We start from the raw sequence: 52733 nt of genomic DNA, 5'->3' as shown, positions 1-52733 counted from the left end.
TCACTTGTTTTCTATTTATAAACACAAAAATGACGTAGGTGAGTTTTTCCCACCAACGTCATTTATTGTACAACCTAAAAAACAGATCACACATCGTGGTCTGTTTTTTATTTTTTGTAAATTTACCATATGAATATGTTATTAAATAAGTTCCATGTTATATGGTATTCTAAACATAATAAATACGCTTTATTTTGGGGGAATACTATATGTTTGTGGAATATCAAAAAAAGAAGGATTATGGTGTAATCTATCTTAATAGACCGGAAAAAAGAAATGCTATATCAAAAGAAATGGCAGCGATGCTCGGTACTATACTTGATAAAGCTAAAAAGGAAGAAATTAAATTTTTGGTTCTGACATCTAAGGATAATAAGATGTTTTGTGCAGGTGGGGATTTAACATATTTACATGGTAACTTAAGTCGGGAAGAAGCTTATGCAAGGTTAAATCCTATGAAAGAAATACTATACAAAATTGCTTTATTTCCTGTACCTGTTATTGCATTATTAAATGGTAACGCTTTAGGCGGGGGATGTGAACTAGCTACGGCTTGTGATATTCGAATTGCGAGAAAGAATACAAAGTTTGGTTTTATTCAAGCAAATTTAGGTATTTTACCTGGATGGGGAGGGGGAACCCTTTTATATCATAAAGTTTCCTCATCATTTGCTTTAGAATGGTTAACAGAAGCAAGAGTAATGGATTGTCATTTATTAGAGAAGAAAGGGTGGATCAATAGAGTAGTTAACGAACATGAAATAGATGATATGGATGTCCTATTAAAAGACTACATTTCCAAATCCTATCGGCAAATGAGATTACTAAAAGATCAACATATTAAAAGTTGGACGAATCGTAATTTATTTTTTGAAATGACAGAAGAAGTTAAGAAAACCGCTATGTTATGGGATTCTGAAGAACATAAACAAGCTGTAGAAAAATTTTTATTACGTAAATAAGCAAACAGTTATTCTAGTACTCCTATTTTTTGCATACATTTTATAGCAAAGAAATAAGGAGGGGTGTTATGAACGAAACACGTCAAGATGCATGGACAAATGATGAAGATATCATTTTAGCGGAAACGGTATTACGTTATATTAGAGAAGGTAAAACACAACTAGAAGCTTTTAAAGAAGTTTCTTCTCAATTATCGCGTACACCTGCAGCGTGCGGGTTTAGATGGAACGCAACGATTCGAAAGCATTATCAAGAAGCGATAGAACAAGCTAAAGAAGAAAGAAAAAATGGTTTAAAAAGCGATGCTTCTTCAGCTAACAAAGGTGAAGAAGATACAATCGAAACCGCTATTTTATTGTTAGAAAAAATGAAAGCGAACTTTCAAACGGAAGATAATGTGGCAAAAGAAAAAAATGAGAAACTTGTAACACAACTAGAAAATGAAAACAGACAATTACGAGAATATCTCAAACGCTATGAGGAAACAATTATCCAATTGGGTAGGATCATTTCTGAAGTTAATACTTTTAGAAATAATAAAATATGAATATATAAATTAAGACATGAATGGGGTGACATTCATGTCTTAAAAGATTAATTTTCTATTTGTATTTCTCTTTCTTTCCCTTTTTCTTTAACCCCATCTGGTAGCCAAATAAGTGGATTCTCACCTAAATCACGATGCATGTCGTAGTGTGCTTTTTGGAACCCCATTTTCTCCCAAAAACCTTGAGAATTAATTAATGGATTTGTTTTTATTGGTAAATGAAAGCTTTTAGCAAATTCAACTAAAGCTTTACCGTACCCCCTACCTCTATAATCTGGAAGTACTTCTAATTTCCAAAGTGTAAGATAGTCCTGTGGGGGCTCAAAATAGTGGTCATATTGTTTGTCCATTTCATATAGACACATTCTAGCTGCAAGATTATTCGCATAGTATATGCCATAAAAAGGTGATTCGATATTATTCTCTATAAATTTATTTTGTAATTCTTCGTGCATGGACAATTCCTGATTTCCATATGCCTTAAACCGTTTAAACATATCAAGTGTCTTGTAGTTAATTAACAAACGTTCCACCTTAATATTCTCCATAAAACTTCACTCTCCCAGTCATATTTTATAGGATATTAGAAAATTTCTCGTTATTAGCGCATGCCTTAGTCGTAATTATACAGGAGACCGTTTTATTTCCCTGCTAAAATTAAATAGTGATTTATCATGACAATTTGGTGTAATGGCTAGAAAATCCATAGAATTAATTGTAGGGCTTACAGATTGGGTTCTTTATCTAATCCTATACTGTTATTATAATATAAAAGTGTTAATTTTTAAATAAAATTAATAATATAGTAAATTAGCTAAATAGTACGTCTCGATAAATTATGAGTTTTTTTTCTTAACTTTTATGATAAAGTATTATCGGGTAATTGAAATAATAATTTCATGTCTTTACTGTGTGGAAGTTTTGTTGGATGTTCTTGAGGGAAGAGGGTAATCTTATTAATATTATTATATATTTGTTATCATTCTTTATTACGGTTCCAATCATAGCTACTCTGACTTTATACATGATTGTTTTAAAGATACGGCGATCATCTAGAATGGCAGTTCATAAGGCTGTTAGTTGGTCGACCATTTTTTATATATTATCCGTATTTATTCTTATACAATATCTCTTTAATGTTTCTATAACAGGTTTTGTACTCATATTTATGATTATTGTATTAACCATTATTATCATTTATCAATGGAAAACAAATGTGGATATTAAAATAAAGAAGGCTTTTAAAATATTATGGAAAATTTGTTTTCTCCTATTTTTTATCCTTTATATTTCTTTCACTATTATTGGATTAATAATGGAAATCGTATGATAAAAATAAGTTTTATCCCACCAAAACAGGGAGTAAGAACCCTACTGGTGGAAGTCTTCTTTATGGGGTTTTGCATTCTCAAACAGATTAAATGAAAAAGAGTGGAGAATTGGGTAGAATGTATGAAGTGGAATAACTAGAAAAAGGAGAACAATAATCTATGCGGATACATCCAATAAAAAAAATGGGTTCTCAGAATAAGTTAATTTCTGATTATCGATTGGGAAAGCAAGAAATAATGGATTTCTTTGATTATATTCCAAGTGGAGATTTGGAAACTAGAGTAAAAGAATTACGAGAACGAACTTTTCAGAGAGAATCCTTGCAAGAAGTATTACATAAATTGAATAAAGCCTGGGATGCACCAAATTCCACTTTACATAATATTAATCGATTTTCAAATAAAGATAGTGTTGTTGTTATAGCTGGTCAACAGGCTGGATTATTAACTGGTCCGATGTACACCATTAATAAAGTAATCTCTATTCTACAGTTAGCTAAGCAACAGGAAGAAGAATTAAACATACCTGTAATACCTGTATTTTGGATCGCCGGAGAGGATCATGATTTTGATGAAATTAATCATATATTTATGCAGGAAAAATCCCGTTTAAAAAAACTAAAGGTGGGGCAAGAAAATATAGATAAGTGCTCTGTGTCAGAAATACAATTGGAGAAAAATATAATTCGTAATTGGTTGGATAATGTATTTTCTTATTTAAGGGAAACAGAGAATACAAAGGACTTATATCATTCTATTTTACGATGTCTCGATCAATCAGAAACTTATACAGATTTCTTCGCTCGGTTAATATTTAAACTTTTCCCAAGTGAAGGTCTTGTATTGATTGATTCACACCACCCATTAGTTCGAAATTTAGAAAAAGAATATTTTGAACAAATGATTCTAAAACAACAAGAAATCAGTAGTGGGGTATATGAAATATTAAATAAGTTGAGAAAAAAAGACTATCAAGTTCCGTTAGAAGTAGATTTGAATAGTGGAAATTTATTTTATCATCATGATAAAGAACGAATTTTATTATTTAGAAATAAAAATGGTGGCTGGATTGGAAAACAGAATGAAATTGAATTAACAACTGAGGAATTAATTAATATAGCGACTAGCCAACCGGAAAAACTAAGCAATAATGTCGTGACAAGACCGCTTATGCAGGAATTGCTATTTCCATCTTTAGCGTTTATTGGTGGGCCAGGAGAAATCAGTTACTGGTCTGCACTTAAACCGGTATTCCATGTTTTTGGAATTAAAATGCCACCTGTATTCCCACGGTTATCTTTTACCTATATTGAACCTAAAGTTAGTAAAATGATAGAGCATTATACGATTACTCCTGAAGAAGTAGTGAATAACGGGGTTCAAGATTATAAGAGGAACTTGATTGATTCGCAAACAAATCCTCCGATTCATGAGTTAGCGAAGGATATAAAAGCGACGATTGAAAAGGCACATCGCCCCCTTAGGGATTTAGCTAAGGGAATACGGGCAGATATTGGAGAGTTAGCTGATAAAAATCTTTATTATTTACAAAAAGAAATCTCATTTATAGAGGGTAGAATGGTAAGAGCGGTTGAAGAAAAATATGATAAAGAACTAACGGAACTGGATTATATTAATGTGCATCTTTATCCAGATGGTTTACAAGAACGTATTTGGAATCCACTACCGTTTATTAATAAATTTGGTGTAGATTTTATTAAGAAAACAATAGACAGTCCCTGTTCTTTTTTACATGATCATTACTTAGTTTACCTATAGGTGCATGTTTAAAAAAGAGGATGAAGAGGACCGAGGTCGGCTAAATGCGCAACGTCTTTAGGCTCCGACTGTCAAGATTTGTTGCAACATTGCCCCTACACAGGGGTATGTCATTTTCACTGGATTTTTGAACGACCCCTATAGTGGGAAAATCCCCCCCACTATCCACCACCAAAACCATAAAAAACACTAAAACCTTGTCATTTATTGAAATGACAAGGTTTTTTTATGGTTGGTTTACATGGAATAGCAAGGGGGAGAAAAAATATTTATGATTTTATATAAATTAGGTGGTGAATTGTGGGGGGATGTGGTAATATAAAAAATATGAAAGTGGGGCGTACTATATGTTCATGGGTGAATTCCAACATAACATTGATCCAAAAGGGAGAATTATCGTCCCATCTAAATTTCGTGAGGATCTTGGAGAATCGTTTGTTGTAACCCGTGGACTTGATAAATGTTTATTTGCGTACCCAATGGAAGAATGGAAGGTTTTAGAAGAAAAGTTAAAAAAACTCCCATTAACAAAAAAAGACGCTAGGGCTTTCACTCGTTTTTTCTTTTCAGGAGCGGTTGAATGCGAAGTTGATAAACAGGGAAGAATAAACATTCCACAATCTTTACGGAAATATGCAGCCTTAGAAAAGGAATGTGTAGTCATCGGCGTATCGGACCGTATAGAATTTTGGTCAAATGATAATTGGGAAGAATATGTAACTAATTCTGAGGAATCATTTGGTGAAATTGCCGAAAATCTTATGGACTTTGATATCTGAGTCTTTTTAGATTAGGTTGGGCGAATGCCTTAGTTGACTTATGAAAAGCGGGGGTTACTATGTTTGAACATTATAGTGTATTAAGAGATGAATCTATTAAAGGATTAGCAATTAAAGAAAATGGTACATACATAGATTGTACATTAGGTGGCGGAGGCCATTCAGAACAGATAGCTTCAAGGCTAAGTGAAGAAGGATTGTTAATTGCTTTCGATCAAGATCAGGATGCCCTACAAGCTGCTAAACAGCGATTACAGAAATACCAAAATAGAATATTGTTCATCCATGCAAATTTTAAAGAAATGGAAGAAAAATTAAAAGAGCATCATATTGAACACGTCGATGGTATTTTATTTGATTTAGGTGTATCATCCCCTCAATTAGACAGGGGAGATAGAGGATTTAGCTATCAACAAGATGCAAAGCTAGATATGAGAATGAACCAATCAGCTGAACTTAGTGCCTATGATATCGTTAATTATTGGCCTTATAATCAATTAGTCTCCATTTTCTTTCGTTATGGCGAAGAAAAATTTTCTAAACAAATTGCTCGTAAAATAGAGGAATCTCGTAAAATTAAATCGATTGAAACCACATATGAGTTAGTCGAAATTATAAAAGATGCCATTCCCGCGCCAGCGAGGAGAAAAGGCGGACATCCGGCAAAACGGATTTTTCAAGCTTTGCGAATAGCGGTTAATGATGAGCTAGAAGCGTTTAACAGTGCGATTCATCAAGCTGCAAAAATAATAGATATTGAGGGACGGATTGCGGTTATTACGTTCCATTCATTAGAGGATAGGTTGTGTAAACAAGCATTTAAGAAATGGAGTACTCCGAAACCAACTCCTAGGAATTTACCTATTATTCCGAAAGAATTTGAAGCACCTTTTAAGCTTGTTACTAGAAAACCAATTGTAGCAGGTAACGATGAATTACAAGAAAACAGAAGATCACGTTCAGCTAAACTAAGGGTTGTAGAAAAGGTTAATCCATGGAATGAAGAATTTATATATAAAGAAGGGTGGAAGAAATAAAGATGAGTGCAAATCATGCTCGTAATTGGCAACAATTTAGCCCGCAGCAAACTCCAAATAAGGAACCAAAAACACAAGTAAAAGTTCAGAAAAAGAGTTGGATTACAAAGGGAGAAAAAGTTATTTATTCGATTGTTATCTTATGCTTTATAGTTTCCGGGATTTTTATGGTTTCATTTTCATCCGCCACTGATTCGTTAAACAGAGAAGTAATAGCATTAGAACAAACGGTAAAGCATCAAAAAGTAACAAATGAAGGATTAGTATTTGAAAAGAAAGAACTTAGCCGTCCTGAAAGAATCTTAAAAATTGCAAAAGAAAAAGGATTAAAAATCCAAGACGCAGATGTGAAACAAGCTCAAGCTTTAAACAACTAAGGGGATTTTTATGAAAAGGAATAAAACGACACACTTCATGACCGGCATGTTAATTATTTTTTTTACAATTATATTTATTATCTTGACTGGAAGATTCATGTATATTCAGGCAACAGGTGAAATTGATGGTGTGTCCTTAAAGGAATTTGCTGAACAAAAACGGACTTCTTCTTATACGATTCCTGCAGAAAGAGGGAAAATTTTTGATAAAAATGGTATGACGCTTGCTTATGATATGCCTATCTATCGAATGTACGCTATTGTTCGCAAGGAATACTCCGAGAATTCCAAGGATCCTAAACATGTTGTGGATCCTGAAAAAACTGCAAAAGTTCTAGCTCCGATTTTAGATGTTGATGAAAGCACCATACTTAAACCAATTAAGAACGGAATAGAAAAAAATAAATTCCAAGTAGAATTTGGTAAAGTCGGAAATGAAGTGTCACAACATGTAAAAGAACAAATAGAAAAATTAGATTTACCTGGAATAAATTTTGAAGAACATTCAAAACGCTATTATCCTAATGGTACATTTGCTTCTCATATTATAGGCTTCGCTAGAGAAGAAGAATTTGAAAAGGATGGACAAGTTACTAATGAAATTAAGGGAATAGCTGGAATGGAGCACGAAATGGATGATCTATTGCAGGGGAAAGATGGATATATTTCCTATCAACGTGATAAATATAATAAAAAATTATTAAATCCTAATGAGGTTATCAAGCAACCTGAAAATGGTGATAATGTTTACCTTACAATTGATCAAAAGATCCAAACATTAGTAGAAGATGTATTAACTCAAGTTGAAGAAGAGTATAGTCCTGAGCGAATCACTGCAATAGTCATGAACCCCAAAACTGGTGAGGTACTAGCAATGGGGAATCGACCAAGTTATAACCCAAACAACCCTTCCGATGTTGGAAACTGGTATAATGATGCAGTTTCAACACCTTATGAACCTGGTTCTACTATGAAAATATTTACATGGGCCGCTGCCATTGAGGAAGGCGTTTATAACGGAGAAGAGGGTTTTGCCTCAGGCAGTTATCAAGTAAATAAAAAAACCGCACCTATTAATGACCATAATAACGGTAAAGGTTGGGGAACCATTTCTTATGATGAGGGATTTGCTCGTTCATCTAACGTTGCTGCAGCTAAATTGGCATGGGAAAAAATAGGACCTGATAAGTTTCTGAAATATTTACATGCATTCGATTTTGATAAAAAGACAGATATTGATTTGCCGGGTGAAGTAGCGGGAAAAATACTTTATAACTGGCCACTTGAAAAGATCACGACCGCTTTTGGACAAGGTTCCACTTTAACTCCAATACAGCAAATGAAAGCTGCTACGGCAATTGCTAATGGTGGGAAAATGCTTCAACCATATGTAATTGATAAAATAGTAGATTCTACATCTGGAAAAGTTCTAGAACAGAAGGAGCCAACTGTTGTTGGTCAACCGATATCAGAAGAAACAGCAACAGAAGTTCTATCTTTAATGAATTCTGTGGTCAATAGTGAACATGGTACAGGTGAAAAATTTAAATTAGAAGACTATACAACTGGTGGGAAATCAGGAACTGCTGAAATCCCTAATCCAAATGGTGGTTACCTAAAAGGAAAAAACAATTATATTTTCTCTTTTCTTGGTATGGCACCAATTGATGACCCACAATTAGTAATGTATGTATCGGTGAAACAACCAGAATTAGAACCCCAAGAAGTTGGTTCTGATCCTGTATCATTCATTTACCGAAATGTTATGCAAAACAGTCTACATTATTTAAATATCAATCCTGATAAAGAAACAGAAGAAACAGAAGAATCCTTAATTAAAACGAAGGTTCCAAAAGTAATAGATGAAAATACTAAAGATGTAGAACAAAAATTAGTTGACAGTGGATTGCAGGTGACAGTAGTTGGCGATGGAGATAAAATTGTTTCTGCCAACGTACATGAAGGTGATATGATTATCCCACAAGAAAGGGTAATTTTAGTAACGAACCAACCTAAAATGCCTAATATCACAAACTGGTCCAATCGTGACGTTTCACAACTGGCTGATCTACTTGAACTCAAACTAGAAACCTTTGGCAATGGTTATGCCACATCCCAGAGTATTGAAAAAGGTGCTGAAATAAGTAAAGATGATTATTTAGCTGTAGAATTAAGTCCTCCGGGTCAAGATGAAAACAGTGAGAAACATAAAGAAAAAGAAAATAAAGATACAGAAGAACGAATTGAATAAATATCGTTATTGAACAACATCTTTTAATATGTACAGTGTTCTATTTAGTTTCTTAAAATCATATAGTTGATACAAGCCTACCTATGAAAAGGGGATTTAGAGAAATGAAGCGTGTATCCACTGTAACAGTTAGAAAACGAATAGTCACTGTATTTCTTTTTGCTATTTTCATTTTAACTATTATTGTTATCCGATTAGGTTATGTTCAATTTTTTTTAAGTGATGAATTAGTTGGACAAGCAACGGATTTATGGACAAGGGACATTGTTTTTGAACCGGAAAGAGGATTGATTCTTGATAGCGAAGGGGAAGTTCTGGCCGAAAATGTCACAGCGCCTTCTGTTGTCGTAGTCCCCAGACAGATTGAAGATGCAGATTCTACCGCTGAGAAAATAGCAAGTATTTTAAATATGGATAAAGACACCGTGTATAAATCCATAACTAAAAATGCATCAAGTGTAAATTTACGCCCTGAAGGTATTAAAATATCAACAGAGCAAGAAAAAGCAATCCGTAACCTAAACCTAAGTGGCGTATATCTATCGAAAGATTCAAAACGACATTATCCGTTAGGGGACGATTTATCACATGTTTTAGGATTTGCAGGAATAGACAATCAAGGGCTTATGGGATTAGAACTTTACTATGATGATAAGCTTAGTGGTGAAAAAGGCAATCTTTCTTTTTATTCGGATGCTAAAGGGAGGAGACTAGAGACGTTAGCTGATATATATAGTCCTCCAACAGATGGGTTGCATTTAAAGACAACTATTAATTCTAAGGTACAAACCATTATAGAAAGAGAACTTGATCTTGTAGAAACCAAATATAGCCCGGATTCCGCAATTGCCATAGCAGTTAACCCTAAAACGGGTGGCGTACTGGGAATGTCGTCAAGACCTAACTTTCACCCGGAAAAATATAAAGAAGTAGATCAATCGATATTTAATAGGAACTTACCTGTTTGGTCTACTTATGAACCAGGATCCACTTTCAAAATCATTACATTGGCTGCATCTTTAGAAGAGAAATTAGTTGATTTAGATAAGGATGAATTCAATGATAATGGTTCTGTGGAAGTCGGAGGTGCTACGATTCATTGCTGGAAAAGTGGTGGACATGGCCATCAAACTTATTTAGAAGTGGTACAAAATTCTTGTAACCCTGGTTTTGTAAATTTAGGTCAAAAATTAGGAACAGAACGATTGTTTTCCTATATTAAAGATTTTGGTTTCGGTCAGAAGACTGGAATTGACTTGCAAGGGGAAGCATCAGGTATTTTATTTAAACCAGAGAATGTTGGGCCAGTTGAGTTAGCTACCACTTCATTCGGTCAAGGAGTTTCCGTAACACCTATTCAGCAAGTAATGGCTGTTGCTGCAGCTATAAATGGTGGTTACTTATATGAACCATATATAGCGGATGAATGGATTGATCCTAAAACTGGAAAAGTTGTAGAAAAAAAGGAACCAATTTTAAGAGAACAGGTTATATCCAAGTCTACTTCTGAGGAAGTGCGTCGTGCTTTAGAAAATGTTGTTGCTAAAGGCTCAGGTAGGCCAGCATACGTGGATGGATATCGGGTTGGAGGTAAGACTGGAACAGCGCAAAAAGTAGGTCCAAATGGTGGTTATTTAGAAAACAATTATATTGTGTCTTTTATTGGATTTGCACCAGCTGACGATCCAGAAATAGTAGTTTATGTTGCAGTAGATAATCCTAAAGATACGATTCAATTTGGTGGTGTAGTGGCAGCACCAATAGTTGGAACCATTATTGGTGATAGTTTACGTGCCATGGAAGTAGAACCGCGTACTGGTGGATTAGACAAAGAATATCAGTGGCCTGAAGAACCAGCAGTTGAAGTTCCGGATTTAATTGGGCGTACGAAGGGCGACTTAATGGAAATGATGACTAATCTCTCAATAGAGACGAGTGGTTCTGGAGACGTAATTATTGATCAAGCTCCGAAAGCCGGAACGAAATTAGAACCAGGATCAACAGTTAGGATTTATTTAAGTGATGAGGAAAAAAATCGTGAAGAAGAATAATATTTGTTATAATAAATTAATATGATTTCCCATTTATTTTGTTTTTATTCTTTTTGATTACAATAAATGGTGATAAAATAAATTTTTTAGAGGGTGCCAACACCCTCTAAAAAAATGTATGGAATAACGTACATATATTTGGGATGTTATTATCTCTTACGTAGGATACTAAAACTAAAAAGGATGTTACGAAAAATGGATTTAAAAGATTTGCTCACGACTATACCGTTTTATCAAACAGAAGTTAATATTGATGGTATTGAAATAACAGAAATAGAAATGGATTCTAGAAAAGTGAGTGCTGGGAATTTATTTGTATGTATTTCAGGGTTCACGGTGGATGGACATGACTATGTTGAAGAAGCCGTAAATAATGGTGCAGTTGCAATTATTGCCGAAAAAGAAGTAAAAGCAAATGTACCTATTATTATGGTTAATGATACTGCAAGAGCTTTATCTATGCTTGCGGTTAAGTTTTATCATTATCCAACTACAGGACTTTCACTAATTGGTGTGACAGGAACAAATGGAAAAACTACTGTTACGTATTTACTAGAAAAAATATTTAACCATGACAAGAAGAAAACAGGCATAATCGGAACCATTCAAATGAAAATCGGTGAAAATGCTTTTCCAACTCAAAACACAACACCAAATGCTCTTGAACTCCAACGTTTTTTTAAGAAGATGGTTGATGAAGATGTGAATCAAGCCATTATGGAAGTATCTTCTCATGCACTTGATTTAGGTAGAGTTCATGGTTGTGATTATGATGTTGCCATATTTACTAATTTGTCTCAAGATCATCTTGACTATCACAAAGATATGGATGATTATTTACGCGCAAAAAGTCTCTTGTTTAGTCAACTAGGAAACAATTTTAATCAAGAAAAACAAAAATTTGCCATTATTAACGCGGATGATTCTTCTGCTGAATTATTAAAGAGAAGCACTGCACAACCTATTTTAACCTATAGTTGTCGTCAAGAAGCTGATATAGTTGCTAAAGATATCCAGCTAGATGCAGCGGGTACGTCGTTTTTATTAGTAACTCCGATTGGTGAAGTTGTAATCAAGAGTAAATTAATAGGGATGTTTAATGTCTATAATATGTTAGCTGCTACTGGGGCTGCAATAGCTAAAAATGTTTCTTTAGAAGTGATCAAAGAAGCTTTAGAAAGCATAAATGGAGTCGATGGTCGTTTTGAAGTAGTTGATGCAGGGCAAAACTTTACGGTTATTGTTGACTATGCACATACACCCGATTCATTAGAAAACGTATTACAGACTGTGAAAGAATTTGCGGAAAATGATATATATGTTGTTGTAGGTTGTGGTGGAGACCGTGATCGAACGAAGCGTCCTTTAATGGCCAAGGTTGCCATGGAATACTCAGATTTTGCAATTTTTACATCTGACAATCCAAGAACGGAAGACCCTGTTTCCATATTAAATGATATGACGAAGGGGTTAAACGGTGAAGATGAATATGAAGTCATCGTGGATAGAAAAGAAGCAATTAATAAGGCGATTCAGTATGCGAAGGAAAATGACATTATATTAATTGCTGGAAAAGGCCATGAAACCTATCAACAAATTGGTCATACCAAGTATGATTTTGATGACAGGGTTATAGCAAAAAGCGCAATAATTGCTAAGGGGTAATGCATATGTTGTTTACATTAGAAGATTTGTCCAAATGGTTTCCTAAAAATCAGGGAAACATAAATAAAGAAACAGCTATTAAAGAAATAACAACAGACAGTAGAAAAGAAGTCAAAGATTCCTTGTTTGTCCCGATTGTTGGGGAACACTTTGATGGTCATCAATTCGCAGAACAGGCGGTTGAAAATGGTGCCGTTGCTTTATTTTGGAATGAGGATAGGGATTTACCTTCTACTCTACCTAGAGATTTTCCGGTATTTCTAGTGAAGGATACATTACCTTCTTTACAGAAACTTGCAAGTCTTTACCGTGATCAAATCAATCCAATAGTTGTAGGTATAACGGGTTCGAATGGTAAAACGACCACAAAAGATTTGGTGACAACTGTTTTGAAATCTAAATATATTACTCACTCCACAAAAGGTAACTATAATAATCACATTGGTCTCCCGTTAACTATTCTTTCCATGAGCAGGGATACGGAAGTACTTGTATTAGAAATGGGAATGAGTAATTTTGGTGAAATAGATTTATTATCCCAAATAGCAAGACCTAATTTTGCTATCATAACGAATATAGGGGAATCCCATATTGAATTCCTCGGTTCTAGGGAAGGTATTGCAAAAGCAAAAATGGAAATTATTAACGGTTTGCAAGATAATGGAACCATCATCATTGATGGTGATGAAGAGCTCCTAAAATCACTACATCAAAAGCCTAAAGTTATTAAATGTGGTTTTAAAGAACGTAATGATTTTAAAATTGAAGATTCCAAAGTAACTTCAAAGGAAACTATATTTAAATTATCAGATGGAGCCACTTACCATATCCCGTTACTAGGGAAGCATCATGCGAAGAATGCATGCTATGCCATTGCATTAGCATACTGTGTTGGAATTAATGCGAAGCAAAGACAACAAGCGTTGAAATTCGTACAACACACTTCTATGCGTTTTGAATTATTAAAAGGTAAAAACGAAGTATCAATTATAAACGATGCTTATAATGCATCCCCAACTTCCATGAAGGCTGCTATTAAAGTTGTCAAGGAATTGAATGGGTTTAAAGATAAGGTTTTAGTTCTTGGGGATGTCCTTGAATTAGGGGAGTTTTCCAAATCGTTACACGAAACTGTAGCGGAAGCAATTGGTGAGCCAATTACTACAGTATTTACTTTTGGTACGATGTCAAAGGTAATTTCAGATAAAGTTAAAAAAGATAAAGGTAATAAAATTAAAACCGCCCATTTTGACACAAAAGAAGAATTAATGGAAGCATTACAACCATTTTTAAATAATCAATCATTAGTATTATTTAAGGCATCAAGAGGATTAAAATTCGAATCCTTTGTAAATGAGTTAATTAATTAATTTTTAAAGTGCGTGTTCAAAAAGAAGGATAAAAAAGACTTCTACGTTGCTTGCGGGACGTGGGCAATCTTAGTAGAATTTCCACTATTGCCAACGGACTTCTTTAAAGGAAGGCTGACTAAAGATGAGCTTTGCGCCCAACTCACGCCTTCCCATTTGCACGAGGCATGTCAATTTCACCAGACTTTTTGAACAACCTCTTAAAGGTAAAAAGATCAAGTTTTAGTTTGGACGGTCCATGTAAGAGGAGGAAACACAATGGATTTAACAGGAATATTTGTAACGATAGCAATAGCATTTCTAATTACCGTCCTTTTATCTCCCATTTTCATCCCATTATTAAGAAGGTTGAAATTTGGCCAAAGTATACGAGAAGAAGGACCTAAATCCCACATGGTAAAGACAGGTACCCCTACAATGGGTGGCGTTATGATTGTATTGGGTATTGTCATAACTTCCATTATTATGGTATATAAAGTACTTGGAAATCATGTTGGTTATGAATTTTGGCTCTTAATTTTTGTATTGCTTGGCTATGGAGTATTAGGTTTTTTGGATGATTTCATTAAAGTTGCGATGAAGCGTAATTTAGGTCTAACTTCGAAACAAAAAATGTTAGGACAAATTGTTATTGCACTTATATTTTTCTTTATACTCAAAGGACAAGGATTTTCTACAGACATTCAAATTCCAGGTACAGACATTCAGTGGGATTTTGGTTGGTTTTATGCAATTTTTATTATTATTATTTTAGTTGGAGCTTCTAATGCTGTAAACTTAACAGATGGATTAGATGGTTTATTAGCGGGTACTGCGGCGATAGCCTTTGGGGCTTATGCAATACTTACACTTATCATAGGTGGATTTACGGAGGTTTCCATTTTTTCTCTAGCAGTTGTTGGAGCACTTCTAGGTTTTCTAGTGTTTAATGCACATCCAGCAAAAGTATTTATGGGTGATACTGGTTCATTAGCATTAGGTGGAGCTATTGGAGCAATTGCTATATTAACAAAAACAGAAATCTTGCTTGTTATTATTGGTGGAATTTTCGTATTAGAAACTTTATCTGTTATTATTCAAGTAATTTCATTTAAAACAACTGGTAAAAGAGTATTTAAAATGAGTCCATTACATCATCATTATGAATTATTAGGCTGGTCCGAATGGAGAGTTGTAACAACATTTTGGTTAGTTGGGCTTGTTTTTGCTGTGCTTGGCGTATATATTGAGGTGGGCTTAAATTGAAAAAAGTATTGGATTTTCCTTATTCAAATATTTTAGTCTTAGGACTTGCAAAAAGTGGAACGGCAGTTGCTAATTTATTGTTGAACCACGATAAAGGTGTTCGTATTAATGATATGAAAACAGAAAAAAATGATCCAATAATAAAGGAATTAAGGAATCTTGGTGCAGAAGTAGTAGTAGGTTCACATCCATTATCCGTATTGGATGGTATAGAAATCATTGTAAAAAATCCAGGAATTCATTATGATAATCCAATTATTGTTGAAGCAAGGAAAAGAAATATTCCTGTAATCACTGAGGTAGAAATTGCGTATATGCTTGCAGGTGATTCTATTATTGGAATTACTGGTTCCAATGGAAAAACGACAACAACAACTTTAATAACTAAAATGTTGGAAGAAAGCAGAAGACCAGTTAAAGTTGCTGGAAATATTGGCGTTGTTGCATGTGAAGTCGCCGAAAACCTTGAGGATGAGGAAACATTAGTATTAGAATTATCATCTTTTCAGCTACAAGGTGTTGAAAAGTTCAAACCAAATATTGCAGTATTATTGAATATATTTGAAGCACATATAGATTATCACAAAACATTTGACAACTATAAACAAGCGAAATTTAATATTTTCAGAAACCAAACAAAAGAGGACTTTTTAGTATATAATGCTGATGATACAATTATTACTTCAGAAGTGAAAAACCTTAAATCTACGCTCGTTCCATTTTCCATAAAAAATAAAATGGAAAATGGGGCATGGCTAGACGATACATTTATTTATTTTAAAAATGAAAAAATAATTTCACGAAATGAAATTGTTTTAGTTGGTGATCATAACCTTGAAAATATTTTAGCTGCAGTCGCGGCTGCGAAACTTAAAGGTGCAACAAATGAAGGAATTATCAAAGTTCTTACTACATTTCAAGGTGTTAGGCATCGATTACAATTTGTAGATAATATTCATGGTCGTTTATTTTATAACGATTCTAAAGCAACCAATATATTAGCTACTCAAAAGGCTTTATCTTCATTCGAGAGGCCTGTCATTTTACTTGCTGGTGGGTTGGACAGAGGAAATGAGTTCGATGATTTAGCTCCCTATTTGAAAAATGTAAAAGCTATGGTTGTATTTGGTCAAACGAAAGATAAATTAAGAAGAATAGCTGAAGAAAATGGCATTTCAACTATTTTACAAGTGGAAGATGTCAAAGAAGCGGTCAGCAAAGCTTTTGAAATTTCAAATGAAAAAGATGTTATACTATTATCACCAGCTTGTGCAAGCTGGGATCAGTATCGAACGTTTGAAGAAAGAGGAGACATGTTTATACAAGCCGTGCATAAACTAGTTTAGAGGGGCTTGTATATTAAATTAATAATAAGAATGTTCAAAAATGCCCCTGTCTATATTTTAGTCAAAGGGGTGTTTTTTTGTTTAAAAAACGTCTAAACGATCAAAGTAAACCAGATTACATTCTATTATGGGTTATTATAGCACTGTTAATTGTCGGTGTAGTGATGGTTTACAGTTCGTCCCATGTTTGGTCAGAGTATAAGTTTGGTGATGGGTTTTTTTACTTAAAACGTCAGTTATTATTTGCTGGTGCGGGAGTTTTCGCTATGTTTTTCTTTATGTTTATACCTTATAGCACTTGGAAAAACTACTCGAAAATTCTATTAATTGTATGCTTTGCTTTACTAATACTTGTATTAATACCAGGAATAGGATTAATTCGTGGTGGAGCGCAAAGTTGGATTGGAGTTGGGGCATTTAGTATACAGCCATCTGAGTTTATGAAACTAGGATTAATTATTTTCTTAGCTAATATGCTTGCCACGAAACAAAAGTACATTACATCTTTTAAAAAAGGCTTCTTACCATCTTTATTATTAGTTTTTACAGCTTTTGGTTTGATTATGCTTCAACCAGATTTAGGAACTGGAATGGTACTGGTCTTAACCTGTATGATTATGATTTTTGTGTCAGGTGCCAGACTATCTCATTTTATTGGACTAGCTGCTTTAGGAGTATTAGGATTGGTTGGATTGATTGCTTCAGCCCCATATCGAATTAATCGAATAACAGCTTTTTTAAATCCTTGGGAAGATCCATTAGGTGATGGGTTTCAGATTATTCAATCCCTCTATGCAATTGGGCCTGGGGGGTTGATGGGACTTGGATTAGGGAATAGTTTGCAAAAATATTTCTATTTACCAGAACCACAAAATGACTTTATTTTTGCTATTGTGGGAGAAGAATTAGGATTTATCGGCGGCACCTTTGTTATTCTATTATTTTTACTCCTTTTATGGAGAGGGATTAAAGTTTCATTAGAAGCTCCAGATCTTTTCGGAAGATTATTAGCTTTAGGAATTGTCTCGATGTTAGCTGTACAAGCAATGATTAATATAAGTGTAGTAATTGGATTAATACCTGTTACAGGTATAACATTACCTTTCCTTAGTTACGGAGGGTCTTCATTAACTTTAACCCTTTGTTCCGTTGGAATATTATTAAACATTAGTATTTATTCTAAAATATAGTGGGAATGGCAAAAATGGAAAATATTACCCATTAAATATGAGAAAAAACTTGCTAATCTAATGCTTGGACACTATATGTTTATCTATATTTTATGATATAATTCATGTAACTGAATAAAGGCGGCATAATTTATGCCGTTTTATTCTTTTAATTTCTGAAAAAGGAAGAAATGGGGATGAGTAATAAAAATATTGTTTCAATTGAGGATCGAATTCCCAAATTAAAACAAGCCCGTAAGAAAAAAGCTAACCGACGTTTGATTTTTTATCTATCAATCTTTTTCTTCTTGATTTCAATTATTGTTTATTTGCAATCACCATTAAGTCATGTTAAAACAATAAATGTTCAAGGTAATGTGCATACAACGGATGAGGAAATAATAAACTTATCTGAAATTACTGCTAAAACGAATATTTGGATGGTTAATTTTGATGCCATTGAAAAGGCAATAAAAACAAATCCTATCGTTAATGAAGTAGAAGTTAATCGTAAGCTTCCTTGGACTGTTTCAATTGAAATAACAGAACATAATGTAGTTGGTTATGTAAAAGAAGAAAGGAAATACTATCCAATTTTAGCTAATGGGGTATCATTGAAGCAAGAAGGACAGGATACATATCATGGTAACTCACCAATGTTAATCGGCTTTACAGAGGATGAGTATTTACAACGGATGGCTGAAGAATTAAATAAATTACCCAAAAATATAACAAATCTCATCTCTGAAATTCATTGGGAACCAACTGACAATAATAAAAATAAAATCCAACTTTTTATGACAGATGGATACATAGTTGATGGAACGATTCGAAATTTTTCTGAGAAAATGGTAGTTTATCCTTCGATAGTTTCTCAATTAGAACCAGGTGTTGATGGGATTATCCATATTGGTGTGGGTGTATATTTTGAATCTTTTAATGATGAGTCTGAAGAAACGGATGAAACAGAAGAATAAGATTCTATTTTGTACACTAAGAATGAGCGATTGTGAGTTTTTCTAAAAAGCCCAAAGTAATTCTAAAAATTTGATTTAACGAATAATCTTTCAATCTATTAAAATATATGTATATAGGAATATTTTTCTTGAAATTTAAAGGAATCCAGTTTTTTTTGTGGAAATAGTACCTATATATATCTATTTTAGTCGAATGAACAAAGGCGGAAGCGCCCGTTTAGCGACGTACGGACTGGACTGAGCCGTAGGAGATAAAGGAAACACGACGAACGGAGTAAGTCGATGTTGACTTTCACCGCAAGGGTATAAGTGCGACTAAGCCTCTGGTTTCACCATCGGCAAGTCTTCTTTATCGTACGGAGGTGAAGGAAGTCTCGCTAGTCGCTGGGCGCTGGAGCCGGACGTGGCTGTTCTTTAACAACTAGTTATCCACAGTCATAAATTTTATAATTTCCTAAGCAATGAAAGTAGGATTGTATGAAATGTACAATTATATGATCCATTTTGTATGGATGTGTTGAATTTGGAGGTGCCTTTCTTTGAATAATAGTGAAATACTAGTAAGTCTTGATATAGGAACATCAAAAATTAAAGTTATAATTGGAGAAGTTTTAAATGATTCTTTAAATATTATTGGTGTAGGTACAGCAAAATCTAATGGAATGAAAAAAGGTGCAATTGTTGATATTGATCAAACAGTGCAATCCATCAGAAATGCTGTCGAACAAGCTGAACGCATGGTTGGCATGCATATCGAAAGGGTTGTTGTTGGTATAAACGGAAACCACATCGATTTACAGCCATGTCATGGTGTTGTAGCGGTTCAAAGTGAAGATCGTGAAATTACGGATGAAGACATTAGAAGAGTAATTGACGGTGCACAAGTAGTTTCCATTCCACCAGAGCGTGAGATTATTGACGTCATACCTAAGCAATTTATAGTAGATGGATTAGACGAGATTACTGATCCAAGAGGGATGATCGGTGTTCGCTTAGAAATGGAAGGAACGATTATTACTTGTTCAAGGACCATTTTACATAACATTCTTAAATGCGTGGAACGTGCTAATTTAGAAGTATTGGATATTTGTTTACAACCTCTTGCCACTGGTACGATAGCACTTTCACCCGATGAAAAAAATATGGGTGTAGCTTTAATCGACGTTGGTGGTGGTTGTTCTACCATTTCCGTTTTTGAAAATGATTATTTACAAGGTTCAAGTGTTGTTAGCCTTGGTGGAAATAATATTACCAAAGATATATCCATTGGTTTACGTACTACGACTGAAGAGGCTGAAGATGTTAAATTAAATTATGGTCATGCCTTTTATGATGATGCACAAGAAGATGAAACTTTTGAGGTTTCTGTGATCGGAAGTAATCAAAGAGAAACATACAATCAGCTGGAAATTTCTGATATGATAGAAGCAAGAATGGAAGAAATTTATGCTTTTGCTGAACGTGAAATTCGTAAAATGGGATATCAGGAACTACCGGGAGGTTACGTGTTAACTGGAGGAACAATGGCAATGCCAGGTGTATTGGAATTAGCTCAGGATTTATTCCATTCTAATGTTCGTATTGCAATTCCGGATTATATCGGTGTTAGAGAACCCCAGTTTACAGCTGGAGTAGGAATTCTACAATTTGCTTACCGAAACGCAAAAATTCAAGGTAAAGAATTATACCCAGCTGTTCGAAATGACATGGACGAGCCTAGTCCTAAACGTCATACGAAGCAAGCAAATACTGAGCAACCGAAAAGGAAAGAGAAAAAAGAAAGTGGGAAAGTTAGTAGTTTATTCAAATGGTTTTTTGATTAAACTCTTGAATGTTTAAATCTATAAAACTCGTGAGATTTGCGTAGAAATTAGGAGGAACGAAAATGTTAGAGTTTGATACAAATATGGATGAATTAGCGACGATAAAAGTTATCGGTGTCGGCGGCGGCGGTAATAACGCTGTTAACCGAATGATTGAACACGGTGTGGAAGGTGTTGAATTTATAGCTGTTAACACAGACTCTCAAGCACTTAATTTATCTAAGGCCGAGTTAAGAATTCAAATTGGCGGTAAACTTACTAGAGGATTAGGAGCGGGTGCGAATCCTGAAGTTGGTAAGAAAGCAGCTGAAGAAAGTAAAGAACAGATCGAGGAAGTTTTACAAGGTGCGGACATGGTATTTGTTACTGCTGGTATGGGTGGTGGAACAGGTACAGGTGCCGCTCCGGTTATTGCACAAGTTGCAAAGGATTTAGGAGCTTTAACGGTTGGAGTTGTAACAAGACCTTTTTCATTTGAAGGCAGAAGACGTTCGACCCAGGCGATTTCTGGTATTGAAGCTCTAAAAAATGCTGTTGATACGTTAATCGTTATTCCAAATGATCGTTTGCTTGAAATTGTTGATAAAAACACACCTATGTTAGAGGCTTTCCGTGAAGCTGACAATGTATTACGACAAGGTGTTCAAGGGATTTCAGATTTAATTGCAAAACCAGGTTTAATTAACGTTGACTTTGCAGATGTAAAAACAATTATGTTCGATAAAGGTTCGGCATTAATGGGGATTGGTATCGCAACAGGAGAAACACGTGCAACAGAGGCTGCGAAAAAAGCAATTTCTTCACCTTTATTAGAAACTTCAATCGATGGGGCACACGGTATTTTAATGAATATTACTGGTGGAACAAACCTAAGCCTATATGAAGTACAAGAGGCCGCTGATTTAGTAACTTCTGCTGCGGATAAGGAAGTAAATGTTATTTTTGGTTCCGTTATTAATGAGAATTTAAATGATGAAATTGTTGTTACAGTAATTGCAACTGGTTTTGATGAGTTGAATAAAAAGCCAGAAATGCCATCTAAGCAACAACGTCCAACCTTAAATCAAAAACAACATGCAGCAACTAAAGAAGAAGCGCCTATCCAACAACAACAGCAACAACAAAGAGAGCAAGTTCAACGTCCAAAAATCCAAGAAGACGATGAACTGGATATACCAACATTTTTAAGAAATCGAAATCGAAATAGAAGATAAATTCCCTATAAAAAAAGCAGACGACTTATACTCGTTTGCTTTTTTTATAGGGAAATTTAGCTTATTAGATCTATTCTTAAGAAATGCTACGCCCAGCTCTAGCTCCAGGGACTAGCAAGATTTTCTACACCTACATACATCGCTACGAAGCACAGGATGTGTGAGTACAGGTGTTGCGTTCTAAGCCTGTAAGGATGCTTTCGCTTATGTTCATTCAATAAACTTTCCTTCGACATTTCTTTTATCCCACATAAATGGGCAGTAAGACTCCCATCTCAGGCCTCCAAGGAAACAAAGAAGGTAGGAGGGAGACCGACTACCCTTGGATGAAGGACCCATATGCTCCTTCTAAACCTACTTATTTCATTCCTCCGACAAACTTTTCGATAACTAGTTAAAATTAGCTTTGTTCTGCATACAAGAAGTGACAGACTTTGCTTAATATATCAGATATACTTTTCAGTAAATCTAACCAATTAGAACATACAAAATTAAATGTTAAGGAGAAACCATCTTTTATAGAAGGAAGAATAAAATGGAAATATATGTAGATGCGGTTTGGGCACTCAACTTCTGTTTAGATTTCATGTTACTTTTATTAACTAAAGCCCTAGCAAGAGATGATACTAAAACAAGACGAGTTATTCTTGGAGCATTCATTGCTTCTTTAATTGTTCCAATAACTTTATTTTATCCAAACTCCTTTATTACTAGTTTGATTGGAAAAATTATATATTCTCTTCTTATTATATTTTGTTCTTTTGGTTTTATAACAATTTATCGTTTTTCTAAACTAGTTTTATTGTTTTATTTTACGACCTTTGCTATTGGAGGTGGACTTGTAGGGTTACATTTTCTATTTTCTAATCCAATATCCATGTCTTCTAGTGGATTCATTACGTATAACAATGGTTATGGTGATCCGGTAAGTTGGCTATTCGTGTTCATTGGGTTCCCTTGCGTATGGTATTTTACGAAGAAACGTATGGACAAGCATGCTTCTGAAAAAATTCGTTATGATCAACTTTATTCTGTATCCATTAAAATGAAGGATAAAAGCTTTTCGACTATGGGATATATTGATAGTGGAAATCAATTAGTAGATCCATTATCGAAAAAGCCAGTTATTATTTGTGATCAAATATTTTTAAAAAAATGGTTTACAGAAGAAGAATGGCTTAGTTTGAAAAATGCGTATGAAACATTTGATATGGAAAAGATTCCTAAAGATTGGGAAAGTAGTATTCAAGTTCTTCCTTATCAAGGAGTACAAGGGAATAATATGTTTCTTTTCGCGTTACGACCTGAACACTTAATTGTGTATTATGGAGAACAACAAATTAAAACTCGCAAACTATTAATTGGGATTCAATTTGCGGAGCTTACGAAGGATAATAGTTATCATTGTTTACTTCATCCTCAAATTATTCAATTAGCTACCATTAATACTGCATAAAAAGGGGAGATAAGGTGTGAAATTTTGGAAGCTACGATTACATTTACGATTAAAGTGGTATAAACTACTGATTCGTTTGGGGCTTAAATCAGACGAAATCTATTATATAGGAGGAAGTGAAGCACTGCCACCACCCCTATCTAAACAGGAGGAGCAAGAATTACTTTTGCTATTACCAAAAGGGGATAAGTCAGCACGTTCTATTCTAATAGAACGAAATTTACGATTAGTCGTGTATATTGCCAGAAAGTTCGAAAATACGGGCATAAATATTGAGGATTTAATCAGTATAGGTACTATTGGACTGATTAAAGCAGTTAACACATTTAACCCAGAAAAGAATATTAAATTGGCAACTTATGCATCGAGATGTATAGAAAATGAAATTTTAATGTATCTACGTAGAAACAATAAATTAAAATCAGAAGTTTCTTTTGATGAACCTCTTAATATTGATTGGGATGGAAATGAATTATTATTATCCGATGTTTTAGGTACAGACGATGATATTATTACAAAAGGTTTAGAATCCGATGTTGACAAGACCTTATTGAAAACCGCTTTATCCAAACTGAATGATAGAGAGAAACAGATTATGGAGTTGAGATTTGGATTAATAGGAGAAGAAGAAAAAACACAAAAAGATGTTGCTGATATGTTAGGGATTTCACAATCATATATTTCTCGTTTAGAAAAGAAAATAATTAGGAGACTGAAAAAAGAATTTAATAAAATGGTTTAGCCTTATTTCACAAAGGTTTTACAGTAATTGGTATTTATTTCAAAAATCTGTTACTGCATAAAAACCCTCCCTGGGGGAGATACTGTCCTTGAACAGCATCACCATCTGGGAGGGTTAACATATGACTAGACATAAAGTTGAGATATGTGGTGTTGATACATCCAAGTTACCAGTACTCACCAATGAAGAAATGAAAAAATTATTCATCAGAATGCAACAAGACGGAGATATTTCCGCACGTGAAGAGCTAGTAAATGGAAATCTCAGATTAGTACTTAGTGTAATACAGCGGTTTAACAACCGTGGGGAATATGTAGATGATTTATTCCAAGTAGGTTGTATTGGATTGATGAAATCCATTGATAATTTTGATTTAGGACATAATGTAAGATTTTCTACCTATGCTGTTCCCATGATAATCGGAGAAATTAGAAGATATCTCCGAGATAATAATCCAATAAGAGTATCAAGGTCGTTAAGAGATATTGCCTATAAGGCTTTACAGGTTAGGGAGAAGTTGATTAATAAAACTTCAAAAGAACCTACACCAGCAGAAATTGCCGAAGAAATGGGTATCCCACATGAAGACATTGTTTTTGCTATGGATGCAATTCAAGACCCTGTGTCATTATTTGAACCTATTTATAATGATGGAGGAGATCCGATATTTGTAATGGATCAAATAAGTGATGAAAAAGATAAAGATTCTACATGGGTTGATAAGCTTTCATTAAAAGAAGGTATGCATAAACTTAATGAAAGAGAAAAAATGATATTAAATAAACGCTTTTTTCAAGGTAAAACACAAATGGAGGTTGCTGATGAAATTGGTATTTCACAAGCCCAGGTATCTAGGCTAGAAAAAGCAGCCATTAGTCAAATGAATAAACAGATGTTTGAAGGATAAAAAGGGAGAGGTTTAATACCTCTTCCTTTTTTGGCAGGTAGGAAAGTATAAAAATCTTTCCCGTCTACATAAGTGCAACTAAGGCATTCGCCCAAAAGCATGGCGAATGCCTTAGTTCTAATGGTTTAGGGAAAATAACTTACTTATTGTTGGAATACCAAGTCACCTTCGTCTTTCGCTGAACGATGCTAGTTTCCTAAGAGCTTTTTACTTATAGGGCAAGTTTTCTAATATAAATACTTGTTAGTGCATATAGTGTAATAAGGTGGGTGATTTGTATGGTTACTTTAACAGAATTACAACTAAAAGAAGTCATTCTAATGGAAGACGGGCGAAGGTTGGGGAATATAGCGGACCTTGAAATTAATCCTAATACCGGGAAAATTGAGGCAATCATTTTATTTGTAAAAGACAAAAAAGGTAATTTTTTTAGTAAATCGGATGAACTTATCATTGCATGGAATCAGATTGTTCGTATCGGATCAGATGTTATATTAGTTAGAGAATCAAATGGTCCGCTTTTACTAACCCAATGACATTTAATAGCAAATTTTTCAGTAAGATATGATAAAATATAACAAATAAAAGATTTCGGGAGGATAATAATGTCTGAAGTTTTTCAACAAAAAGACCAATCTTTTTTACAAATTGAAAAATGGCGTCAATTAAATGAAAAATTAATAGTAGGTTTTACAACTAGAAATGGAGGAGTAAGTGATCCTCCATTTCAGTCACTTAACCTTGGATTGCATGTTCCCGATAATCAAGAAGATATAATAAAAAATAGGGAAACTTTAGCTAATAAGTTAAACATACCTCTTGAAAATTGGGTTGCTGGTGAACAAGTACATGATACTGCAGTACAATTGATAACAGTAGACGATAAAGGCAAAGGATCACGTGATTATTCTAATTCGATTCATGGGGTTGATGGATTAATTACTGGTCATAAAGGTATTCTACTTACCGCATTTTTTGCTGATTGTGTCCCACTATTCTTTTTTGATCCCGTTACTGAAATGATTGGGATTGCACATGCTGGATGGAGAGGGACAGTTAATGGAATGGCAAGGTCAATGGTACAAGCCATGAAAGATCAGGGAGTCAATGAATCGAATCTCTTAGTTGTAATTGGGCCATCTATTTCCCAAGAAATGTATGAGGTAGATGAAAAGGTTATAGACAACATAGAAGACAAGATTCGCCAAAAATGTGTAGTACCTAGTAGAAATAAACGGTATTTATTAGATTTAAAGAAATTAAATGTAGAAATCCTTTTACAAAGTGGCGTATTACGTCATAATATAGATGTGACAAATTATTGCACTTATAAAGATAAATCGTTATTTTTCTCTCATCGAAGGGATAAGGGAAAAACGGGGAGAATGTTAGGTTTCCTTGGGATTATATCTTAATACAAGAGAGATCCTTTTTGAACACGTAATACTAGGGGGATTATGGATAACAATGGATGTAGTTTCAAATTTAAAAGAAATTCAAGAAAATATAAAATTGGCTTGTGAAAAAAGTAATCGGAAAATAGATGAAATAACGGTTATTGGTGTAACGAAATATGTTACAATAGAACGAGCGGAGGAGACAATTGACGCAGGAATTAAAAATCTTGGTGAAAATCGTAATGAAGGATTTATAGAAAAGCATGAAGTCATTGGCAAAAAGGCTACATGGCACTTTATTGGAACATTACAAACTCGAAAAGTAAAAGACATTATTGAAAAAATAGATTATCTTCATTCGCTTGATCGTCTATCTTTAGCAAAAGAGGTAAATAAAAGATCCGAAAAACCTGTGAATTGTTTTGTGCAGGTGAATGTTAGCGGCGAAGAGTCTAAACACGGACTAGCACCTGAAAACGTCTTAGACTTTATTGAAGAAATTAAAAATTACGAAAACATCTATGTCGTTGGCTTAATGACCATGGCACCTCATATTAAAGACAGAGAAAAAATAAAAGAAGTTTTTAAACGGTTGGCAAAATTAAGGGATCAAATTAGTCAGAAAAATTACTCACACGCTCCTTGTCATTATTTATCTATGGGTATGAGTAATGATTATGATATTGCAATTGAAGAAGGTGCAACCCATATAAGAATTGGAACGAAATTAGTTGGAAATTGATTTAAAAACATTGGATAGAGCTTGGTGAATACGATAAGCATTAAGATAGTTTTATACTTTCCAATCTGCTAATAATAAAATGGGGTGAAAGGCTTGAGTATTAAAAATAAGCTGAAAAGTTTCTTTGTAGAAGAAGACTACGAGTACGAATATGTAGACGAAGAGGAAATTCCGGAAAATAAATTTGTGGAAAAGCAAAAGAAAAACCAAAATGTCGTTAGTTTAGCAGCTATTCAGCAACCTAATTCTAAAGTAATTCTTTGTGAGCCGAGAACATATAACGAAGCACAAGAAATTGCAGATAATATTGTAAGTAAACGTGCTGTTGTAATAAACTTACAAAGGGTTGATCGAAATCAAGCTAAACGAATTGTGGATTTCCTAAGTGGTACTGTTTATGCTTTAAATGGAGATATTCAAAAGCTAGGTTCCGAAACATTCCTATGTACACCTGAAAATATTGATGTATCTGGCACGATAACAGATACTTTAATTAATGAAGATGACTATGATAAAGGATGGTAGTAGATGTATCAGTTGTTACAAATTTTAAATTTAGCCCTCAATATATATAGTTGGGGAATTATTATTTATATTTTCATGTCCTGGTTTCCAGGGGCAAGAGAATCTACTTTTGGGGAACTCCTAAGTAAAATTTGCGAACCTTATTTAGAAGTATTTCGAAGATTCATACCACCGCTTGGGATGATAGATTTTTCACCGATTATCGCAATCTTTGTTTTGCATATGGCTAGAGTAGGGTTATTTGAATTCTTTAGAATGTTCGTATTCTAAAAAGTAAATGATGTGATTTTAGGAGTTTACAATGGATATATACCAGCATTTTCGAAAAGAAGAACATGGATTTATCGATCAAGTCCTGTCATGGAAAGAGCAAGTTGAAAGAACATTTAGCCCAAAATTAACAGATTTCCTTGACCCTAGAGAACAACAAATTATTGAAATGCTGATCGGAACGAATCATGATGATTTGAAATTGTCATTTTTCGGTGGCAGTAATCATAATGAAAGAAAACGAGCGATTATTGCTCCATTTTATGAAGAAATTACACAAGAATCTTATCAGCTTAGTCTGCTACAAGCTAACTACCATGAAAAATTTATCACCCTGGAACATCGCGATGTAATGGGAACATTTTTGTCATTAGGCATTAAAAGAAAAAAATTAGGTGACATTTTTGCAGGGAATGGAAAAATTCAAATTGTAGTAGCGAAAGAAATTTCTACATATGTTCTAACAACTTTACACTCTATCAAGAAAGCTAACATAACGTTTGAGGAAATTCCGTTAATTCACTTCATTCAAATGAAAAACGAATGGACTGAATCCGAAAAAACGGTATCCTCGTTACGTTTGGATGCAGTTTTAAAGGAAATTTATCATATTTCTAGGAAAGATTCAGCTGAATGTATAAAAAAGCAACTTGTTAAAGTGAATTATAAGGTTGTGGAAGAAGTTAATTTTCCATTACAAGAAGGTGACTTAATTTCACTCCGTGGTAAAGGTAGAAGTAAGATTGTAAAAATGAATGGTCAATCAAAAAAGGAAAAATGGAAAATAACGATTGCTATTTTAAAGTGATTTTATATTTTTTTGCAGGATAAAGGAATTTTTTGTCGAATAATAAAACTAGATTAAACTATTTTTAGTAACGTATTTTATTTACTTTAAGGAGGTGGCCAATGTGCCATTAACACCACTAGATATTCATAATAAAGAGTTTACAAAAAGTTGGCGGGGTTATGATGAAGATGAGGTCAATGAGTTTTTAGATCAAGTTATTAAAGACTATGAAATGGTTATTAGAGATAAAAAAGATTTACAGGAAAAGCTAAACCAATTAGAAGAGAAATTGGGTCATTTTACTAATATAGAAGAAACCTTAAATAAATCCATATTAGTCGCTCAAGAAACAGCTGAAGAAGTAAAGAACAGTGCTACCAAAGAGTCCAAATTAATTATTAAAGAAGCAGAAAAAAATGCGGACCGCATAATAAACGAAGCACTTAGTAAATCACGCCGAATCTCCATCGAAGTGGAAGAACTTAAAAAACAGGCTAAAGTTTTCCGTACACGATTAAAGATGTTAGTTGAGGCGCAATTAGAAATAGTTCAAACCGATGATTGGGACAAGCTTTTTTCAGAGGAAATGAGCGAAGAGCTTGAATTAGTTGAAAATAAATCTTAAATCTTGACGAATAAGAATATATTACATATAATTCTTAAAAAGGTTTTAAAAATGTGTGTTCAAAAAGGAAACCGGACTTTTTGAATAACCGCTAAAAAAGTTGAAATACGTTGAAGGAGACAGTATAAAGGCAAATTACTGTTTAGCGATCTAGGGATGGTGGAAGCCTAGAGAGTAATGCTTTTAGAACATCACTCCAAAGTATCCATTATGAAACAAAGTAATTTTGGACGTGTTATTCCACGTTACGGAAATTGAGTGAATTTAAAATAACGTTTATTTTAAATTTATAAGGGTGGTACCGCGAGTCTTCTCGTCCCTTTTTGGGATTTGAGAGGGCTTTTTTTAACAGGTAAGAAAATTAATCTTTCACTATGTATAATTGAATTAGGACATTTGCTAAAGTTTATTTCTTTTCAGCAGACAAACTAAATAAGGAGGAAACCAAATGGATTACAAAGAAACGCTATTGATGCCGAAAACAGCATTTAAAATGCGTGGAAACTTACCAAATAAAGAACCTAAAAGACAAGAACAATGGGAAGAAAATAACATATATGAGAAAGTACAAGAAAGAACGAAAGGAAGACCTTCATTCGTTTTACACGATGGCCCACCGTACGCTAATGGTAACTTACATATCGGGCACGCGATGAATAAAATCTTAAAAGATTTTATTATTCGTCATAAATCCATGACTGGCTATCATGCACCATATGTCCCAGGTTGGGATACACATGGTTTACCTATTGAAGTGGCTTTAAGTAAGGGTAAAAAAGTAGATCGTAAAAAATTAAGTACCGCCGAATTTAGACAAATGTGTGCAGAGTACGCATTAAGACAAGTTGATGGGCAACGTGAACAATTTAAACAATTAGGTGTTCGTGGGGATTGGGATAATCCTTATCTGACCTTAACAAAAGATTTCGAAGCGGCTCAAATTCAAGTATTTGGTGAAATGGCTAAGAAAGGGTATATTTACAAAGGATTAAAACCTGTTTATTGGTCCCCTTCATCTGAATCTGCTTTAGCCGAAGCAGAGATTGAATACTATGATAAAAAATCACCTTCTATCTATGTTGCTTTTACGATTCAAGATGGGAAAGGCGTTCTTGAAGAAGGCGATAAAATTGTTATCTGGACAACTACACCATGGACCATCCCTGCAAACTTAGGTATTAGTCTCCATCCTGATATAGAATATGTTCGTGTACAAGTTGGAGACAACCGCTTCGTTGTTGCACAGGAATTATTAGAAACCGTTGCAGCAGAACTTGATTGGGAAAATCCAGAAGTTGTTAAAACTTTTAAAGGAAAAGATTTAGATAGAGCAGTAGCTAGACATCCGTTCTATGATCGTGATTCTATTGTAATGCTAGGTAAACATGTAACAACTGATGCAGGTACAGGCTGTGTTCATACTGCTCCAGGCCATGGGGAAGATGACTTTTATGTTGGTAAAGAGTACGGTTTAGAAGCTCTATCACCATTAGATGATAAAGGTGTATTTACGAAAGAAGCGCCTGGATTTGAGGGACTATTTTACGACGATGCTAATAAAGCTGTTACCGAGAAACTTGAAGAGGCTGGGGCTCTATTAAAACTAGGATTCATTAAACACTCGTATCCTCATGACTGGCGTACGAAGAAACCTACTATTTTCCGAGCAACATCACAGTGGTTTGCATCGATTAAAGATTTCAGACAAGATATTTTAGATGAAATCAAGAAAATTAACTGGTACCCAAGCTGGGGTGAAACAAGACTTTATAATATGGTCCGTGATCGCGAAGACTGGTGTATTTCTCGTCAACGAACATGGGGTGTACCAATCCCAGTATTTTATGGGGAAGATGGGACACCGATTATTACGGACGAAACGATTAATCATGTTTCTAAATTATTTGCTGAACATGGTTCCAATGTTTGGTTTGAAAGAGAAGCGAAAGATTTACTTCCAGAAGGCTTTACATCCGAACATAGTCCAAATGGTAAATTTACGAAAGAAACAGATATCATGGACGTATGGTTTGATTCAGGTTCTTCTCACCAAGCAGTTTTACTTCATAGAGAGGGACATAGAAGACCAGCTGATGTTTACCTAGAAGGTAGTGACCAGTATCGTGGTTGGTTCAACTCGTCTATTTCTACAGCTGTTGCAGTTACTGGACATGCACCATACAAAAACATCGTAAGTCATGGTTTTGCTCTTGACGGGGATGGACGTAAAATGAGTAAGTCTCTTGGTAATGTTATATTACCGTCTAAAGTATTAAAACAATATGGTGCAGATATTTTACGTCTTTGGGTAGCATCTGTAGACTACCAAGCTGATGTACGTATTTCTGATGATATATTAAGACAAATCTCTGAAAGCTATCGTAAAATCCGTAACACGTTCCGATTCATGCTTGGCAATTTAGCTGATTTCGATCCTAAGACTGATCTTGTTCAAGAAGAAGATTTAGAAGAAGTGGATCGTTATATGCTAAACCGACTACAGAAATTAATTTCCTCTGTTCGTGAAAGTTATGATAGATTCGAGTTTTCTCCAATCTATCATAGTATTCATAATTTCTGTTCTGTTGAATTAAGTTCTTTCTATTTAGACTTTGCAAAAGATATTTTATATATCGAAGCGAAAGATAATAAACGTAGAAGAAGTTTACAAACAGGTTATTATGAAATTCTTAAGTCTTTAGTTCAACTACTTTCACCAATTATCCCGCATACAGCGGATGAGGTATGGGAATTTATTCCTGGAGTAGAGGAAGAAAGTGTTCAATTAACGGATATGCCTGAGCCAAGAAAAATTTCTAATTTCAATGAAGAAAAATGGGATCAATTTATGAAGATTAGGGATGATGTACTAAAAGCTTTAGAAGAAGCTCGTAATAATAAAGTGATTGGTAAATCTTTAGAATCTAAGGTAACGATTGTCCCGAAAGACAACGAAACAAAAGAAGTATTAAATTCTATGGAACATTTACATCAACTGTTAATTGTATCAGAGGCAGTTGTTGCAGAATCCGCTGAAAATGCGAAGGAATATCGCTATACGGATGTTTTTGTTGAAAAACATCCTGCAGAAACTTGTGAACGTTGTTGGGTTTCCTCGGACACGGTTGGCGAGGATCATGATCATCCACATCTATGTACGCGTTGTGCAAGTATTGTTAAAGAGAACTATAGTGCATAAAGGAAATAAAAATACTCTCCATTATGGAGAGTATTTTTTAACAGTTAGGAAAGATATAAAAATCTTTACGTCTATATAAGTATAACTAAGGGACCTAACCTAATAGTGAATGCCAAGTTTTCTAATCCTATTCGACGATGGTTCTCTCACACTTGAAAATAAATGGATTAACATATAAGATGAAAAAGAACTTTGTATAGAATCGAGGGATGATGAGATGTATTGGTATTACATCATAGCTCTTTTCCTTATTGGAATGGATCAATTAACAAAATGGCTTATAGTTCGATCTATGGAAATCGGTGAAAGTATACCTATCATCGATGGCTTTTTTTACCTTACGTCACACCGAAACCAAGGTGCAGCCTGGGGTATCTTACAAGGGAAAATGTTGTTTTTCTATATTGTAACAGTAATTGTCATTATCGCTGTCGTATATTACATGAATAAATTTGCTAAAACTGATAAATGGTTAGGATTAGGGTTAAGCTTTATATTGGGTGGAGCACTTGGTAATTTTATTGATCGCATATTTCGAAAAGAAGTAGTAGACTTTTTTGATTTTTACATAATAAATTACAATTTTCCAATTTTCAATATTGCAGACTCGGCACTAACAATCGGTGTTATTTTTGTTATTATTGCTACGATTCTTGATGAAAGAAAGAAAGGAAGAACAAATAAATGAGTTCTTTTCGTCATATTATTACAGAAGAGCAAGCTAAAAAAAGAATAGATAAAGTTTTATCTGAACTTAACCTTGAAAATTCGCGTTCCCAAGTACAGTCCTGGATTCAAGATGGTTATGTAAAGGTGAACGGGATACAAGTAAAAGCAAATTATAAATGTCAACTTGATGATGAGCTTTCATGGGAAATCCCTGAAACAGAACCGTTAGAGTTAATACCAGAAGATATTCCTTTAGATATTATTTATGAAGATAGTGATTTGCTTGTAGTTAATAAACCAAAAGGAATGGTAGTCCATCCATCTGCTGGTCACCAAACAGGTACACTCGTTAATGCACTCCTTTATCATTGCCAAGATTTATCAGGTATTAATGGAGTAGAAAGACCAGGTATTGTTCATCGTATAGATAAGGATACAAGTGGTTTATTAGTAGTAGCTAAAAATGATCTATCCCATACTAATTTATCCGAACAAATGGCTTCAAAAACGATTAAACGTAAATATGAAGCAATCGTACATGGCCAAATCCCACATGAAACAGGTGTAATAGATGCACCGATTGGTCGAGATCCTAAAGATCGTCAGAAAATGGGGGTTGTTGATAAAGGAAAACCAGCTGTTACCCATTTCACAGTACTTCAAAGCTACCCAGACTATTCCCATATTGAATGTCAATTAGAAACCGGTAGAACACACCAAATACGGGTCCATATGAGATATATTGGTTTCCCGCTTGTAGGGGATCCAAAGTATGGTCCTAGAAAAACATTAGAAACAGATGGTCAAGTTCTTCATGCCAAAATTCTTGGGTTCCAACATCCAAGGAAGAATGAGTGGATGGAATTTGAAGTGGAGCCGCCAGAATCCTTTATAAAAGTATTACATTATATTGAAAAAATATATTGACATGTTAACTAAAGTTTGAAATAATAATAACAGTTAAATAAGACCTTTTAACAATAGTCCTGTGAGGCTAGAAAAGGAATCGTGAATCATAGACAAGTGTATTCATTATAAAATGGATAAGTCTATCGAAGTGAATCCTTTACCTCATGGTAAAAGGATTTTTTCGTTTCCTAGAGTACAAAAGGGAGTGAGTTATGTTGAAGAAAAAAGCAGATATTTTAGATGAAGCTGCGATGAATCGGGCTTTGACTCGGATGTCCCACGAAATACTAGAAAAGAATAAAGGTGGAGAAGAACTTATACTAGTAGGGATTAAAACAAGAGGAGTTCCAATTGCTAAGCGACTTCAAGATAAAATAAAACAAATTGAATCGATTGAAGTTCCAGTGGGCGAAATTGATATTACCTTATATCGAGATGACTTAGAAAAGGTTTCAACGAATTCCGATCCTGAAATTAAGTCAGCAACGATTGATGAAGATTTATCTGGAAAAAATGTAATCTTAATTGATGATGTTTTATACACGGGGAGAACTGTACGGGCTGCGATGGATGCAGTTATGGATATAGGAAGACCTGCTTTAATTCAGTTAGGGGTATTAGTAGACCGTGGACATCGAGAGTTACCAATCCGAGCTGATTATGTAGGAAAAAATATCCCAACATCAGAAAAAGAAATTATTGTTGTACAATTGAATGAAATCGATGGAGATGATCGAGTATCGATTTATGAAAAGTAAATAATAAACAAATTAAATAAGTGTCAACTTTTAATTAAATCCAGAGAGATTTAAAAGGTTGTATGTAGTGGTGTGCTTTAAATATGATTTTTTGGCATGCTTACCTCTTTGCAACCTTTATGCAAAGAGGTTTTTTTATTGGAAAACTTAAATGGGGTGGAATGATGAAAAACTTTATTTCCGTCAGTGATTTAAATGAGGAAGATATTTATAAACTTTTAATTAAAGCAGAGTATTATCGTGAAAATGATTTCTCGTTAGCGGAGCAACTATTTGTAGCGAATTTATTTTTTGAACCAAGTACAAGAACGAAAATGAGTTTTACGGTTGCTGAAAGAAAATTGGGTTTAGAAGTACTGGATTTTCACTCTGAATCTTCAAGTGTTCTAAAAGGTGAAACACTTTATGATACGGCAAAAACGTTTGAGTCGATAGGTGCCAACATGTTAGTAATAAGACATCAGTCAGATGATTGGTCAAAGGAATTAAAAAACCTTTCCATTCCAGTGATTAATGCCGGTGCAGGTAAAGCAGATCATCCGACACAATGCATGCTAGATCTACTTACCATATACCAAGAATATGGAACTCTTGATGGACTAAATATTGCTATCGTAGGCGACATCAAACATAGTCGAGTTGCTAGATCAAATGTTTGTGCTCTGCAAAAATTAGGAGCAGAAGTTTACCTTTGTGCAGCCCCTGGTTTTGAGGATGAGGAATTAGAAGTTCCTTATATCTCTCTTGATCAAGCAGTTGAAATTTGTGATGTCATTATGTTACTAAGAATTCAACATGAAAGACATCTCCATAAAGCTGAGACATCAAATTATTTAGATATGTATGGTTTAACCAAAGAGCGAGAACAAAGAATGAAGAAACATGCTATTATTATGCATCCAGCACCGGTTAATCGAGGTGTGGAAATAGATACCGACTTGGTAGAATGTTCTAGATCGCGTATATTTAAGCAAATGACTAACGGGGTATATGTAAGAATGGCTATTATGATGCATTTATTAGAAGAGTGGGGGACAATCAATGAAAATTATTTTAAAGAATACCAAACGTTTACTGCCATCAAATGAATTAGAGAACTGTGAAATTTTAATTGAAGATAACCAAATTAAAGAAATAAATTCTACAATATCAGAAGTAGCTGATCGTGAAATTGATGTTAAAGGGAATTTAGTATTACCAGGTTTTATCGATGTTCATATTCACTTAAGAGAACCAGGTGGAGAGCATAAAGAAACCATTCTAACTGGTACAAAAGCTGCAGCACGAGGTGGATTTACTACTGTTTGTTCAATGCCAAATACAAATCCAGTTCCAGATGATGTAGATACAGTTAATGCTCTTTTTGAAAAAATAAAACAAGATGCACAAGTTCGTGTACTACCTTATGCTGCAATTACAAAGAACTTAAAAGGGGAAGAGTTAGTAAAATTTGAAGAACTTGCTGAACTAGGTGTATTTGCCTTTACGGACGATGGTGTAGGAATTCAAACCGCGGATTTTATGTTACAAGCTATGAAACGTGCTAAAAAAGCAGGACGTGCCATTGTAGCCCATTGTGAAGATAATTCTATTGTGTATGGCGGAGTTGTTCATGATGGAAAAGTAAGTAAAGCTCTTAATCTTCCTGGAATTCCATCTTTAAGTGAATCCGTTCAAATAGCTCGAGATGTTTTATTAGCTGAAGCAACAGGTTGCCATTATCATGTCTGTCATGTAAGTACGAAAGAATCTGTACGGGTGATTCGTGATGCCAAAAGAGCTGGAATTAATGTAACAGCTGAAGTGTCACCACACCACCTTATTCTTAATGAAGAACATATTAAAGAGGATTCTGGAGATTTCAAAATGAACCCTCCACTACGCGCTAAAGAAGATCAACAAGCATTACTAGAAGGGTTGCTAGATGGGACGATTGATTTCATTGCAACAGATCATGCCCCACACTCAGCTGAAGAAAAAGCACAAGGCATGTTAAAGGCTCCATTTGGAATTGTAGGGTTGGAAACAGCATTCCCACTACTATACACCAATCTCGTTCTAACAAATAAAGTTACTCTTAATCAATTAGTAGATTGGATGACCATTAAACCTGCTGAAGTGTTTGGCTTACCATACGGAAGATTAGAAGAAAATGCTATTGCAGACATCACTGTAGTTAACTTAGAAAAAAATAGTGTAATCGATAAAAACACATTCTATTCAAAAGGAAAGAACACACCATTTCATAATTGGGAAGTAAAGGCACAACCAATTTTAACCATGGTTGATGGAGAAGTTCGTTATATCGATGAGGAGGAGATACAACATGGCTAAACGACAATTAGTATTAGAAGACGGCTCATTCTTTATAGGAGATGGTTTTGGTAGTGAATGTACACAATCAGGAGAAATTGTGTTCAATACTGGTATGACCGGATATCAAGAGGTAATTACCGACCCATCCTACTGTGGGCAAATTGTTACCATGACATATCCACTTGTAGGAAACTATGGTATTAATAGAGACGACTTTGAAACAATCACTCCATTCATTCATGGATTAGTTGTAAAGGAAGTAAGTACATACCCATCCAATTTCAGAAATGAAGAAAGCTTAGATCATTTCTTAAAGGCCAACAACATACCTGGAATTACTGGGGTGGATACTCGCAAACTAACTAAAATTATTCGCAAGTATGGTACGATGAAGGCCAAAATTTCTGATATGGGTAAGTCGATAGAAGAAATTGTTAACGAACTTAAAGACACAAGTTTTCCTACTGACCAGGTAAAACAAACTTCTACTATAAAACCTTATGTTGTTCCTGGACGTGGCATGAGAGTTGTCATGGTTGATTTTGGTGCAAAACACGGTATTCTAAGAGAATTAACGAAACGAGATTGCCATATTACAGTTGTTCCTTATAACTATAGTGCGGAAAACATCTTAAGATTAAAACCGGACGGAATTATGTTGACAAATGGTCCTGGAAATCCAAAAGATGTTCCAGAAGCTATTGAAATGATTAAACAAGTTATTGGGAAGATACCAATTTTTGGAATATGTTTAGGTCACCAACTGTTAGCACTTGCCAATGGTGCTGATACAGAAAAACTTAAATTTGGTCATCGTGGGGCAAATCATCCGGTTAAAGATATACTTAGAAATAGAACATACTTAACATCACAAAATCACAGTTATGCGGTGAGAGCAGCCTCTCTAGAAGGTACTGGCCTAGAATTAACACAAATAGCGTTAAATGATAATACGGTTGAAGGGATTAAGCATAGTCTATATCCAGCATTTTCTGTTCAATATCATCCAGAAGCTTCACCAGGACCAGAAGATACAAACTACTTATTTGATGAGTTTTTAAACATGATGCAAGAGAATCACAAGAAGAAAGAGGTTGAAGCATATGCCTAAAAATACCGCAATTGAAAAAATCCTAGTTATTGGATCAGGACCGATTGTCATTGGTCAGGCAGCGGAATTTGATTACTCTGGAACACAAGCTTGCCAGTCTTTGAAAGAAGAGGGTTACACAGTAATTTTAGCGAATTCCAATCCGGCAACCATCATGACAGATAATACCGTTGCGGATAAAGTATACATGGAACCTTTAACGGTTGAATTTTTGACAAAAATTATCCGTAAAGAAAAACCAGATGCTTTGCTTCCAACTTTAGGAGGGCAAACAGGTTTAAACCTTGCGAGTTCCCTGGAAGAATCAGGGGTTCTCGATAAATATCATGTGACACTCTTAGGTACTTCACTCGAAGCAATTCAGAAAGCTGAAGATCGTGAACAGTTTAGAAATTTAATGTACGAATTAAATGAGCCAGTACCTGAAAGTAGTATCGTTCATACGGTTGAAGAAGCATTAGATTTTGCAAGTGAGATAGGCTTTCCATTAATCGTTCGTCCTGCTTATACCCTTGGTGGTACTGGTGGCGGTATGTGCTACAACGAAGATGAATTAAAAGAAATTACAAGAAATGGTCTATCCTTATCGCCAGTTAATCAGTGTTTAATAGAGAGAAACATAGCTGGTTACAAAGAAATTGAATATGAAGTGATGCGGGATAAAAATGATCAGGCAATTGTGGTTTGTAATATGGAAAATGTTGATCCAGTAGGTATTCATACAGGAGATTCCATAGTTGTTGCACCATCACAGACTTTAAGCGATCGTGAATATCATCTACTTCGAAATGCGTCTCTTAAGATAATCCGTGCATTAGAAATTGAGGGTGGATGTAATGTTCAATTAGCGCTAGATCCAAATAGCTTTAATTACTATATTATTGAAGTGAACCCTAGAGTAAGTAGATCTTCTGCACTAGCATCAAAGGCTACAGGTTATCCAATCGCGAAAGTAGCGGCGAAGATTGCAGTTGGTTATACACTAGATGAAATAATCAACCCGATTACAGGTACAACATATGCAATGTTTGAACCAGCCTTAGATTATGTGGTTTCTAAATTACCTCGTTTCCCATTCGATAAATTTAACACTGGTGATCGAAAACTAGGTACCCAAATGAAGGCAACTGGGGAAGTTATGGGGATTGGTCGTAATTTTGAAGAATCTTTATTAAAAGGAATTCGTTCATTAGAAAGTGGTACAGAGGAACTTTGGTTAAGAAGTTTAGTTAATGAACAAAATGATGTTCTGGTGAAACGTCTTAAAAAAGCAGATGATGAAAGAATATTTGTCATTGCTGAAGCCTTCCGTCGTGGAATGACTGTTGATGAACTCTTTAACCTTACGAAGGTTGATCGCTTTTTCTTAGAAAAACTTAAAAATCTAGTTGAATTCGAAATGGAAATAAGGGAGAATCGATTCTCTAAAGAAATTGTTCAAAAGGCAAAAGAACTTGGCGTAGCTGATGCACAAATCGCAAGACTATGGGATGTTTCCCTTGATGAAGTATACGAATTTAGAGTAAAAGAACAAGTGACACCGGTCTATAAAATGGTAGATACATGTGCAGCGGAATTCGAATCTGAAACACCGTACTTCTATAGTACCTATGAAGAGGAAAATGAATCTATCGTATCCGATAGAAAGAAGATTCTTGTGTTAGGTTCTGGACCGATCCGTATCGGACAAGGTATAGAATTCGACTACGCTACGGTTCACTCCGTACTAGCAATTAAAGAAATGGGTTATGAGGCAATTATTATGAACAATAATCCAGAAACAGTTTCAACAGACTTTAGTGTTTCAGATAAGTTGTATTTCGAACCATTAACATTAGAAGATGTTATGCATGTTGTGAACTTAGAAAAACCTGAAGGAGTTATTGTTCAGTTTGGTGGACAAACTGCGATTAACCTTGCAGCTGGACTTAAAAGAAGAGGCGTTCAACTACTAGGAACTTCACTTGAATCCATTGATTGTGCAGAAGACCGTGATAAATTTGAGGAACTTCTTGATGATCTTAACTTACTTCGTCCAACAGGTAAAGCTGTTCGTAAACTTGATCAAGCTATTGACGTAGCAAATGAAATTGGCTATCCTGTATTAGTTCGTCCATCATATGTAATTGGTGGAAGTAAGATGGAAATTGTTTATAGTGATGAAGAACTTCAAAACTATTTACAAAAATCTGATAAGGTCGACCCAGAACATCCTATCTTAATTGATAAATATTTAACAGGTATTGAAGTAGAGGTAGATGCTATCAGTGATGGCGAGACTACGATCATTCCGGGTATTATGGAACATATTGAACGTGCTGGCGTTCACTCTGGTGACTCGATGGCAGTCTATCCACCACAAAGACTTAGCCAAACCGTAAAAGAAAAATGTTTAGCAGCGGCGAAATTAATTTCGGAAGCTCTAGCGGTAAAAGGACTTATCAATATTCAGTTTATCATTCGCGGTGAAGATGTTTATATTCTTGAAGTTAACCCTAGAGCAAGTAGAACTATTCCTTTCTTAAGTAAAATAACTGGCGTAACCATGGCAAATATTGCTACTAAATGTATATTAGGAACTAAGTTAGTAGATTTAGGATTTGAGACTGGCATTCTACCGGAACAAGATCTTGTTTCAGTAAAGATTCCTGTCTTCTCATTTGAAAAACTACGTAGTGTCGATACCATCTTAGGGCCTGAAATGAAATCTACTGGTGAAGCGATTGGGTATGATAAGACATTGGAAAAAGCATTATATAAAGGTTTAATCGCTTCCGGAATTAAGGTACCACAAGAAGGTGGAGTGCTTTTAACCGTTGCCGATAAAGATAAGGAAGAAGTTCGAGAAATTGCTGAACGATTTAATCAACTTGGATTCCAGCTTTATGCAACGAAAGGAACAGCAGGGTATTTAGGGCAATTTGGTATACCAGTGACGAAGGTTGAAAAGGTTGGTTCTAATCAGCCGAATGTTCTATCTACCATCGAAAGTGGACATGTACAATTTGTTATTAATACGTTAAACTCTGGTAAAAAAACACGTTCCGATGGATTCTTAATCCGTAGACAATCAGTGGAACACGGCATTCCATGCTTAACTAATTTAGACACGGCAAATGCCATTTTAAACGTGATTGATTCGACAACTTTTAGTGCTAAACCAATGACTGGTAAAGAGGCAGTGATACTATGATTAGCAAGCAACGTATGAAAATTGTTTCCACTAATCAAATTGCAAAAGACACGATAGAAATGGTTTTAAAGAATAGCTACATTAGTGAGAATGCCATTCCTGGACAATTTATTCATATTTTGGTAGAAGGTCATACACTTCGTAGACCAATATCGATAGCAGATGTAGATAAGGATAACGAAACGGTAACCATTCTTTTTAAAAAGTTAGGATCTGGAACAGAAAAATTGTCCGAGTCGAAAGCAGGAGACTTTTTAAATGTTCTAGGCCCTAGTGGCAATGGATTTGAAACCAGTACAGAGGGACTTCATACAGTGTTATTAATAGGTGGAGGGATTGGAGTCCCTCCTATGTATTACTTAGGAAAGTCCCTAGCTAAACAAAATATTCATGTCATTTCCGTTCTTGGTTTTCAATCGAAAGATCATGTATTCTACGAAGAGAAGTTCCAACAATTTTCCAAAACCTATGTCGTAACAAATGACGGCTCTTACGGTGATAAAGGATTTGTTACATCGGTAATTCCTAACGTTGGAGAATTCGATCGTTACTACTCGTGTGGACCACTTCCTATGTTAAAAGCAATAACCAATGAACTCTCAGAAAAAGAAGGATTTATTTCATTAGAAGAACGAATGGGATGTGGAGTTGGAGCATGTTTTGCTTGTGTGGTACCTACTAATACTGAAAAAGGCTATAAAAAAATCTGTAGTGATGGTCCTGTATTTGCAGCCAGGGAGGTTATATTATGAGTCTATTACAAGTGAACTTACCTGGACTTCATTTGAAGAACCCTATCATGCCAGCGTCAGGCTGCTTTGGTTTCGGTAGAGAATATAGTCAGTTTTATGATTTAAGTAAATTAGGTGCTGTTATTATGAAGGTAGCTACAGGGAGTGAGAGATTTGGTAATCCTACTCCACGTGTTGCTGAAACGGCATCAGGGATGCTTAATGCTATTGGGCTTCAGAACCCGGGAGTAGAGAAAATTATCGAAAATGAAGTAACGTTTCTGTCTCAATATGATACAAGTATCATTGCAAATGTAGCTGGTAGTACGATAGAGGAATATGAATATGTTGCTAGAACATTTAACAATACTAAGGCTGTTCATGCACTTGAATTAAATATTTCTTGCCCAAACGTAAAAGAAGGCGGTATCCAATTTGGAACAGATCCCAAGATGGCAGCCAAAGTAACAGAAATCGTTAAGAAAGCTAGTAATCTTCCTGTATACGTTAAATTATCGCCAAATGTAACGGACATTGTTGCGATGGCAAAAGCAGTAGAAAGTGCCGGAGCGGATGGGTTATCTATGATTAACACATTAACTGGTATGCAAATTAATCTTGCCTCTAAAAGACCGATCATTGCTAATAAAACAGGTGGATTATCTGGCGCTGCCATTAAACCTATCGCTATTCGAATGATTTATGAGGTAAAACAGCATGTCCATATTCCAATCATTGGGATGGGTGGTATAAGTAGTGCAGAAGATGTTTTAGAATTTTTATTAGCGGGGGCGAGTGCTGTTGCTGTCGGAACTGCTAATTTTTCTAATCCTCTCATTTGCTCAGATATCATTGATGAATTACCTACAACATTAGAACGATACGGTTTTGACGCTGTAGAGGATGCAATTGGAAAGGCGGTTATGAATGAGTAATCAATTAATTTATATTGCACTAGACTTTGAAAACTGGAATGAAACGGAGAAATTTCTAGTAAATAATGATCTAACAGGTGTTCCGGTTAAAGTAGGAATGGAATTATTCTACCGCGAAGGCCCAGCTGTTATAGAAAAACTAAAAGAAAATAACCATCCCATTTTTCTAGATTTAAAATTACACGATATACCGACTACTGTGAAGAAAGCGATGCACAACTTAGGGAAATTAGGTGTAGACATCGTCAATGTTCATGCATTAGGTGGAAGTGATATGATAAAAGCTGCGAAAGAAGGTCTTTTAAGTAGTAATACAGAAACTAAATTAATTGCAGTTACCATTTTAACTTCCATGGATAAACAAGTATTGAACAATGATCTTCTTATTCCTGGAGATGTATTAAGTAATGCGATGCATTTTGCAAGCTTGGCTAAACAAAGTGGAGCGGATGGAGTTGTATGTTCGGTTCATGAAGCAAACGACATCAAAAAACAATGCGGGAATGACTTCTTGACAGTGACACCAGGGATTCGCTTGGAAAATACAGATGTGAATGACCAGAAGCGAGTAGCTACTCCTTCCTATGCGAAGGAAAATGGAGCTGATATATTAGTCATCGGAAGAAGTATTACCAAAGCCCGGAACCCCCGTGTTGCGTACGAAACAGCATTAAAGGAGTGTGGATTAACATGACATTAAGTCAAGACCTAGCGCGTGATTTATTAGAAATGAAAGCAGTACAAATTAATCCGAATGAATATTTTACTTGGACTTCAGGTATTAAGTCACCAATTTATTGTGACAACAGATTAACGATGTCTTATCCAACCATACGCAGAAAAATTGTAGAGGCATTTGTTCAAAAAATAAAAGAAATGGATGAACAACCCGAAGTTATTGCTGGTTGTGCTACGGCAGGTATTCCACACGCGGCTTGGCTAGCTGAAAGACTTGATCTTCCAATGGTATATGTACGCTCTAAGCCAAAAGGCCATGGGAAAGGTAATCAAATCGAAGGAGAAATTAAAGAAGGACAAAAAGTATTGGTCATTGAAGATCTAATATCAACAGGTGGTTCTTCCATTGAATCAGCTAAGGCCCTTGAAAAAGAAGGGGCTAAGATTTTAGATGTATTTGCCATTTTTTCCTATGGTTTGAAAAAAGCAACACAACAATTTGAAGCTGCAAACCTTTCTTTTTCAACGATTACTAATTTTGACGAATTAATTGACGCGTTAGTTGAAGATGATAAACTAAATAATCAACAAAAGAAAGAATTACTAGAGTGGCGTGATAATCTATAATAATCAGCGTTCATGGGACATTGTCACATGAGCGTTTTTTTATTGCGATATTGAAATTGGATTAAGTGAAACATATCCCATATAATTAGTTCTAAATAATACGATTAAAGGATAGACTGCTATGAAAATAGAAGATTATGAATTACTGTTAAAGTTGAATGAAATTGGAACGATTAGAGGTACAGCTAAAGTAATATTAGTTTCACAACCAGCTGTAACGCAAAGGCTTAAATATATGGAAGATTATTTTGGAGAACAAATATTCATTCGTACATCTAAAGAATTGTTACCTACACCAAGTGGTGAGATTATATTAAATTATGCGAAAGAGATTGTTGACAATGAAAAAAAATTAAAAAATGAATTAGCCAAATCCAGTCATGATGTCCAAGGAACATTATCCATTGCTTGCTCTTCCCTTATAAGTCAACGTTTTTTACCGGCTATTTTAGGAGAATACATAACAAAGTATCCAAAAGTAACGATTGATCTAGTCACAGGGATTAGTGAAGACATTATGCGAAACTTTAAAAAATACCATGTAAGCATTATTCGAGGTGAAAAGTTAAAAAATAGTACTTGTATTCATTTGTTTTCTGACCCACTTTATATTTTTGATACGGAAGAATTCCCGAAAGACAAATTAAAGGAACGCCCGTTAATCTCATTTAATAGTGATGATAGTATGCATGATCAAGTGGATAATTGGTTATATTTTCATCAAGATAAAATTAAGCCATTGAAAATGATGACAGTGGATCAAATTGAAACGTGTAAACAGTTTATGAAACAAGGTATTGGAATGGCCGTATTACCAGAGAGTGTTTCGGATTCAATGAAAGATGAGTATCCGCATGTCCCATTGGAAGTAGACGGGAAGCCGGTTACACGTGATACATGGATCTGTTTTCAAGAAGGGGTAAGGAAATTACCACAAGTGGATCGTTTTATTACTGCCTTAACGTCTACAAATTTTTTGTAGATCGGGAAGTGTAAAACTTTCTTCTTGCCATAGCATTCTAATAAATAAGCAAGCATTCTTTATTAGAATGCTTGCTTATCAAGCTTTTAACCCATTAACAATATCCTTCGATGGTGTTACGAATAACGTTTTCTGATTTTCATATATAACAAAGCCTGGTTTGGCTCCGTTTGGTTTTTTAACATGTCTTACCTTCGTATAATCTACAGGGACAGAAGAGGAATTCTGAGATTTACTGAAAAATGCTGCAATGACGGCTGCTTCTTCCAACGTTTTTTGACTAGGTTCAGATGAACGAATAATCACATGGGAACCAGGGATGTCTTTCGTGTGAAGCCAAATCTCATCGCGTCGTGCTAGTCGCATTGTTAAGTATTCATTCTGTTTATTATTTTTTCCTACAAGAATTTCCGTATCGTCGGAAGATATATATTTTTCAGGGACTGGTTTAGAAGGCTTGTTTTTCTTCTTATCTTTCTTTTGTTTCTTTAAATAACCTTCTTCTCTTAATTCCTCCCGTATTTCTTCAATATCTTCTACACCTGCAACATCCATCTGCTGAAGTAATTGATCGAAGTAAGAAATTTCCTCTTTCGTTTTTTCAATTTCTTTTTCTACAACATGTTTAGATGTTTTTAATTTATGATAGGTCTTGAAATAATTTTGCGCATTTTCACTAGGTGATTTATTAGGATTTAGGGGAATTATTCGTTCCTTTTGTTCAGGATCATAATAATCTAAAACTTTTACTTCTTTATCCCCTTTAGAAATAAGATGCATGTGGGCTGTGAGTAATTCTCCTAGTCGTTGATACTCTTCAGCATTCTCTGCTTTTTTAATGGTCTTTTCATGCTTCTTTAATTTTCTCTCATTTTTGTTTTTTTCATTATGGATAAATCGATATAAATCTTTTGCTTGTTGTTTTACTCGGTCTCGCTCTGCTTTACCTGAGTAAAAGGCATCGAGCATTTTGTTCACATCTTCAAAATACTCTACATCTCCCGAAAATGACGAGATAGGGATAACGTGAAAGTCTTCTTTATTGTTTCGATAAATGGCAGGTACATATTTGTTCTCAATTAATTGTTCTTTAATCTCGTTAAATTTATCCGTATAAACTGAAGTGGAGCCAAAGCCAATTCGGTGTAGCAGCTCTTTAGCTATAAAAGGTGAAAACCCTTCTAGTGTTTGAACAAATTGCATATCCATTTTTCCAGCATTAAAATCTAAACGTTTTATGAAATCTTCACTATTAATCTCTAATGGATTCATTTTATTTTGATCAGGAGGTAATATATACTTTTGACCTGGTAAAATGATTCGGTGTCTATTTTGTGAGATAGGGATATGTTTCAAACTATCCAAGATATGTCCCTTTTCTTTATCGACAAGCATCACATTACTATGCTTACCCATTAGCTCAAAAATGAGTAATTTTTGACTAATATCGCCAATTTCATTTTTAGATTGTATGGTAAACGTTATAATTCTTTCCATACCTTTTTGTTCTATTGCTTCAATGATTGCTCCCGACAAATATTTCCTTAATACCATACAAAACATGGGTGCTTCTTTAGGATTTTTGTAAATATCTTCCGTAATATGAAAGCGAGCATAAGTAGGGTGAATGGATAATAGTAATGAATGATTTTTACCCTTACTACGAACGGTGAAAACAAGTTCGGTTGGAGTTGGTTGATATATTTTCGTAATCCTTCCAGGAATAAGGTCCTTTTTAAGTTCCTCTGTTACAGCTCTAGTGACAATACCATCAAATGGCATTTCATTCACCTCCCTCAGCAATTATAGCATTTTTTGGGACAAGTATGCATAGATATCTAATAGAGGTTGTTCGAACACACATTGATAGAACTATGAACAAATGGATGAATTTCATGTACTATAATGATCGCGGAGGAATGAGGATGAAGTGGTATCAATTAGATGTAGAAAAGGTAGAACAGAAGTTACATGTTTTATCAAGTAAAGGATTAAACAAAAAACAAGTTGAGGAACGTCGGAAACAATATGGTGAGAACGAGCTTAAATCACAAAAACATACACCAAGATGGCTTATTTTCTTAAAGCAGTTTCAAGATTTTATGGTCATTGTATTGCTTGCGGCGACATTGATCGCTGGTTTACTTGGTGAATACGTCGATGCTATTGCGATTATGATCATTGTATTAGTAAATGGGCTGATCGGTTATTTCCAGGAGCAAAAAGCAGAAAAATCATTGGAAAAACTCAAGGAATTATCTGCACCAATGGCAAATGTTCTAAGGGAAGGAAAATGGGAGAAGATTCCTTCAAGAGAGGTAGTAGTTGGAGATATTGTTCGAATGAATAGTGGGGATCGGGTTCCTGCAGATGTACGAATTACGAAGTCAAATAGCATGGAAACAGAAGAATCCGCTCTTACTGGGGAATCACTCCCAGTTGTTAAGCATGCCACAGCCATTCGGAAAGACCACTTAGACGCTCAAGACCAAACAAATATGGGATTCATGGGAACGCTTGTAACTAGAGGGTCGGGAATCGGTGTTGTTGTTGGTACAGGTATGAACACCGTTATGGGTCAAATTGCTTCATTAATGGCCAATACGAAGAAAACCCCAACCCCATTAGAAAGAAGACTAGCGGAATTAGGTAAAATACTCATAGTGGTAGCACTATTGTTAACCGCATTAGTTGTTGTATTAGGGGTTCTTGAAGGAAAACCAACATATGATATGTTCTTAGCCGGTGTATCCCTTGCAGTTGCAGCTATCCCAGAAGGTTTACCTGCAATTGTGACGGTTGCTCTGTCATTAGGTGTACAAAGAATGATTAGAAAAAAAGCTATCGTAAGAAAATTATCTGCTGTAGAGACTCTAGGTACAGCCTCCGTTATTTGTTCTGATAAAACAGGAACGATGACAGAGAATCAAATGACTGTAAAAGAATTATTCTTAAATGGTAAACATATATATGTAAGTGGTGACGGTTATGATATCCATGGAGATTTCTTTTTAAATAATAAAAAGGTAGAAACTGATTATCCGAATTTAAGAAAAATGCTATTATATGGAACACTGTGTAATAATTCTTCTTTAATGGTTAAAAAGGGGAAATATTTTATAGATGGTGATCCTACAGACGGAGCATTATTAGTTGCTGCTAGAAAAATAGGGTTAAAACCAATTGATGAGGAAAAGTTTAAAATTATAAAGGAAATTCCCTTTGATTCAGATAGAAAAAGAATGAGTGTCATTGTGGAAGATGAGAATGGAAAGCGATTATTAATTACAAAAGGTGCACCAGATGTATTGCTACCTCGAACTTCTTTTCAATTAAAAGATAAAAATAGAGAAGTTCTAAAAAAAGAAGATAAAGTGAAAATTGAAATGGCCATTAAAGATATGGCGAATAACGCATTAAGAACAATAGCTATTGGTATCCGACCCTTAACCACAAAAGATACACTAGATGATGCGTTTTTAGAAAAGGAATTAACATTTATTGGTCTTTATGGAATGATTGATCCACCAAGAAAAGAAGTGAAAGCTGCGATTGAAGAATGTAGACAAGCCGGAATTAAGACAGTTATGATTACTGGAGATCATGTAAATACAGCAAGTGCTATTGCTAGAAATTTAAATTTGTTACCAGAAAATGGACTAGTTTTAGAAGGGCATCAATTAAATCAAATGTCGGTAGAGGAATTAGAAGATATTATCGATGATACGTATGTATTTGCTAGAGTAACCCCTGAGCATAAATTAAAAATTGTTAAAGCCTTTCAAGAGAAAGGTCATATTGTAGCTATGACTGGTGATGGCGTAAATGACGCACCAGCAATTAAAGCTAGTGATATTGGCATTAGTATGGGGATCAATGGTACGGATGTAACAAAAGAAGCATCCTCCCTTGTTTTAATGGATGACAACTTTGCTACTATTAAATCAGCCATTAAAGAAGGTAGAAATATTTATGAAAACATAAGGAAGTTTATCCGTTATTTATTAGCTTCCAACGTCGGGGAAATATTAGTGATGTTATTTGCTATGTTACTCGCATTACCACTACCTTTAGTACCGGTGCAAATTTTATGGGTGAATTTAGTGACAGATGGACTTCCGGCGATGGCGCTTGGACTAGATAAAGCGGAAGAAAATGCAATGAAACAACCGCCACGAAATCCAAAAGAAGGAGTTTTTTCAAGGGGATTAGGTTTCAAAATAATTAGCCGAGGGATATTAATTGGTTTGGTTACATTGATAGCCTTTATGGTTACGTATCAAAATACTCCTGAAAATCTGGTATACGCACAAACCGTTGCATTTACAACTTTAGTTATGGCACAATTAATCCATGTATTTGATTGTAGAGCGGAGAATTCTATTTTTGATAGGAATCCCTTTGGTAATATATACCTTGTTGTGGCGGTACTATCATCTATTTTACTACTATTAGTTGTTATTTATTGGGAACCATTACAACCTATTTTCCACACTACAAGCTTACCGTTAAAAGATTGGTTATTAATCGGTGCACTTAGTGCAATACCGACTGTGTTATTTGCTTTCAAAAGATCAAATAAAGAATAAAAGAAGGGTTCGAGAAATCTATTATTTTCTCGAACCTTTTCTATTGAATACAAATATCCTGTTTTCATATTTATTCTGCATTATGCTATAATAATTGAGAGTGAAATAATTTAAAAATGTACGATACATATTTTATTTATTTTTTTATTAACTATTGTATAATAAATTATCACGTTTTGACTGGCTGGGTATCTACATAGAAGGATATAGGGGGAAAAGTTTTGAGTTTAAGCTTGATTAATATTGGATTTGGAAATGTAGTTTCGGCAAATCGAATTATTTCGATAGTCTCACCTGAATCTGCACCCATTAAACGAATTATTACGGTAGCAAGAGAAAACAATAAGCTAATTGATGCTACGTATGGTCGTAGAACGAGAGCAGTTATTATTACCGATAGTGACCATGTAGTGTTATCTGCCGTTCAACCCGAAACGGTTGGACAACGTGTGATAAGTAATGATGAAATTACTGAGGAATAATTTCTGTATTTGATATACTAGAGGATGTTCAAAGAGCCCGGTGAAAATGACATACCCCTGTGTAGGGGCAGCATTGCAATAGGACGTTGCGCTTTTAGCTGACCTTGGTCCTTTTCATCCTTCTTTTTGAATACTCATTAATAGGAGGAAATGTTTTGAAAGATGAGAGAGGAATTTTATTTATTCTTTCAGGCCCATCTGGAGTTGGGAAGGGAACAGTAAGAAAAAGACTATTTGAGAAGGCAACAGACCTTAAATATTCTATTTCCATGACAACAAGAGAAAAAAGACCAGGAGAATTTGATGGTGTTGATTACTTCTATAAAACAAAGGAAGAATTTGAAAGTTTAATTGAACAAAATGAGCTTTTAGAATATGCTAAATATGTTGATAACTATTATGGAACACCGCGTAAGTATGTAGAGGAAACGTTAGAAAAGGGCTTCGATGTTTTTCTTGAAATTGAAGTTCAAGGTGCCTTACAAGTTAAAAAGAATTTCCCAGAAGGTGTTTTCATCTTTCTTTTCCCACCAAGTTTAGATGAATTAAAGAATCGTATACTCGGTCGTGGTACAGAATCCAATGACCTAGTGTTAAATCGATTAAAGGAAGCCAGGAAAGAAATTGAGATGATGGATGCGTATGATTACGTTGTTGTAAACGACCAAGTTGATCATGCTGTGGAAAAAATCAAGTCTATTATTCAAAGTGAACATTTAAAAAGAGAACGAATTGCGAAACAATACAAAAAAATACTGGAGGATGATCAAATATGATGTTAGAACCGTCTATCGATGTTTTACAGGAAAAAATAAAATCAAAATATAAACTTGTCATTTTATCAGCAAAACGTGCTAGACAAGTAAGCGAAACGAAGGACCTACAAGTAGAAAATCCTAAATCTGATAAGTATGTTGGAATGGCGCTTGAGGAAGTTGTTGCAGGAAAGTTATACCTAGAAGAAGGTAATGATTAATATAGATAGCCCTCGCAAATTTGCGAGGGTTTTCTATTATTTGCAGCGAGGAACGGAAAACTTTCAACATGTTCGTTTATCAGGATCACGTCCAGCTCCAGCGCCCAGCGACTAGCGAGACTTCCTTCACCTCCGTACGATAAAGAAGACTTGCCGACTGGTGAAACCAGAGGCTTAGTCGCACTTATACCCTTGTGGTGAAAGTCAACATCGGCTCGCTTACGCTCACCGTGTTTCCTTTATCTCCTACGGAAGTGGAATGTCCGATTAAAACCGCCGCTTTGCGCGGCAACATCGGACCACCTGGCATGGCCAGGCGCAGTCCGTACGTCGCTAAACGGGCGCTTACGCTTTTGTTCAAATAATTTATCTCTTATGGTATAAATAAGGTAGAGAATGTCGAATTGAACGCTTTAGAGGGGAGAATTATATGGTGAATCAAAAGAATATTTTATTATGTGTATCAGGCGGAATAGCTGTATATAAGGCATGTGCACTTACAAGTAAGTTAACGCAAAAAGGTGCTAATGTGAAGGTAATTATGACGGAAAGTGCGAGTAAATTTGTTTCACCGTTAACGTTTCAAGCACTATCTAGAAATCCAGTTTATACAGACACCTTTGATGAAAAGGATTCAGAAAAAATCGCTCATATTGATTTAGCTGATTGGGCAGATTTGATTCTTGTTGCACCCGCTACTGCAAACATAATTGGGAAAATAGCTAATGGTATAGCAGATGATATGTTAACCACAACATTATTAGCATCTCATTCACCGATTTATGTTGCACCGGCAATGAATGTACATATGTATCAGCACCCAGCTGTAATGGAGAACATGAGAAGATTAGAAGAATGGGGATATCATTTTATTGAGCCTGGTGCCGGTTACCTCGCTTGTGGCTATGTTGGGAAAGGTAGATTAGAAGAGCCTGAAACGATAATAAAGGTTTTGGAAGAACATCAAAGCCATAACCTATTATTATCCGGAAAGAGAGTTCTAGTATCAGCAGGTCCAACAAGAGAAAAAATTGACCCTGTTCGCTTTTTTACAAATCGTTCAACAGGAAAAATGGGTTTTGCTATTGCGCATGTAGCAGCTGAAATGGGAGCTGAAGTAACACTAGTTACTGGACCTACTGAGCAAAAAGTGAAAAATAACCGAATAACGAGAGTAGATATCGAAACTGCAGAAGAAAT

Annotated in this window: 47 protein-coding genes and 1 other annotated feature (1 of these 48 only partly in view); of the genes, 45 read left to right on the top strand and 2 right to left on the bottom strand. The window is 34.9% G+C overall.

Features of this window, described 5'->3' with window-relative positions; all coding sequences use genetic code 11:
• The first annotated feature begins 209 nt into the window (after nt 1-209).
• Together KM885_RS05220 and KM885_RS05215 are read left to right on the top strand one after the other, a co-directional pair.
• Nucleotides 210-962, top strand: a complete 753-nt coding sequence (locus KM885_RS05220) for an enoyl-CoA hydratase/isomerase family protein (RefSeq protein ID WP_145523566.1) — start codon at nt 210-212, stop codon at nt 960-962.
• 68 nt (nt 963-1030) lie between these two features.
• Nucleotides 1031-1510 (top strand): RsfA family transcriptional regulator, encoded by a 480-nt coding sequence (locus KM885_RS05215; RefSeq protein ID WP_216883641.1) that lies wholly within the window; start codon nt 1031-1033, stop codon nt 1508-1510.
• A gap of 47 nt (nt 1511-1557) precedes the next feature.
• Here KM885_RS05215 and KM885_RS05210 read toward each other — a convergent pair whose 3' ends face one another.
• Nucleotides 1558-2058 carry an N-acetyltransferase gene (locus KM885_RS05210; RefSeq protein ID WP_047186375.1) on the bottom strand — a complete coding sequence of 167 codons (501 nt, stop codon included), beginning with the start codon at nt 2056-2058 and terminating at the stop codon, nt 1558-1560.
• 380 nt (nt 2059-2438) lie between these two features.
• Here KM885_RS05210 and KM885_RS18235 point away from each other — a divergent pair, with 380 nt between their 5' ends.
• The 38 genes from KM885_RS18235 to KM885_RS05020 all read left to right on the top strand — a co-directional run bounded on the left by KM885_RS18235 (nt 2439) and on the right by KM885_RS05020 (nt 45486).
• Nucleotides 2439-2840: a DUF3397 domain-containing protein gene (locus KM885_RS18235; RefSeq protein ID WP_145523564.1), complete on the top strand. Its 402-nt coding sequence runs from the start codon at nt 2439-2441 to the stop codon at nt 2838-2840.
• Between the two features lie 160 nt (nt 2841-3000).
• Nucleotides 3001-4620, top strand: a complete 1620-nt coding sequence (gene bshC / locus KM885_RS05200; RefSeq protein ID WP_145523563.1) for a bacillithiol biosynthesis cysteine-adding enzyme BshC — start codon at nt 3001-3003, stop codon at nt 4618-4620.
• A gap of 347 nt (nt 4621-4967) precedes the next feature.
• Nucleotides 4968-5399 carry a division/cell wall cluster transcriptional repressor MraZ gene (mraZ, locus tag KM885_RS05195; protein WP_047186372.1) on the top strand — a complete coding sequence of 144 codons (432 nt, stop codon included), beginning with the start codon at nt 4968-4970 and terminating at the stop codon, nt 5397-5399.
• A gap of 59 nt (nt 5400-5458) precedes the next feature.
• Nucleotides 5459-6436, top strand: coding sequence for a 16S rRNA (cytosine(1402)-N(4))-methyltransferase RsmH (rsmH, locus tag KM885_RS05190; RefSeq protein ID WP_047186371.1), 978 nt, complete (start codon nt 5459-5461; stop codon nt 6434-6436).
• Between the two features lie 2 nt (nt 6437-6438).
• Nucleotides 6439-6813, top strand: a complete 375-nt coding sequence (ftsL, locus tag KM885_RS05185) for a cell division protein FtsL (protein ID WP_204797815.1) — start codon at nt 6439-6441, stop codon at nt 6811-6813.
• Between the two features lie 10 nt (nt 6814-6823).
• Entirely contained in the window at nt 6824-9064 is a 2241-nt protein-coding gene (locus KM885_RS05180; RefSeq protein ID WP_204797814.1) for a penicillin-binding protein, read from the top strand.
• 104 nt (nt 9065-9168) lie between these two features.
• Nucleotides 9169-11115, top strand: a complete 1947-nt coding sequence (locus KM885_RS05175; RefSeq protein WP_204797813.1) for a stage V sporulation protein D — start codon at nt 9169-9171, stop codon at nt 11113-11115.
• Nucleotides 11116-11310: 195 nt separating this feature from the next.
• Nucleotides 11311-12780: a UDP-N-acetylmuramoyl-L-alanyl-D-glutamate--2,6-diaminopimelate ligase gene (locus tag KM885_RS05170; protein WP_204797812.1), complete on the top strand. Its 1470-nt coding sequence runs from the start codon at nt 11311-11313 to the stop codon at nt 12778-12780.
• A gap of 5 nt (nt 12781-12785) precedes the next feature.
• Nucleotides 12786-14150 (top strand): UDP-N-acetylmuramoyl-tripeptide--D-alanyl-D-alanine ligase, encoded by a 1365-nt coding sequence (locus tag KM885_RS05165; protein ID WP_047186366.1) that lies wholly within the window; start codon nt 12786-12788, stop codon nt 14148-14150.
• Nucleotides 14151-14408: 258 nt separating this feature from the next.
• A complete protein-coding gene (gene mraY, locus KM885_RS05160) occupies nt 14409-15395 on the top strand; it encodes a phospho-N-acetylmuramoyl-pentapeptide-transferase (protein WP_047186365.1) in 987 nt (328 codons plus the stop codon).
• Nucleotides 15392-16741 carry a UDP-N-acetylmuramoyl-L-alanine--D-glutamate ligase gene (gene murD, locus KM885_RS05155; RefSeq protein WP_204797811.1) on the top strand — a complete coding sequence of 450 codons (1350 nt, stop codon included), beginning with the start codon at nt 15392-15394 and terminating at the stop codon, nt 16739-16741. The genes mraY and murD overlap by 4 nt, the downstream gene beginning before the upstream one ends.
• 77 nt (nt 16742-16818) lie before the next feature.
• Entirely contained in the window at nt 16819-17931 is a 1113-nt protein-coding gene (gene spoVE, locus KM885_RS05150) for a stage V sporulation protein E (RefSeq protein ID WP_204797810.1), read from the top strand.
• Between the two features lie 176 nt (nt 17932-18107).
• Nucleotides 18108-18887, top strand: coding sequence for a cell division protein FtsQ/DivIB (locus KM885_RS05145; RefSeq protein WP_047186362.1), 780 nt, complete (start codon nt 18108-18110; stop codon nt 18885-18887).
• Between the two features lie 539 nt (nt 18888-19426).
• Nucleotides 19427-20710 (top strand): cell division protein FtsA, encoded by a 1284-nt coding sequence (ftsA, locus tag KM885_RS05140; RefSeq protein WP_204797809.1) that lies wholly within the window; start codon nt 19427-19429, stop codon nt 20708-20710.
• Between the two features lie 62 nt (nt 20711-20772).
• Nucleotides 20773-21924, top strand: a complete 1152-nt coding sequence (gene ftsZ / locus KM885_RS05135) for a cell division protein FtsZ (RefSeq protein ID WP_216883640.1) — start codon at nt 20773-20775, stop codon at nt 21922-21924.
• A 535-nt stretch (nt 21925-22459) separates the two neighbouring features.
• Nucleotides 22460-23380, top strand: coding sequence for a sigma-E processing peptidase SpoIIGA (gene spoIIGA / locus KM885_RS05130; RefSeq protein ID WP_047186359.1), 921 nt, complete (start codon nt 22460-22462; stop codon nt 23378-23380).
• Between the two features lie 16 nt (nt 23381-23396).
• A complete protein-coding gene (gene sigE, locus KM885_RS05125; RefSeq protein WP_047186358.1) occupies nt 23397-24122 on the top strand; it encodes an RNA polymerase sporulation sigma factor SigE in 726 nt (241 codons plus the stop codon).
• Nucleotides 24123-24243: 121 nt separating this feature from the next.
• Nucleotides 24244-25029: an RNA polymerase sporulation sigma factor SigG gene (sigG, locus tag KM885_RS05120; RefSeq protein WP_047186357.1), complete on the top strand. Its 786-nt coding sequence runs from the start codon at nt 24244-24246 to the stop codon at nt 25027-25029.
• A 278-nt stretch (nt 25030-25307) separates the two neighbouring features.
• A complete protein-coding gene (locus KM885_RS05115; RefSeq protein ID WP_216883639.1) occupies nt 25308-25565 on the top strand; it encodes a YlmC/YmxH family sporulation protein in 258 nt (85 codons plus the stop codon).
• A gap of 69 nt (nt 25566-25634) precedes the next feature.
• Nucleotides 25635-26444, top strand: a complete 810-nt coding sequence (gene pgeF, locus KM885_RS05110) for a peptidoglycan editing factor PgeF (protein ID WP_047186355.1) — start codon at nt 25635-25637, stop codon at nt 26442-26444.
• Between the two features lie 52 nt (nt 26445-26496).
• Entirely contained in the window at nt 26497-27168 is a 672-nt protein-coding gene (locus KM885_RS05105; protein WP_047186418.1) for a YggS family pyridoxal phosphate-dependent enzyme, read from the top strand.
• Between the two features lie 93 nt (nt 27169-27261).
• Nucleotides 27262-27693: a cell division protein SepF gene (locus tag KM885_RS05100; protein WP_047186354.1), complete on the top strand. Its 432-nt coding sequence runs from the start codon at nt 27262-27264 to the stop codon at nt 27691-27693.
• Nucleotides 27694-27696: 3 nt separating this feature from the next.
• Complete coding sequence (locus KM885_RS05095) at nt 27697-27963, top strand: YggT family protein (protein WP_047186353.1); 267 nt, start codon at nt 27697-27699, stop codon at nt 27961-27963.
• 31 nt (nt 27964-27994) lie between these two features.
• Entirely contained in the window at nt 27995-28771 is a 777-nt protein-coding gene (locus KM885_RS05090; protein WP_047186352.1) for a YlmH family RNA-binding protein, read from the top strand.
• A gap of 103 nt (nt 28772-28874) precedes the next feature.
• Entirely contained in the window at nt 28875-29378 is a 504-nt protein-coding gene (locus tag KM885_RS05085) for a DivIVA domain-containing protein (protein WP_047186351.1), read from the top strand.
• Nucleotides 29379-29479: 101 nt separating this feature from the next.
• Nucleotides 29480-29702: a binding site (T-box leader), on the top strand.
• A 124-nt stretch (nt 29703-29826) separates the two neighbouring features.
• Entirely contained in the window at nt 29827-32577 is a 2751-nt protein-coding gene (gene ileS / locus KM885_RS05080) for an isoleucine--tRNA ligase (RefSeq protein ID WP_047186350.1), read from the top strand.
• A 217-nt stretch (nt 32578-32794) separates the two neighbouring features.
• Complete coding sequence (lspA, locus tag KM885_RS05075) at nt 32795-33265, top strand: signal peptidase II (RefSeq protein ID WP_047186349.1); 471 nt, start codon at nt 32795-32797, stop codon at nt 33263-33265.
• Nucleotides 33262-34173, top strand: coding sequence for an RluA family pseudouridine synthase (locus KM885_RS05070; RefSeq protein ID WP_047186348.1), 912 nt, complete (start codon nt 33262-33264; stop codon nt 34171-34173). Before lspA ends, KM885_RS05070 begins: the two co-directional genes overlap by 4 nt.
• Before the next feature lie 197 nt (nt 34174-34370).
• Nucleotides 34371-34913 carry a bifunctional pyr operon transcriptional regulator/uracil phosphoribosyltransferase PyrR gene (gene pyrR, locus KM885_RS05065; RefSeq protein WP_047186417.1) on the top strand — a complete coding sequence of 181 codons (543 nt, stop codon included), beginning with the start codon at nt 34371-34373 and terminating at the stop codon, nt 34911-34913.
• Between the two features lie 164 nt (nt 34914-35077).
• The gene (locus KM885_RS05060) at nt 35078-36001 is read left to right on the top strand and encodes an aspartate carbamoyltransferase catalytic subunit (RefSeq protein WP_047186416.1); all 924 of its coding nucleotides are present in this window, start codon (nt 35078-35080) and stop codon (nt 35999-36001) included.
• Complete coding sequence (locus KM885_RS05055; protein WP_216883638.1) at nt 35955-37247, top strand: dihydroorotase; 1293 nt, start codon at nt 35955-35957, stop codon at nt 37245-37247. Before KM885_RS05060 ends, KM885_RS05055 begins: the two co-directional genes overlap by 47 nt.
• A complete protein-coding gene (locus KM885_RS05050; RefSeq protein WP_216883637.1) occupies nt 37240-38340 on the top strand; it encodes a carbamoyl phosphate synthase small subunit in 1101 nt (366 codons plus the stop codon). The genes KM885_RS05055 and KM885_RS05050 overlap by 8 nt, the downstream gene beginning before the upstream one ends.
• Nucleotides 38333-41533, top strand: a complete 3201-nt coding sequence (gene carB, locus KM885_RS05045) for a carbamoyl-phosphate synthase large subunit (protein ID WP_216883636.1) — start codon at nt 38333-38335, stop codon at nt 41531-41533. The genes KM885_RS05050 and carB overlap by 8 nt, the downstream gene beginning before the upstream one ends.
• A complete protein-coding gene (locus KM885_RS05040) occupies nt 41530-42285 on the top strand; it encodes a dihydroorotate dehydrogenase electron transfer subunit (protein ID WP_047186344.1) in 756 nt (251 codons plus the stop codon). Before carB ends, KM885_RS05040 begins: the two co-directional genes overlap by 4 nt.
• On the top strand, nt 42282-43199 hold the full coding sequence (locus tag KM885_RS05035) for a dihydroorotate dehydrogenase (protein WP_216883635.1): 918 nt from the start codon (nt 42282-42284) through the stop codon (nt 43197-43199). The genes KM885_RS05040 and KM885_RS05035 overlap by 4 nt, the downstream gene beginning before the upstream one ends.
• Nucleotides 43192-43893, top strand: coding sequence for an orotidine-5'-phosphate decarboxylase (gene pyrF, locus KM885_RS05030; RefSeq protein WP_047186342.1), 702 nt, complete (start codon nt 43192-43194; stop codon nt 43891-43893). The genes KM885_RS05035 and pyrF overlap by 8 nt, the downstream gene beginning before the upstream one ends.
• Nucleotides 43890-44504, top strand: a complete 615-nt coding sequence (gene pyrE, locus KM885_RS05025) for an orotate phosphoribosyltransferase (RefSeq protein WP_047186341.1) — start codon at nt 43890-43892, stop codon at nt 44502-44504. Before pyrF ends, pyrE begins: the two co-directional genes overlap by 4 nt.
• 121 nt (nt 44505-44625) lie before the next feature.
• Nucleotides 44626-45486: a LysR family transcriptional regulator gene (locus tag KM885_RS05020; protein ID WP_047185994.1), complete on the top strand. Its 861-nt coding sequence runs from the start codon at nt 44626-44628 to the stop codon at nt 45484-45486.
• Between the two features lie 78 nt (nt 45487-45564).
• Here KM885_RS05020 and KM885_RS05015 read toward each other — a convergent pair whose 3' ends face one another.
• Nucleotides 45565-47268 carry an Rqc2 family fibronectin-binding protein gene (locus KM885_RS05015; protein ID WP_216883634.1) on the bottom strand — a complete coding sequence of 568 codons (1704 nt, stop codon included), beginning with the start codon at nt 47266-47268 and terminating at the stop codon, nt 45565-45567.
• 143 nt (nt 47269-47411) lie between these two features.
• Between KM885_RS05015 and KM885_RS05010 the strand changes: the two genes are divergently transcribed.
• From KM885_RS05010 to coaBC, 5 genes are all read left to right on the top strand, one after another.
• Nucleotides 47412-50075, top strand: a complete 2664-nt coding sequence (locus tag KM885_RS05010; RefSeq protein ID WP_060667897.1) for a calcium-translocating P-type ATPase, SERCA-type — start codon at nt 47412-47414, stop codon at nt 50073-50075.
• 221 nt (nt 50076-50296) lie between these two features.
• Nucleotides 50297-50557 carry an extracellular matrix/biofilm regulator RemA gene (gene remA, locus KM885_RS05005; protein ID WP_047185997.1) on the top strand — a complete coding sequence of 87 codons (261 nt, stop codon included), beginning with the start codon at nt 50297-50299 and terminating at the stop codon, nt 50555-50557.
• Between the two features lie 155 nt (nt 50558-50712).
• Nucleotides 50713-51333 (top strand): guanylate kinase, encoded by a 621-nt coding sequence (gmk, locus tag KM885_RS05000; RefSeq protein WP_047185998.1) that lies wholly within the window; start codon nt 50713-50715, stop codon nt 51331-51333.
• Nucleotides 51330-51533 carry a DNA-directed RNA polymerase subunit omega gene (gene rpoZ / locus KM885_RS04995; protein WP_083452498.1) on the top strand — a complete coding sequence of 68 codons (204 nt, stop codon included), beginning with the start codon at nt 51330-51332 and terminating at the stop codon, nt 51531-51533. The genes gmk and rpoZ overlap by 4 nt, the downstream gene beginning before the upstream one ends.
• A gap of 430 nt (nt 51534-51963) precedes the next feature.
• A protein-coding gene (gene coaBC / locus KM885_RS04990; RefSeq protein WP_047185999.1) for a bifunctional phosphopantothenoylcysteine decarboxylase/phosphopantothenate--cysteine ligase CoaBC crosses the window boundary here: on the top strand, nt 51964-52733 show its 5' portion. It continues 436 nt past the right edge of the window; the window shows 770 of its 1206 coding nt (coding positions 1-770); it begins with the start codon at nt 51964-51966; its stop codon lies beyond the right edge, outside the window.

Origin of the sequence: Oceanobacillus caeni (genome assembly GCF_019037185.1) — a bacterium.
Classification (GTDB): Bacteria; Bacillota; Bacilli; order Bacillales; family Amphibacillaceae; genus Oceanobacillus; species Oceanobacillus caeni.
Note: the sequence above shows the minus strand (reverse complement) of the source record. Positions and strands in the feature narration are given on the sequence as shown.

Coding starts and splice junctions, on each gene's coding strand:
- KM885_RS05220 (WP_145523566.1), top strand. CDS start 210: ATGTTTGTGGAATATCAAAAAAAGAAGGATTATGGTGTAATCTATCTT.
- KM885_RS05215 (WP_216883641.1), top strand. CDS start 1,031: ATGAACGAAACACGTCAAGATGCATGGACAAATGATGAAGATATCATT.
- KM885_RS05210 (WP_047186375.1), bottom strand. CDS start 2,058: ATGGAGAATATTAAGGTGGAACGTTTGTTAATTAACTACAAGACACTT.
- KM885_RS18235 (WP_145523564.1), top strand. CDS start 2,439: ATGTTCTTGAGGGAAGAGGGTAATCTTATTAATATTATTATATATTTG.
- bshC (WP_145523563.1), top strand. CDS start 3,001: ATGCGGATACATCCAATAAAAAAAATGGGTTCTCAGAATAAGTTAATT.
- mraZ (WP_047186372.1), top strand. CDS start 4,968: ATGTTCATGGGTGAATTCCAACATAACATTGATCCAAAAGGGAGAATT.
- rsmH (WP_047186371.1), top strand. CDS start 5,459: ATGTTTGAACATTATAGTGTATTAAGAGATGAATCTATTAAAGGATTA.
- ftsL (WP_204797815.1), top strand. CDS start 6,439: ATGAGTGCAAATCATGCTCGTAATTGGCAACAATTTAGCCCGCAGCAA.
- KM885_RS05180 (WP_204797814.1), top strand. CDS start 6,824: ATGAAAAGGAATAAAACGACACACTTCATGACCGGCATGTTAATTATT.
- KM885_RS05175 (WP_204797813.1), top strand. CDS start 9,169: ATGAAGCGTGTATCCACTGTAACAGTTAGAAAACGAATAGTCACTGTA.
- KM885_RS05170 (WP_204797812.1), top strand. CDS start 11,311: ATGGATTTAAAAGATTTGCTCACGACTATACCGTTTTATCAAACAGAA.
- KM885_RS05165 (WP_047186366.1), top strand. CDS start 12,786: ATGTTGTTTACATTAGAAGATTTGTCCAAATGGTTTCCTAAAAATCAG.
- mraY (WP_047186365.1), top strand. CDS start 14,409: ATGGATTTAACAGGAATATTTGTAACGATAGCAATAGCATTTCTAATT.
- KM885_RS05145 (WP_047186362.1), top strand. CDS start 18,108: ATGAGTAATAAAAATATTGTTTCAATTGAGGATCGAATTCCCAAATTA.
- ftsZ (WP_216883640.1), top strand. CDS start 20,773: ATGTTAGAGTTTGATACAAATATGGATGAATTAGCGACGATAAAAGTT.
- spoIIGA (WP_047186359.1), top strand. CDS start 22,460: ATGGAAATATATGTAGATGCGGTTTGGGCACTCAACTTCTGTTTAGAT.
- sigG (WP_047186357.1), top strand. CDS start 24,244: ATGACTAGACATAAAGTTGAGATATGTGGTGTTGATACATCCAAGTTA.
- KM885_RS05115 (WP_216883639.1), top strand. CDS start 25,308: ATGGTTACTTTAACAGAATTACAACTAAAAGAAGTCATTCTAATGGAA.
- pgeF (WP_047186355.1), top strand. CDS start 25,635: ATGTCTGAAGTTTTTCAACAAAAAGACCAATCTTTTTTACAAATTGAA.
- KM885_RS05105 (WP_047186418.1), top strand. CDS start 26,497: ATGGATGTAGTTTCAAATTTAAAAGAAATTCAAGAAAATATAAAATTG.
- KM885_RS05095 (WP_047186353.1), top strand. CDS start 27,697: ATGTATCAGTTGTTACAAATTTTAAATTTAGCCCTCAATATATATAGT.
- KM885_RS05090 (WP_047186352.1), top strand. CDS start 27,995: ATGGATATATACCAGCATTTTCGAAAAGAAGAACATGGATTTATCGAT.
- ileS (WP_047186350.1), top strand. CDS start 29,827: ATGGATTACAAAGAAACGCTATTGATGCCGAAAACAGCATTTAAAATG.
- lspA (WP_047186349.1), top strand. CDS start 32,795: ATGTATTGGTATTACATCATAGCTCTTTTCCTTATTGGAATGGATCAA.
- KM885_RS05070 (WP_047186348.1), top strand. CDS start 33,262: ATGAGTTCTTTTCGTCATATTATTACAGAAGAGCAAGCTAAAAAAAGA.
- KM885_RS05060 (WP_047186416.1), top strand. CDS start 35,078: ATGAAAAACTTTATTTCCGTCAGTGATTTAAATGAGGAAGATATTTAT.
- KM885_RS05055 (WP_216883638.1), top strand. CDS start 35,955: ATGAAAATTATTTTAAAGAATACCAAACGTTTACTGCCATCAAATGAA.
- KM885_RS05050 (WP_216883637.1), top strand. CDS start 37,240: ATGGCTAAACGACAATTAGTATTAGAAGACGGCTCATTCTTTATAGGA.
- carB (WP_216883636.1), top strand. CDS start 38,333: ATGCCTAAAAATACCGCAATTGAAAAAATCCTAGTTATTGGATCAGGA.
- KM885_RS05040 (WP_047186344.1), top strand. CDS start 41,530: ATGATTAGCAAGCAACGTATGAAAATTGTTTCCACTAATCAAATTGCA.
- KM885_RS05035 (WP_216883635.1), top strand. CDS start 42,282: ATGAGTCTATTACAAGTGAACTTACCTGGACTTCATTTGAAGAACCCT.
- pyrF (WP_047186342.1), top strand. CDS start 43,192: ATGAGTAATCAATTAATTTATATTGCACTAGACTTTGAAAACTGGAAT.
- pyrE (WP_047186341.1), top strand. CDS start 43,890: ATGACATTAAGTCAAGACCTAGCGCGTGATTTATTAGAAATGAAAGCA.
- KM885_RS05020 (WP_047185994.1), top strand. CDS start 44,626: ATGAAAATAGAAGATTATGAATTACTGTTAAAGTTGAATGAAATTGGA.
- KM885_RS05015 (WP_216883634.1), bottom strand. CDS start 47,268: ATGCCATTTGATGGTATTGTCACTAGAGCTGTAACAGAGGAACTTAAA.
- KM885_RS05010 (WP_060667897.1), top strand. CDS start 47,412: ATGAAGTGGTATCAATTAGATGTAGAAAAGGTAGAACAGAAGTTACAT.
- rpoZ (WP_083452498.1), top strand. CDS start 51,330: ATGATGTTAGAACCGTCTATCGATGTTTTACAGGAAAAAATAAAATCA.